The following is a 56229-nucleotide window of genomic DNA, read 5'->3' on the forward strand; positions in this document are numbered from 1 at the left end:
CGCCAGGTCGCCCTGGTATTGGTCCAGGGTGGCCTGGTAGGCGCGGGGGTCGATCTGCGCCAACAACTGGCCCTTCTTCACGTACTGGCCTTCGGTGAAATACACCGCCATCAGCTCGCCGTCCACGCGGCTGGTGACCGTGACCGAGTAGTTGGGAATCACCGTACCCAGCGCCTGCTGGATCACCGGCACATCGGCCACGCCGGCCGTGCCCACCGCGACGCTGACCGTGGCATTGGCGTCCATCCCCGGGCCGCCATGGCGCCCGCCTGGGCCCGCCGCCGGTGCAGCGCCGGTTTCAGGCGCCTCGGGGGTGGACGGTGTGTGCTTGACGTAGATGAAGGCGGCGCCAATGGCGGCGGCGATCAGGAGCGCAAGTACAAGACGCTTGCGGGAGCGAGCTGCCGGAGTCTGGGTCATTGAAAGTGTCTGCGTGGGCAAGAGGAAAAAGGCACAGGCATCGAATCGGCTCTGGGCAAGTCACTGGGCAGCATAGCCAGTAATTGTGCAGGCAGTGTGCAGGGCGCAGGGTTCGAGCGGTGGCGGGCGTTTAAGTTCATTGGGGCATTTGACCTTGCATCGAACGCCGTGCCAACCCTGAGGGAGGGGGCTTTGCTTTTTATTTACATAGTGTTGACGAAGGGGGGGCTGGTTTAGCCAGACATTCCCTCTCCTGTGGGATTGGGTCAAGGGCCGCCGCGCGGGTGGCGCGCGGCGTGTGCAACACAGAAGAAATATCGCCATGCACCCGGCGCCCTAGATCACTGCTTCCAACCACCCCCCAACGCTTTGTACAAATTCACCTCAGCCGTCAACTGCGCCAACCGATCCGTGATCGCCGATTGCTGCGCGCTGAAAAGCGAGCGCTGGGCGTCGAGGAAGGTCAGGTTGCTGTCGATGCCGGTGCGGTAGCGACGTTCGGCCAGGCGGTAGTAGTCCTGGTTGGCTTGCACCAGGTCTTTCTGCGCCAGCAATTGCTGCTTGTAGGTCTGGCGCGCGGCCAGGCCGTCGGCGACTTCCTGGAAGCCGGTCTGGATGGCTTTCTCGTAGCTGGCCACGTTGACGTCCTTCTCGATCTTCGCGTAATCCAGGCTGGCCCTCAGGCTGCCGGCGTTGAAGATCGGAATGTTGATGCTCGGCGCGAACGTCCACGTGCCCTGCCCGCCCTTGAACAGGTGACCCATGTCGGCGCTCTCGGCACCGGCGCTGGCCGTGAGGGTAACGCTGGGGAAGAACGCTGCCCGCGCCGCGCCGATGTTGGCGTTGGCCGCCTTGAGCGTATGTTCGGCCTCAAGGATGTCAGGGCGCCGCTGCAGCAGGTCCGACGGCAACCCGGCCGGCACTTCGGCCACCAGGTCATTGGCCAGCGGCTGTGCACCCGGCAGGTTGTCCGGCAGATGGGTGCCCAGCAACAGCACCAGGTTATCCATGTCCTGGGCCACGGCGCGCTGGTACTTGGCCAGGCTGACCTTGGCGGTTTCCACCGAGATGCGCGCCTGGCTCACGTCCAGTGCCGTCGACACACCCACTTCACCGCTGTGCTCGGTCAGCTTGTAGCTCTGCTCGTAGGTGTCCAGGGTGTCCTGGGTCAGCTTCAGCAGTTCCTTGTCCGACTCCAGGGTGAACCAGGCATTGGCCACGCTGGCCACCAGGCTGATGTGCGTGGAACGGCGGCCTTCCTCGCTGGCCAGGTAGGTTTCCAGGGCCTCCTTGCTGAGGCTGCGCACGCGCCCCCACAGGTCCAGCTCATAGGCGCTGATACCCAGCGTAGCGGTGTATTCGCCACCCACAGCGGTCTTGCCGGTGGTGCTCAAGTCAGCGGGCGTACGTGCCCGCTCGGCAGTGCCGCCGGCGGTCACCGCCGGAAACAGATCGGCGCGCTGGATGCGGTACTGAGCACGGTAGGCCTCTACATTCAAGGCCGCCACGCGCAGGTCGCGGTTGTTGTCCAGGGCGGTATGAATCACCGATTGCAACGCAGGGTCACGGAACACGTGCTGCCAACCCTGCTCGGCGGCGGCCTGGGCGGCCGCCTCCTGGGCCGGCGCGTAGGCCGGCCCTTGCGGGAATTGCGCGGCCACCGGGGCGGCCGGGCGATCGTAGTGCGGGATCAGCGAGCAACCGCCGAGCATGAACGCCGCCAGCGCCAGAAACGTCAAGGGACGAGTCATTGTGCGGTCTCCTCTTCAATGGCAGGTGCGGACTCTTCTTTGGCCTTGCGCTTGTCGCCGAACAGCGACGACACACTGACGAAGAACAGCGGCACCCAGAACACGGCCAGGGTGGTGGCGGTGAGCATGCCGCCGATCACGCCGGTACCGATGGCGTGTTGACTGCCTGCGCCGGCGCCGTGGGAAATGGCCAGGGGCACTACGCCGAGGATGAACGCCAGCGAGGTCATGATGATGGGCCGCAAGCGGATGCGGCATGCGCCAATGGCGGCCTCGGTGAAGCTCATGCCCTGCTCGTGCAGTTCCTTGGCGAACTCGACGATCAGAATCGCGTTCTTCGCCGCAAGACCAATGGTGGTCAACAGGCCCACCTGGAAGTACACGTCGTTGGACAGCCCGCGCAGGGTGGTGGCCAGCAGCGCACCGATGATCCCCAGCGGCACCACCAGCATCACCGCGATCGGGATCGACCAGCTTTCATACAGAGCCGCCAGACACAGGAACACCATCAGCATGGAAATGGCGTACAGGGCAGGCGCCTGGGAACCCGACAACTTTTCTTCGTACGACAGGCCGGTCCAGGAGTAACCGATACCGGTTGGCAGCGTGGCGGCAATGCGCGCCACTTCGGCCATGGCCTCACCGGTACTGTGGCCAGGGGCTGGCGAGCCGAGCAGTTCCACCGCCGACACACCGTTGAAGCGCGACAGCTTCGGCGAGCCGTAGATCCACTTGCCGGTGGCGAAGGCGGAGAACGGCACCATGGTGCCGGCGCTGTTGCGCACGTACCACTTGTTCAGGTCATCCGGGTTCATGCGCGAATCCGCCTTGCCCTGGATGTACACTTTCTTCACCCGGCCACGGTCGATAAAGTCGTTCACATAGCTGCCACCGAACGCATACGACAGGGTGTCGTTGACGTCGGCCACGGTCACCCCCAGTGCCTCGGTGCGCTCGTCATCGAGAATCAGCTGGTACTGGGGTTCATCGTCCAGGCCGTTAGGGCGCACCTGGGCCAGGATCGGGCTCTTGGCAGCGGCGGCGAGAAACTTGTTGCGTGCCTCCATCAGCTTGGCGTGGCCCACGCCGGAACGGTCTTGCAGGTACACGTCGAAACCACTGGCGTTACCCAGTTCCATCACCGCCGGCGGTGCGAAGGCAAACACCATGGCATCGCGAAAGCTGGCGAAATGCGCCTGGGCACGGGCCGCCAGGGCCGAAACGCTGTCCTTGGCGCTGCGCTCGTCCCACGGCTTGAGCATGACAAAGCCCATGCCGGAGTTCTGGCTGCGGCCGGCAAAGTTGAAGCCGGTTACGGTGAACACCGAACGCACGGCGCCGGGTTCATCGTTGAGCATGTAGTCACGCAGCCGGTCGATGACCTGCTGGGTACGCTGGGCCGGGGTGCCCGGCGGCGTGGTGACCTGGGTGAACAGTACGCCCTGGTCTTCTTCGGGCAGGAACGAGGACGGAATGCGGGTAAACAGGAACACCATGCCCGCCACAATCAACACATAGGCCAGCAGGTACGGCGCCTTGTGTTTGAGAATGCTGGTCACGCCACGCTCGTAGCGAGCCACGCCATGGTCGAACGTGCGGTTGAACCAGCCGAAGAAACCGCTGGTCTTGCCGTGGCTGCCCTTGGCGATGGGCTTGAGGATGGTGGCGCACAGGGCCGGGGTGAAGATCAACGCCACCAATACCGACAGGGCCATGGCCGAGACGATGGTGATGGAGAACTGACGGTAGATCACACCGGTGGAACCACCGAAGAACGCCATGGGCAGCAGCACCGCCGATAGCACCATGGCGATACCCACCAGGGCACCCTGGATCTGGCCCATGGATTTCTTCGTGGCTTCCTTGGGTGACAGGCCGTCTTCGGCCATCACCCGCTCCACGTTTTCCACCACCACGATGGCGTCGTCCACCAACAGCCCGATGGCCAGCACCATGCCGAACATGGTCAGGGTGTTGATGCTGAAGCCGGCGGCGGCGAGGATACCGAAAGTACCCAGCAGTACCACGGGTACGGCCATGGTGGTGATCAGCGTGGCGCGGATGTTCTGCAGGAACAGCAGCATCACCAGGAACACCAGGATGATGGCTTCGATCAGGGTTTCCACGACACCGTGGATAGAGCCGGTGACCACGGGCGTGGTGTCATACGGGTACACCACCTTCACGCCTGGCGGGAAGAAGGGTTCCAGGGACGCAACTGTCTCGCGGATGGCTTTGGCGGTGTCCAGCGCGTTGGCGCCGGTGGCCAGTTTGATGGCCATGCCCGAGGCCGGCTTGCCGTTGTACTCCGAACTGATGCTGTAGTTCTCGCCGCCCAGGGCCACGTCGGCGACGTCGCCGATGCGCACTTGCGAACCGTCGGTGTTGACCTTGAGCAGGATTTTCTTGAACTGCTCGGCCGTTTGCAGGCGGGTCTTGCCGATGATGGTGGCGTTGAGCTCCTGGTGCGCCACCGACGGCAGGCCGCCGAATTGACCCGAGGACACTTGCACGTTCTGGTTGGTGATGGCGGTGGAGACATCGCCCGGGGTCAGCTGGTACTTGTTCAGCTTGGCCGGGTCCAGCCAGATACGCATGGCGTACTGGGCACCGAACACCTGGAAGTCACCCACACCGGCGGCCCGCGAAATCGGGTCCTGCATGTTGGAGACGATGTAATTGGCCAGGTCTTCCTTGGTCATGGTGCCGTCGCTGGACACCAGGCCAATCACCATCAGGAAGTTCTTCACCCCCTTGGTCACGCGGATACCTTGGTTCTGCACTTCCTGAGGCAGCAACGGGGTGGCCAGGTTGAGCTTGTTCTGCACCTGCACCTGGGCCATGTCCGGATTGGTGCCCTGGTTGAAGGTGGCCTCAATGGTCATCGAACCGTCGGAGTTACTGTCCGAGGAGATGTAGCGCAGGTTGTCGATACCATTGAGCTGCTGCTCGATCACCTGCACCACGGTGTCCTGCACGGTCTGCGCGGAAGCGCCCGGGTAAGTCACGGTAATGTCGATGGCCGGCGGCGCGATGCTGGGGTACTGGTTGATCGGCAGGTTGAGGATCGACAAGGCGCCGACCAGCATGATCACCAGGGCTATCACCCAGGCGAAAATGGGCCGGTCGATAAAGAACTTGGACATGAATTACTCCCCTTTCGCCGCGATACTGGCCTGGGCGTTGGTAGCGGCCGTGGCGTTGCTGGCGGCGCTGACTTTCACGCTGTCACCCGGGTGCACGTACTGCAGGCCCTCGGTGATGACGCGGTCGCCGTCGTGCAGGCCGTCTTCGATCAGCCAGTCGGTACCCACGGTGCGGCTGGCCTTCAGCTCACGCAGCTCGACCTTGTTGTCGGCATTGACCACCAGCGCGGTCGGGGTGCCCTTGAGGTCGTGAGTCACGCCCTGCTGTGGCGCCAGGATGGCGGTGGCGGCAACGCCGGCCTGCAGTTGCGCGTGCACGAACATGCCCGGCAGCAGGGTGTGGTCAGGGTTGGCGAACTTGGCTCGCAGGGTCACCGAACCGGTGCTTTCATCCACCGACACTTCCGAGAACTCCAGCGTGCCGTCCTGGTTGAACGCGCTGCCGTCTTCCAGGGTCAGCTTGACCTTGGCGCCATTGTCGCCAACTTTTTGCAGTTGGCCGCTGGCCAGAGCCTTGCGCAGTTTCAGCAGGTCGGCCGAGGACTCGGTGACGTCGACGTAGATAGGGTCCAGCTGCTGGACGGTGGCCATGGCGTCGGTCTGGCCATTGGTGACCAGGGCGCCTTCGGTCACGCTGGAACGACCAATGCGGCCATCGATGGGCGCCAGCACCTTGGTGTAGCGCATGTTGATCTGCGCGGTCATCAACGCTGCCTGGTCCTGCAGTTCGGTGGACTTGGCGTTGTCGTATTCCTGACGGCTGACGGCCTGTTCATCGATCAGCTGCTTGTAGCGGTCCGCCAGGGACGTGGCCGAGGCCAGGCTGGCCTTGGCGCTGGCCAGGGTAGCCTGGTACACCGACGGGTCGATCTGGTAGAGCTGCTGCCCCGCCTTGACGTCACTGCCCTCTTTGAACAGGCGCTGGAGAATCACCCCATCCACCTGCGGGCGCACCTCGGCAATACGGAACGCAGTGACCCGGCCCGGCACTTCGCTGGTCAGGGTGTAGGACTGCGGGTGCAAGGTCACCACGCCAACCTGGGGGGTCTGCTGGGCGGGTACTGCCGCCTCTTTGTTGCAGCCAGTGAGCAGGCAGGTGAGTGCCGCCGCAGAGACCAGGGTGGCCACGCAAGGCTTGAGTTTCATGAAAGGTCCTCGTTGCGACTAGATAGATAGCTTGCTAATCAATATACTTACGTTCATGAACGTATGTAAAGTACACATCCGTATCACTCTGGCTACAAAGCCGATTTTTGTGTCGAAAAACATGAATTTGCAGCGAACATGAGGAATTTTTAATGGTCCGCCGAACCCGCGAAGAAGCCCTGCAAACCCGTGCGAACATCCTTGATGCCGCTGAATGCGTGTTCTACGAAAAGGGCCTGGCCACCACCTCGATGCTGGACATTGCCCAACACGCCGGGCTGTCACGGGGTGCCCTGTATTGGCACTTCAAGGACAAGGCGGGGCTTGTGCAGGCCCTGCTCGACTCGCTGGACGAACCGATTCATCGCCTGCTGGCCGCCAGCGCCGAACTGCGTCGCGCCAACCCCCTGGAATGCCTGCGCAGCGTGTTGGTGGCGTTGCTGCAACGGGTGGCCGGTGACGCCCGGACTCAGCGAATTTTCGAGATCCTATTGCACAAATGTGAACTGACTGTGGAGAGTTGCGATTTACGTGCACAACGTTGCGCCCGGCATCGCGAGGCCCAGGGCAAGCTGGAGGACATTTTGCAAGAGGCGGTGACATGCGGCCAATTGCGGCGCGCCACCCCGGTGGCACTGGCCGCGTGCAGCCTGATTGCCTGCATGGACGGCACCATCAGCCATTGGCTGCTGAGCCCTGACAGTTATGCGCTGGCCAGCGAGGCTCCGCGCATGGTGGCGGCGATGATGAGGATGCTGGACCCCCGGTAACGTGATGTCAGGACGGTAAGCGGCGGCGTACCCAGTGCTACACGAAAATGATGAACCCTGCGGACCAGAGCGGCTCAGAGGGTATGAAGGCGTCGATGAGCGGCGCCGTTTTCCTGACTCACAAGGAGTGAGCGATGAACCTTCCGGCGTTTTTTCTCAACGCGGTGGTGTGCACCACCCCGGCCCATGACAACTGCATGCCGGCGCAATTCCTGTGGATGGCGCCCAAGTTCCTCAATGATGCGGCCCGGGCCCGGCAATGCAGTACCCGGGCTGAACAGCTGAACAAGGCACAGACCGACCGGACCATTTTCTACCGCTGCGACGAGCGTCGCGGCGCTTGAATAGGCGGGTTCTACTCGCGAAAAGAACGCCACGGCGTATCACACTGCGCGGTGCTCATTTCGCGGGCAGAGCCCGCTCCCACCGCGACAGTGGGATTCACAGCTGTGAACAAGGTTACAGGTCAGGCAGCCAGTGCGGCGTCGATGGCCTTGAGCAGGCGCGGGTCGTCGGCGGCCACGTCGGGGGCGAAGCGCCCTACCACTTCGCCGGTGCGGCTGATCAGGAATTTTTCGAAGTTCCACTGTACTTCCGGTACCGGATTGACCGGGATGCCCTTGCCGGTCAGGCGCTCGCGCATCGAGCCTTCGCCGGTGGCGTTGGGCACGGCGTGGGTCAGGGCGCTGTACAGCGGGTGCTTGTCTTCGCCCACCACGGAGATTTTCGAGAACAGCGCAAACTGCACGTTGTAGGTCAGGCTGCAGAAGGCCTTGATCTCATCGTCGCTGCCCGGCTCCTGGGCCTTGAAGTTGTTGGCGGGGAACCCGAGGATCTCCAGGCCTTGGGCGCGATGGCTTTCATACAGCTTTTCCAGACCTTCGTATTGCGGGGTCAGGCCGCACTTGGAGGCGACGTTGACCACCAGCAAGACCTTGCCCTTGTAGGTGTCCAGGGTTTGCGGCTGGCCATCGATGGTGTTCACGGGAATGGAATAGACAGTGCTCATCACGGGCTCCGTGGCAGGGGAATGAACCTGGACTGTACCACCCTTTCGCGACACCGCCGATCAATCCACCGCCTGTCAGTCGCGGGTCATGCAGCGCGCACGGCGTTCGTCCACGCGGCGGGCAAACCAGGCGGTGGTCAGGTGGCGGGTGATCTTCGGGCTTTCCAGGGTGATGCCTGGCAAGATGGCCCGCGGCACCGGCTGGCCTGCCACCTGGTCGGCCAGTTCGAACACCCGCTGGTACACCCGGGTGTCCTCGAAATCCAGCTGCTCGCCCTTGTCCAGGGCTGCGCGTATGTCGGCATTGCTCATGCCCAGGCGCTTGCCCAAGGAGCGTACCGCCAGTTCGGTCTGACCCGGGGCGATTGAACCGTAGTTGATGACGTCGCCGTCCAGCGCCAGGCGCATCTTCACCAGCCGGTTCAGCGCCGCCTGGAACGCGGCGTTGCGGCTGGCGTAGTGGCCGGCGTTGAAATCGGCGAAGCGGTACAGCGGCTCCGGATAATGGGTGGGGTAGCCGAGCAAATGCGCCGTGCCGAAATACACGCCGCCGCGACGGCTAAACACTTCATGGCGAATGGAATCCTGCACCCTGTACGGGTAACCGCGGGCGTTGCTTTCGGCGAACGCTACGCTGACCTGCATGGGGCCTGCGGTATGCACCGGGTTGAGCGTGCCGAACAGCTGCTTGCCCAAGGGCACGATGCCGATGAAGTCATCGAACACGGCGCTCAACTCGCGCTCCGAATGCACACTGGCAATGCGCTGGGCGTAGCTCTTGCCGGTGGGTGACTGAATGCTCAGGGCGGCGTCGACGAGAAATCCCGGCACATGCAGGCGGGCGGCGCGGCGGTCGATCTCGTCGCGCGCAATGCGGCCCAGGCCCGGCACTGGCGGATCGGCCTGGAAGTTGGACTCCTGCTCGATGACCGCGATCACCGAACACAGGTTCTGACTGCTGGGGTCCAGCGACTGGGTGGTGAAGGCCGTCTGAATGTCGGCGGCCCACCCCTGCCGGTCGCTGGCTGACGGTGGCAGCAGGCGCAGAACCTTGGCGCGCACCTGCTCGGGGGGCTGGGTGGACTGCAGCGGCTGATGGCTACAGGCAGCCAGTGCCAGCAGGCCCATCAGCAGGAAAAGACGTTTCAGTTCGCGCAATCCACCACCTCGGTGTCAGGGTTCAGTCATCAGCATAGGCCTGGGGTTGCGTGGCCGTGCTGTCGATACGCGCGCCCATGGTCTGCTCGAATGTCGCCAGCGGCATCAGCGCCTTGCCATCAGGCCCGGTGAACTGTACCCGGTAAGGCGCCTGGTGGCTCAACTGGCGCAACTGGTCCAGGCTCTGGGCCACGTAGGCCACGCTGACGAAGCGTTGGCCATTGCGCGGGTCCAGCCAGCGCTCGAACAACAAGGTGCCGCCGGGTGCTGCATCATTGCGCGGGTATTGGGCAATGTTCCAGTCGAAACCGAGCAAGGTGCGCAGTTGCGCAATATTGCCGTCGTGGCCCACGTAGGCCAGCCACGGGGTGGACGGCGGCCCACCGGCCACTGCCGGGCCGGTTTCATCCAGGGCCAGCAATACCTGATGCAGCAACTGTGAAGCACCGCGCCGGGCAATGTAGGGCACGTGCTGAGTCAGAGCGTATTTGGCACTGCGCAGTTCCATCAACCCTGCCACCTGGGCGGCGTTGCGCGCATGCCCAAACGCTACCTGGCTCAGGGGCAGGCCTTCGGCGTACTGCATGCGGATGGTTTCGGCCATGCTGGCGCCCATGCTCAACGGGCCGCTGAGCTTGACCGTGCTGCCCTTCTCCTTCAGGCCCCAGGGTTGCTCGCTCAACACGCAGCCTTTGGGCTGGTCACAGGTGTGCGGCACGCCCACCAGCTGTTGCATGCGCAGCAAGGCCGGGCCATAGCGTTTCTGCGCCGCCTGCGGGCTACCGCCCATGGCGGCCAGAATGGCCTGCTCGGCCTGTTGCGGGTCCAGCGCGCCCAAGCCGTTCTCGCTGGGGTGAAACAGCTGGTCCTGGCTGGCCACGCCGTGGTGCACGGGCACCGTGCAGCCGGGGAACATGCCTTCCAGCAAGGCCTTGCCGGTGGCGCGGGTACGCGCCGCCGGGCTGGCCTGCAAATAGACTTGGTCGGCGGACGGGCAGCCATTGGCGGTGAACAGGCCCTGCCCTTTCAGGTAGTCGCGCTGCCATTGGCCCAGCAGTACCGTGGCACGGTAACCGTGAGCGGTGAGTTGGCCGTCGGCCACGGCGAATGTCGGCCAGGGCTTGGCCGACCAGGTTTGCAGTTCGGCGGTGTCGGTGGCCGGACGTACGCCGTGGCGCATCACCAGCACCACTTTGTCCAGGCGCAGGCCGCTGGTGTCCAGAGCTTGGGCGTGGACCAGGGGCGCGGCAGCCATCAGCATCGACAGCACCAGCCATAAGGAACGTGCAGGTTTAGAAGTCATAGCGGGCATTCACACTCAAGGTCCGGGGCGAGCCGGGCTGCAGGTAATTTTCCTGGTACCAGGTCCAGTACTTGTGGTTGGCGAGGTTGGTGACGTTGGCGCCGAAGGTCAGCGCGTGGCCGCCGGCCAGTTTGAAACGGTAGCCGCCACCGGCGTCGAACAGGTTGTAGGCATCCAGGGTGTTGACGTTACCCGAGTCCACCGCCATGGGGCCAATGCGCTGGGCACCGGCACGCACAAACAGGCCAGGCACAGCGCCAATGCGGTAGGTGGCCTGGGCTGCGGCCTGGTAGTGAGCGGCGCCAGCAGCGCGGTTGCCGTCCACGTCGCCGGCATCGATGTATTCGGAGTCCAGCGACATGACGCTGCCTTCCAGGGTCAGGCTGTCGATGGGGTCGACGGTGGCGTTGAACTCCAGGCCCTGGTAGCGAATGGTGCCGCTCTGCACGTATTCGTTGTCGCTGTTGGTGTACTCGGCGCCACGGTCAATACGAAAGGCTGCGGCGGTGGCGCTCCAGTTGCGACGCTGGGCCTTTACGCCGAGTTCGTATTGCTTGCTGCGCAGTGGGCCCATCACGGCAGGGTAGTTGGCGGCGGTGTCCGGTGCGCTGCCGCCCGCTTCCAGCGACTCCACGTAGCTGGTGTAGACGGTGACGTCCTTGATGGGTTTGTACATCAGCGCCACGGTAGGGGTGGCCGGCCGCGCCCGGTAGTTCACGCCATCGGTACCGATGGCGTCATGGGTCTTTTCACGGAAGTTCTCGTTGCGCAGCCCCAGTAGCAACGACCAGTGCTCGCCCAGGCCGATGGTGTCGCTGGCGAACACTGCGGCTTCCTTGATCTGGTCATCGCCGTAGGTGCCGCCCCAGTATTCGTACTGGTACACCGAGGAGAGGGTCGGGTCGTACAGGTTGCCCTTGCCGACCGTGGCCTTGGTGGTGGCCTGCGCCGACTTGTGCGAGTCCAGTTCCGAGTAGCTGGCACCCAGCACCACGTCGTGGCTGAACCAGCCGGTGGTGAACTTGCCTTCCAGGGTGCCCATGGCGTCGTTGTAGTCGTAGCCGTGGTACTCGGTGCTGGCCTTGTCGGAGTAATTGCCGCTATTGCTGGTGATGGTGTACTGATCCTTGGTGTAGCGGCGGTCCGAGTCACTGTAGCGGTACGCCAGCTTGCCCTGCCAATCCGGCGAGAACTGGTAGGTGGCCGACAGCGTCGACAGGCTGTAGTCCACATCCGTGTAGGAGCCGTTGCTGTACAGGCGCTTGCTGCCGTCGATGGGCTTGGGCAACGCATAGGCAGTGTTGACGATGATGTCGGTGCCGCCCGAGGTCGCCCGCTGCTGGTACAGGGTGTCGAAATTGAGGGTCAGGTCATCGGTGAGCTTGGCGTCCAGCGACAGCCCTACCGCCGTGCGGTTCACCGCCGCGTGGCCGCTGGCGGCGTTGCCCTCCTCGTGCACCAGGTTCAGGCGATAGCCGAAGCGTGGGTCATCCAGGCGCCCGCCCACGTCCACCTGTTCCTTGTACAGGTTGTTGGACTGGTAGCCGGCGGCGACGCTGAAAACAGTCTTGTCGGTGGGCCGCTTGGTCACGTAGTTGACGATACCGCCCGGGCTGCCGAAACCATACATGAAGCCCGACAGGCCCTTGAGCACCTCAATGCTGTCGAACATCTCCAGGGGCATTTCCACGCCCCGGTTGATGTTGGCCATGCCGTCGACCTTGTAGCCGTTGAGGTCGTCCAGGGGCAGCCCGCGCACCGCCAGGGTGGCTGGGTGGGTGCCGTAGCTGGAGCTGATGGACGTTACCGAAGCGTCGTATTTCACCGCTTCGGAGAGGATGCCGGCTTGACGCTGCTGGATCTCTTCACTGCTGATACTTTTCACCGAGAATGGTGTGTCGATGGCGGCCTTGCTGCCCAGCGCCCCGGCAGCCATCTTTTTGTGCAGGTCGGGCTTTTTCGCTTTGGCGGCCTTGACGGTAACCTGGGGCAAGGTCGCCAGCACGCTGTCGTCGATGACCGGGGCCGGATCGGCCGCCCAGATCGAGGGCGCCAGTGCAAAGGCCATGAGGCCGGCGCCGGTGCGCAGGCACAACGCGTGAAACGGATGATGTCGACGCATGGAAATACCGAAAAATGAGCGCACGATTCCCGCCCGCTCGCGTACGAGCAGGAGGCAACCGACCGATGGGTTAAGGGGTGGCGGCTTGGGTGACGAAGCCGATTTTTTCCAGGCCGCCCGCTTGCGCGGCAGCCATTACCTGCACGACCTTTTCATAGGGCGTGCTGCGCTGGGCGCGCAGATGCAGTTCGGGCACCGGTTGGCGTGTCGCGGCCTCGGCGATCAGCGCCGGCAGCTCGCTGTCGGCAATGTCGCGGTCGTCCCAGTGCAGGTGGCCGCTGTCGTCCAGGGCCAGGTCTACCGCCAACGGCGGTTTGTTGTCCTGTTGGGCGGCGGCATGGGGCAAGTCGATCTTCACGCTGTGCTGGATGGCCGGCACGGTGATGATGAAAATCACCAGCAGCACCAGCATCACGTCCACCAGCGGCGTGGTGTTGATCTCCGGGTTAAAGCTGTCGTCGTCCAGTTCGTCCTGCAGTCCACCGGCCATCACGCGTACTCCGCACGGGCCTGGGCCGTGGCGGCACGCAGCGGCGCCTGGCCCATGGGCGCGGCGCGGGCGCCGATCACCAGCAGGTCATGCAACTCGAAGGCGAACTTGCCCAGTTGGGCCAGCGTCTGCTTATTGGTGCGCACCAGCAGGTTGTAGGCCAATGTGGCGGGGATGGCCACGGCCAGGCCCAGGGCGGTCATGATCAAGGTTTCACCCACGGGGCCGGCCACCTTGTCGATGCTGGCGTCTCCCGTGAGGCCGATTTTCATCAGCGCGTGGTAGATGCCCCACACCGTGCCCAGCAAGCCCACAAAGGGGGCGCTGGAACCGACGGTGGCGAGTATCGCCATGCCACCTTGCAAGCGGGCGCCCACTACCAGGGTGGCCTGGCGCAAGGCGCGGCTCAGCCACTCGCTGAACGGCGGTGGGTTCATGCCGCTGTCCAGCGCCTCGCGGTGCTGGCTGGCGGCGCTGACGCCGGCGTGGGTCAGGGCTGAATAGGAAGGCTCGGCATTCAGCTGGCGCAGGCCGTCGTTGAGTGTGGGCGCGGCCCAGAAGGCAGCCAGCAGGCGCGGTGTGCGCAGGCGGGACACCGCCAGGCGGATGAGCTTGTCGGCAATCACGTACCAGGACGCCAGTGACATGACCAGCAGCATCAATGCCACGCCGCGGGTCACCGCATCGGCTTGCCCCCACAGCATGTCCAGGCCCAGAGAAGTGTTTTGCATGGTGTCGCCTCCAGTTCAACAATCAAAAAACGCACCCGAGCGCCGTCCTGGCAGGACCGCCAACAGGGTGAATTCAGGGTTAAGGGGGGTGCGATCAGCTGTCGAGCTGGAACCGCAGCGGTACAATCACGTACACCGGCAGGGCATGCCCGCCTTCGCGATAGGGTTTGAACAGGGCCGCACGCGCCGCCGCCCTGCCCGCCTCGTCGAGGCTGCTGAAACCGGAAGAACGCAGCACGTCGACCTGGCCGGGCTTGCCGCTTTCGTCCACCAGCACACGCAACACCACGGTACCTTCGTTGCCGTCTTCACGGTCACGGTCGGGGTATTGCGGGTCGGGGGCGCGCAGGTATTCAACACCGTGGGTGATGGTTTTCGGTGGTGGTGGCGGCGCCGGGGTGGCGGCCACAACGGGTGCGGCAGCAGGCGTTGCCACCGCTGGGCTGGCGGCCGCAGGTGCGGGCACCGCAGGCGCCGCTGCCACGTGGCGCGGCGCGGGGGCCTTGCTCACCGGCTTGACCACGGGGCGTGCCACAGGGTGTACAACCGGTGGCACAGGCGGCGTCGGTTCGGCCGGTGGCTGCGGGGCCACGGCAGGGGCCGGTTCGTTGATCACCGAGGCATAGATAGTACGCGGCTGGCTGACCGTCAAGGGGGTTGGCGCCTGGCGGAGAAACCCGTTCAGGGCCAGTACATGCACGGCCACCACGGCCGCCACCTTCAGGGCACGCGCGGGAGCCTTAGACGTGGCGGCTGGCAACGGTATTGAGGTACTCAAAGCGGCTTGCATCTAAATGACTCCCCGCCTGGCGATTGCCAGGGACTACTGTCCATTCATCCTGCAACAGACCTGCAGGCTTGACGCCTCGCGGCGTTCTGTTCGTGGGGCCAGATAGTAGGAACGGTAGATGACAAGGGGATTACCGAAGCACAGTAATTGGTAATGTTTCGCTTAAATACCCCTCAGTAGCCCCTTTCGCTGCCTATGATGCCAGTGACAATGGCCACCCCGGCGCTGCATCCCAGGCGGGTGGCGCCTGCCTCGATCATGGCCACTGCCGTGGCGGTATCACGCACGCCGCCCGAGGCCTTGACGCCGATGCCCGGGCCAACGATGCGGCGCATCAACGCAACGTCGGCGACGGTGGCGCCGCCGCTGCTGAAACCGGTGGAGGTCTTGACGAAGGCCACGCCCAGGTCACGGCAGATTTCGCAGGCGCGGATTTTCTGAATGTCGTCAAGCAGGCACGTTTCCAGGATGACCTTCAACGGCACGCTGCCGCAGGCGTGCAGCACCTGGGCGATGTCCTCGCGCACGTGGTCGAACAGGCCTTCCTTGAGCCAGCCGATGTTGAGCACCATGTCGATCTCGGTGGCGCCCGCGGCAATCGCGCATTCGGCTTCGAAGGCCTTGGCCTGGCTGACGCAAGCACCCAGCGGGAAGCCCACCACAGCGCAGACCTTGACCGCACTGCCGCGCAGGCGCTGGGCGGCCGAATACACCTGGGCGGAGTTCACGCACACCGAATAAAAGCCGTGCTGGCGCGCCTCCTGGCATAACACAGTGACTTGCGCACTGGCGGCATCGGCAGCCAACAGGGTGTGGTCGATCATGGCCGCCAAGGCGGCGGCATCAGGTTTGCTCATCACGGTTGCTCCTGCAGGTGGTTAGCGTGCTGAGCAAAACCTAACACACTTGTAACCTGGCATGCCCCCCGGGCTGCCGCCAGGCTGCGAAGGCGCGCACAGCGTGCCCGCGATCAGCATGACACCGCCAAAGGCCGTGCCATCCTTTTCACAGCTGGCGGCAACGCCTGCGTCACCCACCTCTGACAAGGCGGTTGCAGTTGCCGGAGGCTGGCGCATTATTGGTCAGGCGAGGTTGGCGGCGGCTGATGGCTGTTCAATGGCGCCGTAACGCCAGCAGCAATGGCGATGGCCCGGGACGAATACGCAACCGCTCACGCTGGAAAGCATGATGACGGCCAACAGCAATGCAAGGCGACGGGTCATGATGGTGATCCTCTGGTTTCAATCAACAGGCCGGACAACACCCATGGCTGCACAATGCGCCGCGGGCTGACGGTTACTGTTTTGAACGCTGGCCGACGGGGAAATCCGTCGCGGAAAAAAATTTCATTTTGCCGCGACGGATTACGCCAACCCTGCCGTTAAACCCAACAGCAGCGTTCACCGTCGAACGCACCTGAAGGAGTTGTCATGAGACTTGCCCGGCCTCTGGCCAAACTGCGCTACGCCCTGATCATCCCGGTTGCCCTGGCTTCGCTGATGAGCGTGCCGGCGTTTGCCGAACCTGAGATCATCATTCGCCAGGCCCCACCACCGCCACGGGCCGAGATGATGCCGCGTGAACGCCCTGGCTACGCCTGGGACCAGGGCCACTGGCGCTGGGCTGGCAATCAGTACGAATGGGTACCGGGCCATTGGCAACCCGTGATGCGCGGCGGCCACTGGATACCGGGGCATTGGGCGCAACGCGGCCCGGGCTGGCGCTGGATGGACGGCCACTGGGCTCGCTGAGCCATGCGTGCCCAGGCGTGCCTGCGCCTGGGCGTTGCCTGACCTGATGCCCTGCCACCGGACCGAGACACGCCATATTGAAAGAACCTGACCCGGACGTGGAGTTGCTGGCCCGCATCGGCAACAACGAACCGGCGGCCGTCAAAGCGATGGTGTCGCGCAAGCTGCCTCGGCTGCTGGCGCTTGCCAGTCGGCTATTGGGTGATGCCGAGGAAGCCCGCGACGTGGCCCAGGAAAGCTTCCTGCGTATCTGGAATCAGGCCGCCAACTGGCGCGCCGGCCAGGCACGGTTCGACACCTGGCTGCACCGGGTGGCATTGAACCTGTGCTACGACCGCCTGCGCCGGCGCCGCGAGCAGCCGCTGGATGATGAGGCCCTGGTGGAGGCTGTAGACCCGGCCGGTACACCCGAAGAACAGCTGCACGCAGCGGCCCAGAGCGAACGCATGGCCGCGGCCCTGGCAGCCTTGCCGGAACGCCAGCGCGAGGCGATCGTGCTGCAGTATTACCAGGAACTGTCGAACATCGAGGCAGCGGCGCTTATGGACATCAGCGTCGAGGCGCTGGAAAGCCTGCTCTCGCGAGCCAGGCGCAACCTGCGCGACTACCTTGCCGAACCATCCGGCGATGCCGGCCTAGGAAGGGGAAAACGATGACGCCCGAACGTTTTGATCATCTGGCCGACGCCTATGGCGCCGACGTGCGCCGCTGGCCGGCGCAGGAACAGGCGGCGGCGCGTGCACTGCTCGACAGCGGTGACGTTCAGGCCCACGCCGCCCTGGCCCAGGCCAGCTGGCTGGATGGCATGCTCGACAGCCACCGGTTGGCGGCGGTGGACCCGGCCCTCGCGCGGCACATCGCGGCCTGCGCGCCGCTTCCCTCGCGGCCGTCGTTCTGGCAGGGCCACCGCGCCTGGTGGTCACGCCTGGGGCTGGTGGGCGTGGGCCTGGCGGGCATCGCCGCCGGCATGCTGGCCGCCTCCCTGAGCCTGCCGCTGGGCAACGGCGCCGAAGCGCTGCCGAGCATTTTCGATCAAAACGATGCCGAGATCGTCTACTCCATCAGCGCCGAGGACAGCGAACAATGAGTGAACCGCGCATACCCTTGAAGACCTTGCTGACCGCGTCGCTGGTACTCAACATCTTCCTCATCGGCGGCGTTGCCGGTGGGCTGTATCAATGGCTGTCACACCCCACGCCCAAGGTGGGCGCGGTGGTGCAGCACGGCCTGCGCCAGGTCATGGTGCAACTGCCGGTGCAACGCCGCCATGAATTGCGCCGAATGCTGCGCGAGACCCGCGACCAAAGCCAGCCGCTGATACTCGCCGGCCGCCAGGCGCGCCAGGACGTGATGCAGCAACTGCGCGCCCCGGCCCTGGACCGCGACGCCCTGGTGGCCGACCTGGGCCGCGCCCGCGACGCCGACCTGGCCCTGCGCGCGCGAGTGGAAACCAGCCTGGCCGACTTCGCCGCCACCCTGCCCATGGACGAACGCGAGCAGCTGGCGCGCTCCATGTACTTGCGCGGCCAGGGTAAAAACCAGGCCAATAAACAACCCTGAAGCGACGGATTTTTCTGCCAGGCGCGTTAAACCTTGCAAGCCCGCCACTCAAGGCGAGGCTGTTGTTCACGCAAGGAACCGTCCATGTTCAAGACTGTAAAGACTGCACTGATCGCCACCCTGGTGGCGACATCGCTGTCGGGTTGTATCGTTGAACCGGTCCACCCGCGCCGCCCACCACCGCCGGTTGAAGTGGTACCGGTCATGCCCGCACCGGGGTACCACTGGGTGCAAGGCCATTACCGCTGGGGCCCAGGCCGTTGGGTGTGGGTGCCGGGGCATTGGCGGTACTGATCCAAACCCGCCCACGCCTAGCCGCAGCCTGGCGGCAGCGGCTAGGCGTGGCTAGCCGCCAGCGCCGGTTGCTCGTTCACCTTGGCCGCAGGCTCTTTGAGCAACAGGAAATACGCCAGCGCCGAACACGTCGCTACCACCGCGCTGATCACGAACGCCGACGAGAACGAGCCGCTCTGCTGCACGCTGAAACCGGTGAGGATCGGCGCAATGGAACCGGCCAGGTAGCCGCCGAAATTCTGGATCGAACCAAACGACGCCACCCGTTCCGACGGCACGATGGTGTTGACGATCATCCACGCCGTGGCGCTGGACATGTTGATGAAGAACAGCGCCGCGCACAGCAATGCCACGCAGCTCACCACGTTGGCGACGAAGGCGACGATCAGGGTAAACAGGGCGCCGCCCAATAGCCCGGTGATGATCACCACCTTGCGGCTGGCCAGCACTTTCATGCCACGCGCTACCAGCCTGTCGCAGGCCTTGCCCGCCACCACGGTGCCGGCCGCGCCGAACAGGTACGCCAGCGACACCACCCAGGCCGTGCTGTAGAGGTCCAGGCCGTGCTGCTTCTCGAAATAGCCCGGCATCCAGGTCAGGTGCAGCCAGATCATGTAAATCACGCCCATGAAACCGAGAAACGCACCCCAGGTGTTGCGGTCGCGCAGCAACGCCGACCAGCGCAGCTTCGGTGCCGGCTTCGACACGCGGGGCTGCGGCTCGGTGCGCCCGGTCTCGGCCAAGTACTGGGCCTTGCTCTTGTAAAAGGCCAGCCAGCACGCGGCCAGCACCAGACCGAGGATGCCGGTGAGCACAAACATGCCGCGCCAGCCCAGGTGCACCATGAACAGCGTCAACAACGGTGGCGCCAGGCACGGTCCGATGCAGGTCGCCGACCACACCCAGCCGGTGGCGGTGCCGCGTTCCTGAGTGTCGAACCACTCCGACAACGCCTTGGCCGCCGAGGGAAACACCGGCGCCTCGCCAATGCCCAGCAGCACGCGCATACCCAACAAGTGGCCAAAGCCGCTGAACAAGCCGAATGCCGCCTGGGCCAGCGACCAGACAATCAGCGAACCGCCCAGCGCCAGCTTGCTGCCCAGCCGGTCGATCAACGCGCCCATGGGCAGTTGCGAAAAAGCATAGGCCAGGGAAAACGCCGACAGCAAAAAGCCCATCTGGGTAGGGCTGATGCTCAGGTCATGCTGGATGGACGTATTGGCAATCGACAGTGCGCTGCGGTCCAGGTAGTTGACCACGCCGATCATGAACAGGAAAACGATGGTGAGGGTCTTGAAGCTTTTTATTGTTTTCATGACACGCCTCTTTGAGCGGTAGACGCCGCCCGCAAACGCGGGGGCGTGGATGCACTCTAGTGGCGGTGTCCGGCTTTGCCCAATGACAACATTCCATTGGGCGATAACCACGGGTTATCGGCGGATTGTTTAGACCGGTGCGGAGCAAGTGCAAGCAATGCTGGACGCATCGGCATGAACCGTGTGGGAACATGAGTGCAACCCGCGAAGGCGTAGTTGCGGCTAACGAAGCGCGCGATTTACGCCCCACCACAAAAACCAAGGCAAGCACATGCAACCCACCCCCAAATCCCCACCCCACCTTGCACCTCAGCCCACACATCGCTAACCTGCCCACCGTTGCAGCACCTCTGCGACCGGGTTTGGCGACCCGTCTGTTTTTTCAGCGCACCAGCGCAGCACGACCATCGTGGGCTCTCTCTTGCCTGCGGTGCGCGTCATGGCAGCTGTGCGCGGGAGACCTTCGGGTCTGCCGGGATTGAGAAAACACCGGTTCGCCAACCTGCGTACAGCTGCCACCCATCGTTTGGCGACGATGAGGGCAGCTCTGTTTTCTCAATGGAGTTACCTATGTCGTATATACCTTTACCCCACTCCCCCGCCGTATTCCTCGATACCCAAGCCCCCCTCGACACCCTCTACGCCCTGGCCATGCACCGCATCGGCACTGCCCGCGAACTGATGCAAAGCCTGAGCAGCCTGACCCTGAGCAACAGTGATGATCAGGATCTGAAGGCGGTGGTGAATACGGCGAATTTGTTGCTGGAGGAAGGGTGTGCGGTGCTTGAGGTGGTGGAGGCGCGGGGGGCTTTTTTGCGGGGTGGCGCGCGTGATGGCAACCAGGTGCTAGCCGATGATTTTTGATTGTTCTTGAGATCGAGCGCCGCCCGCGCGGCGCGCGATTTACGCGGCGCTGCAAAACCCAAGGCAAGCACCCACCCACCACACAGCCACCCTCAAGCCAACCCCCTGACAGCCCCCAACAACTGCTCAGCAAACGCCTGCGCCGCCCACCCCGGCGCTTCGTTGCGCCGGGTGATGACGCCGTAGTCATCCAGCACCAACGGAAACGGCAAGTTCAGCCGCACCAGCCGCCCCGCCTTGATATCCGGCTCTACCATGGACTCCGCCAGCATCGCCAGCATCGGCGCCGTCTGCAGCAGTTGCAGGGTGGTCTGCATGGAGATGGTCTCCACCGTGTTGCCCGGCGACGCCATGCCCGCTTCGGCAAACGCACGCTCAAGGCGCGCGCGCATGGGCGTCCCGGCGGGGTAGACGATCCACGGCCAGTTGCCCAGTTCGGCCAGCGGCAGGTCGCTGGTGTGGGCCAGCGGGTGCTGGCTGCCCGCGACCAGGCACAGCGGCTCGGGGGCCAGGGCGCGGAAGTCGAAGAGCTGACGGTGGCGGTCGAGGGTGAAGCGGGCGATGACCAGGTCCAGTTGTTTGTGCTCCAGCAGGCTGAGCAGGTTGGCGCTGGTGCCTTCCAGCACGTCCAGGGTCAGCAGCGGCCAGCGCTGTTTGATGCCGACGATGGCCTGGGGCAAGGCCTGGGAGGTGGGGGCGAAGATGGTGCCGATTTTCAACAGCCCGTGACCGCCTTCGCGCAGGTCGTTGACCTGGCCCACGAAGTGGCGAGCATCGTTCAGGGCTATTTGCGCGTAGCGCGCTACGTGCACGCCCAGGTCCGTGGGCACCAAGCTGCGGGGCAGGCGCTGGAACAGGTCAAAGCCGAGCATCTTCTCGGCCTCGCGCAGCATCTTGCTGACGGCCGGCTGGCTGATGCTCATCTGCTCGGCGGTGGCGTGCATGTTACGCGTGCGCGCCAGGGTGTCGATCAGCACCAAGTGGCGGAAGCGCAGCCAGTTGCACAGTTGGTTGAATGAAACGTCCGCCATCCGATAACCCCCGGTTATTGAACCTTGAGAATATCTCATTAGCGATTATCAGCAAGACGTTCTAGTGTTGATCCACAATAACAACAGGATGACCCGCCATGACCGTCACCGGAAAACGCGTTCTCATCACCGCCGCTGCCCAAGGCATCGGGCGTGCTTCAGTACTGGCTTTCCAGCAGGCCGGTTTCCAGGTGATTGCCACCGACTTGCACATCGACAGCCTGCGCGACCTGCCGGGCGTTCAGGCAATTGCCCTGGACGTGACCCAACCCGCAGCCATCCAGGCCGTGGCCGAGCAGGTGGGCACCCTCGACGCGCTGTTCAACTGCGCCGGCTACGTGCACAGCGGCAGCTTGCTGGACTGCGACGAGCAGGCCTGGCAGTTCTCCTTCGACCTCAACGTCACCGCCATGTACCGCATGATCCGCGCCTTTCTGCCGGGCATGCTCGCGGCCGGTGGCGGCAGCATCGTCAACATGGCTTCGGTGGCCTCCAGCGTCAAAGGCGTGCCCAACCGTCTGGCCTATTCGGCGAGTAAGGCGGCGGTGATTGGCCTGACCAAGTCGGTGGCCACCGACTACGTGGCCAAGGGCATCCGCTGCAACGCCATTTGCCCCGGCACCGTCGACTCCCCTTCCCTGCGCCAGCGCATCGCCGAACAGGCTCGGGCCGAACACCGTACCGAAGCCGAGGTGTATCAGGCTTTTGTGGCGCGCCAGCCCATGGGCCGCCTGGGCACCCCCGAGGAAATCGCTGGCCTGGCGGTTTACCTGGGCAGTGATGCCAGCGCCTATACCACCGGTGTGGCGCACGTGATCGACGGCGGCATGAGCAACTAGGCTTGGTTTGAAAGTGGGCGCTGGCTTCCCAGTTTTCACACTGCCTTCCAATTCCCCTGAATCAGGAATCTCTTCATGAAACTGCTGCGCTACGGCCCCCAGGGCCAGGAAAAACCCGGCCTGTTGGATGACCAAGGGCAGATCCGCGACCTCAGCGGGCATGTGCACGACATCGCTGGCGCTACCCTGGACGCCGCAGGGCTGGCCAAGCTTGCCAGCCTCGACGCCCGCAGCCTGCCTGCGGTGCCCGGCAGCCCGCGTATCGGCCCGTGTGTGGGCCAGGTAGGCAAGTTCATCTGCATTGGCCTGAACTACGCCGACCACGCCGCCGAATCGAACATGGCGGTGCCCAGCGAGCCGGTGATTTTCAACAAATGGACCAGCGCCATCTGCGGCCCCAATGACAACGTGCAAATCCCTCGCGACTCGAAGAAGACAGACTGGGAAGTGGAACTGGGCGTGGTGATCGGCAAGGGCGGCCGCTACATCAGCGAAGCCAATGCCATGGACCATGTGGCCGGCTACTGCGTGATCAACGACGTGTCGGAACGCGAATGGCAGTTGGAACGCGGAGGCACCTGGGACAAGGGCAAGGGCTTCGACACCTTCGGCCCCATTGGCCCCTGGCTGGTGACCCGGGACGAGATTGCCGACCCGCATCAGTTGGACCTGTGGCTGGAAGTGGACGGCCATCGCTACCAGAACGGCAACACGCGCACGCTGGTATTCCAGATTCCGGCACTGATCGCCTACCTGAGCCGCTGCATGTCGCTGCAACCGGGCGACGTCATTTCCACCGGCACACCGCCGGGGGTGGGCCTGGGGGTGAAACCCAACCCGGTGTTCCTGCGCCCGGGCCAGGAAATGCGCCTGGGTATTGCCGGGCTGGGTGAACAGCGCCAGCGCACCGTGCAGGCTGATTGATCCAATTGCATCCCTTGTGAGAGCTGGCTTGCCACCTCTCGCAATCGGTCGCCACATAACAACAAGGAAAACATCATGCGTATTCTGATCACCGGTGGTACCGGTTTCATCGGCAAGCAACTGGCCCAGCGCCTGCTGGACATGGGCAGCCTCACCCTGCAGGGCCAGGCTGCCCAGGCCATCGAGCGCATCGTGCTATTCGATGCCTTTGCCGGCGAAGGCGTGCCCAGCGACTCGCGCATCGAGGTCATCACCGGCGATGTCAGCGATGCCGCCACCCTGGCGAGGGTCACCGACGGCGTAGACCTGGTGTGGCACCTGGCAGCGGTGGTCAGCAGCGCCGCCGAGGCCGATTTCGACCTGGGCATGCAGGTCAACCTGCACGGCCTCATGACCCTGCTGGAAACCCTGCGCCAGCAAGGCCGCCAACCCCGGGTGGTGTACGCCAGCGGCTTCGCGGTGTTCGGCGGCACGCTGCCGGCGGTGGTGGATGACGACACCGCGCTGACCCCGTCCTCCTCCTACGGTATGCAGAAAGCCGTGGGCGAATTGCTGGTGGCGGACTATGCGCGCAAGGGCTTCATCGACGGCCGCGTGCTGCGCCTGCCCACCATCGCGGTGCGCCCCGGCAAGCCGAACAAGGCGGCGTCGACCTTCTTCAGCTCCATCATCCGCGAACCGCTGGTGGGCCTGCCCGCCGTGTGCCCAGTACACCCCGACACCCAGGTGTACCTGAGCTCGCCGCGCCGGGCGGTGGAGTCAATGTTGCTGGGCATGACCCTGGCCCCGGAAACCCTGGGCAGCCGCCGGGTGATCCCCCTGCCCGGCCTGACCACCACCGTGGCCGACATGGTCGCCGCCCTGGAGCGGGTGGCCGGCCCCGACGCCGTGAAGCTGATTCGCTGGGAGCCCGACGCCACCATCCAGCGCATCGTCGAGAGCTGGCCCAGCCGCGTCGAAGCCCCCTATGCCGGTGGCCTGGGCTTTACCGCCGACGCAGATTTCGACACCATCGTCCAGGCACACATCGAGGACACCGCGCCCCGTTGATGCAACGCTTGCACACGCCCCCACAACAATAACAAGGCGAGGCCACGCGACATGAGCACACCCGATCCAGCCATCCTGGACATTGAAAAACAGACCATCAGCCGCGTGACCAAACGCCTGGTGCCCTTCCTGATCCTGCTGTTTGTGGTGGCCTTCCTGGACCGCACCAACGTCGGCTTCGCGGCACTGAGAATGAACGAAGACATCGGCATCAACCAGACCATCTATGGCCTGGGTGCCGGCATCTTCTTCCTGGGTTACTTCATCTTCGAGGTGCCCAGCAACATCATGCTGCACCGCTTCGGCGCGCGGGTGTGGATCGCCCGCATCATGGTGACCTGGGGCCTCATTGCCGCGGCCATGGGCTTGCTGCAGACCGCCGGGCACTTCATTACCCTGCGGGTACTGCTGGGCATCGCCGAGGCCGGCTTCTTCCCCGGCGTGATCTACCTGCTGTCACTGTGGTTCCCCAGCCGCTACCGGGCGCGGATGATCGCCACCTTCTACCTGGGCGTGCCCATTGCCCAGGTCATCGGCGCGCCGCTGTCGGTGGGCCTGATGCAGCTGGGTGACAGCGTGGGCGTGGTGGGCTGGCGGCTGATGTACATGGCCGAAGGCATCCCGGCGATCCTGCTGGGCGTGGTGTGCTTCTTCTACCTCACCGACCGCCCCGCCGACGCCCACTGGCTGACCCCGCAACAACGCACTTGGCTGATGGACACCCTGGCGCGCGAGGAGCGTGAAAAGCCGCTGGCGGCAGGCACCGAACTGAGCAAGGGGCAAATGATTCGCCAGGCCCTGGGCAACCGCCAGGTGTGGCTGCTGGCCCTGGTGTATTTCGGCATAACGTCGGGCTCCAACGCCATGAACTTCTTCCTGCCCAGCGTGCTGCAATCCTTCCGCGCCTCGTTCGGCCTGGAGCTGGGCCTGATGCAGAACGGCCTGATCACCGCCATTCCCTACGCCTTGGCCGCCGTGGCGATGATTATCTGGAGCCGACGCTCCGACCGCCTGCAAGAGCGCCACTGGCATGCCGGCGGCGCCGCCCTGCTGGCCTCGGTGTCCATTGCCCTGGCGCTGTTGATCAACCAGCCGTGGATCATCGTCATCGGCTTCGTACTGCTGGCCATCGGCGTGTACAGCGCCATCAACGTGTTCTGGGCCGTGCCGGGCCAGGTACTGACCGGGGTGGGTGCCGCTGCCGGCATCGGCCTGATCAACTCCATCGGCAACCTCAGTGGCTTTTCCGGGCCGTACATCACCGGCGTGCTCTACACCACCACCGGGAGCTACACCCCAGGCTTCCTGGTGATCGCCGCCCTGGTAGGCGCGGCCGGCATCGGCATGATGCTGATGCCCCGCCACCCTGCCCCGGCTGCCACCCGCCCTTTGCTTGGAGACAAGGCATGAGCCATCCCACCCTCGCTTTCATCGGCACCGGCATCATGGGCGCGCCCATGGTTCGCTGCCTGCTGCGTGAAGGCTTCGCCGTGCGCGCCTGGAACCGCTCGCAGGCCAAGGCCACCGCCCTGGCTGCCGACGGCGCCCAGGTCGCGGGCAGCGCCCACGCTGCCGCCACCGGCGCCAACCTGTTGATCTGCATGCTCAGCGATGGCCCCACCTGTACCGAAGTGCTGTTTGGTGAACACGGCGCGGCCCTGGCCCTGCGCCCAGGTGCGCTGGTAATTGTCATGAGTTCGATCCCCGTGGACGTGGCCACCGATCACGCTCGCCGCTGTGCCGAATTGGGCTTGGGCTACCTGGATGCGCCCGTGTCGGGCGGCGAGCGCGGTGCCCGCGAGGGCAGCCTGGCGATCATGGTGGGCGGCACGCCTGAAGCCTTCGAGCAAGGCCGCGTGGCCCTGGCCGCCATGGGCCGCCCGGTACTGGTGGGCCCGGCCGGCAGTGGCGAGTTGGCCAAGCTGGTCAACCAGTTGATCGTCGCCAGCACTATTGCCACTGTGGCCGAGGGCTTGCTGCTGGCCGAGCGCGGCGGCGCCGACCCGGCCAAGGTGCACGAAGCGCTGATGGGCGGCTTTGTCGATTCGCCCATCTGGCGCCAGCACGGCCAACGCATGATCGACGACCAGTTCACCCCCGGCGGCCCGGCGAAATGGCAGCTCAAGGACACCCGCACGGCCCTCGCCCATGCCCATAGCCTGGGCCTGAGCCTGCCGGTGGGCACCTTGGTGGATGGCCTGTTCAGCGCCCTGGTGGACGCCGGCGACGGCGACCTCGACCACGCCGCGCTGATTCGCCAACTGCGCCGCCACAACCGACTGCCCGAATGACACCCCGGAGCCTGCCATGAACCACACCCCACCCCGTCGTCTGCGCAGCCAACTGTGGTTTGACGACCCGGCTCACGCCGACCTCACCGCGCTGTACACCGAGCGCTACATGAACCAGGGCCTGACCCGCGCCGAACTGCAATCGGGGCGGCCGATCATCGGCATCGCCCAGACCGGCAGCGACCTGACGCCCTGTAACCGCCACCACATCGAGTTGGCCAAGCGGGTGAAAGACGGCATCCGCGATGCCGGCGGCATTCCCATGGAATTCCCCGTGCACCCCATTGCCGAGCAGTCGCGCCGCCCCACTGCGGCGCTGGACCGCAACCTGGCTTACCTGGGCCTGGTGGAAGTGCTGCACGGCTACCCGCTGGACGGCGTGGTGCTGACCACCGGTTGCGACAAGACCACCCCGGCCTGCCTGATGGCCGCCGCCACCACCGACCTGCCGTCCATTGTGCTGTCGGGCGGGCCCATGCTCGATGGCTGGCACAAGGGCCAATTGATTGGCTCCGGCACGGTGCTATGGCATGCGCGCAACCTGCTGGCCGCCGGTGATATCGACTACGAAGGCTTCATGGAAATGACCACCGCCGCCTCGCCGTCCATTGGCCACTGCAACACCATGGGCACGGCATTATCGATGAACGCCCTGGCCGAAGCCCTGGGCATGTCACTGCCCGGCTGCGCGAGCATCCCGGCGCCCTACCGCGAGCGTGGGCAGATGGCCTACGCCACAGGCCTGCGCATCGTCGACCTGGTGCGCGAAGACGTGCGCCCCTCGCAGATCATGACCCACGCCGCCTTCGAGAACGCCATTGCCGTGGCCTCGGCCCTGGGCGCGTCCACTAACTGCCCGCCGCACCTGATCGCCATTGCCCGGCACAGTGGCATCGACCTGAGCCTGGATGACTGGCAGCGCGTTGGCGAAGATGTGCCCCTGCTGGTGAACTGCATGCCGGCCGGCGAGTACCTGGGCGAAGGCTTCCACCGCGCCGGCGGCGTGCCGGCGGTGATGCACGAACTGGACAAGGTCGGCCGCCTGCACCGCGAGTGCCGCAGCGTCGAGGGGCGCAACATGGGTGAGATCGTGGCCGCGGCGCAGACGGTGGACCGCAAGGTGATCCGCAGTTGCGAAGACCCACTCAAGCACCGCGCCGGTTTCATTGTGCTCAGCGGCAATTTCTTCGACAGCGCCATCATGAAGATGTCGGTGGTGGGCGAAGCGTTTCGCAGCACCTACCTCAGCGACCCGGCGCAGCCCAATTGCTTCGAGGCGCGCGCCATTGTGTTTGACGGCCCGGAAGACTACCAGGCACGCATCAACGACCCGAGCCTGGACATCGACGAGCGCTGCATCCTGGTGATTCGCGGCTGCGGCACCGTGGGCTACCCCGGCAGCGCCGAGGTAGTGAACATGGCGCCGCCGGCGGCGTTGATCAAGCGTGGCATCGACTCGTTGCCGTGCCTGGGTGATGGCCGCCAGAGCGGCACGTCGGCCAGCCCGTCAATTCTCAACATGTCCCCGGAAGCCGCCGTGGGCGGTGGCCTGTCGTTGCTGCGCACCGGCGACCGGCTGCGCGTGGACCTCAACAGCCGCAGCGTCAACCTGCTGGTGGACGATGCCACGCTGGACGCCCGGCGCCTGGAAGCGCCATTGGCCATCCCGGCCTCGCAAACGCCGTGGCAAGAGCTGTACCGGCAGCTGGTGGGCCAGCTGTCCACCGGTGGTTGCCTGGAGCCGGCGACGCTGTACTGGCGGGTAATCCCGGAAAACGGCGCGCCGCGCCACTCTCACTGATTGCGAGGACTGGCCATGCAACTGACGATCGAAAACTCCCTGCCTAGCGACTGGCAGCGCGCCACCCTGATTGGCCGGGTATGGCGCCCCGGCAACCTTGCAGGCCCCGCCGTGGTGGTGATCCGCGACGGCCAGGTGCTGGACATCACGGACCGGTTTGCCACGGTGAGCGAGTTGCTCAACCGCCCCGACCCGCTGGCCGCGTTGAGTGATATCAACGCCAGCAGCCTGTGCAGCGTGCAGGCCCTACTGGCCAACAGCGGCGGCGAACGTGACGACAACAAACCCTGCCTGCTGGCGCCCATCGACCTGCAAGTGATCAAGGCGGCCGGCGTGACCTTCGCGGCCAGCATGATCGAACGGGTCATCGAAGAGAAGGCCGCCGGTGACGCCAGCCAGGCCGAGCGCATCCGCGCCCTGGTGCACGAGGTGATCGGCGATAACCTGCGCGACCTGCAACCCGGCTCGCCCCAGGCCATGCGCCTGAAACAGGTGTTGATTGAGCAACGCATGTGGTCGCAGTACCTGGAAGTGGGCATCGGCCCCGACGCCGAGATATTCACCAAGGCGCCGGTGCTGGCGGCGGTGGGCAGCGGCAGCGCCGTGGGCGTGCACCCCGGTTCGCACTGGAACAACCCGGAGCCGGAGGTGGTGTTGGCGGTGGACAGCCACGGGCGCATCCATGGCGCCACCCTGGGCAACGACGTCAACCTGCGCGACTTCGAAGGCCGCAGTGCGCTGCTGCTGAGCAAGGCCAAGGACAATAACGCCTCCTGCGCCCTGGGGCCGTTCATCCGCCTGTTCGACCAGCACTTCAGCCTGGACGACGTACGCCGCTGCGAGGTGGCGCTGCGCGTAGAGGGCCAGGATGGCTACGTGCTGCAGGGCCACAGTTCGATGGCGCAGATCAGCCGCGACCCCGAAGACCTGGCCGGCCAGGCGCTGAACCTCAACCACCAGTACCCGGACGGCTTCGTGCTGTTCCTCGGCACCCTGTTCGCCCCCACCGACGACCGCGACCACCCGGGCCAGGGCTTCACCCACAAGGCCGACGACATGGTCAGCATCCACAGCCCGGCCCTGGGCGGCCTGCACAACCGCGTGACCGGCAGCGACCAGGCGCCGCCCTGGACCTTTGGCGTGGCGGCGCTGATGCGCAACCTGGCGCGGCGGGGGTATCTGTAGATCCAACAGGTGTCGCAGCAACCGTCCTGCGTCAGAAATCGGGGCTGCGGGGCGGCCATCCGTCGCCAGGCTGCGAATCTGCAGGTCCATGCTCATCCAGGCGGCGCTCCCTGGCGATCCCTGTGGTTGAACGCAGCACAATCCCTTATGCAGCGATGCCACTGCCTATACAGTGGCGCGACCCTTGACGAGGAACTGCCATGCTTTTCTCCGGTGCCAAGATCGCTTTACTGTGTGACGACCTGATACTGATCTACCAGCGCGACGACAAGCCCAACATCCCCTGGCCCGGCCTGTGGGACCTGCCCGGCGGCGGCCGCGAAGATGACGAAACGCCGCTGCAAACGGCCGTGCGTGAAACCTGGGAAGAGTTTGGCCTGACCCTGGACCCGGCATGGGTAGTATGGACGCGGGTGTATCCGGGGCAAGGCATGCAGGGGCTGGACACCTGGTTCTTCGTGGCCGAAGTGCCGCCGGGCACCTTTGATACAGTGGTGTTTGGCGATGAAGGGCAGCGCTGGCAGCTTTGCACGGTGGAGGCTTTTTTGGCAAGGACCGACGCCATTGACCGGCTGCAGGCGCGGTTGCGTGAATACTTGGCCGACTAGCGGCCCCGTACCGTGTAACCGCTGCCGCAGGCTGCGCGGGCCCTGCGCCTCGCTGGGGGGCTTTAGTGTACAAACCGGCCAGCGCAGCCTGGCGGCAGCGGCAGCGTGGCGGTTTACCCGCGCGTTGCGGGTTGTCAGTCGGCGTAGAAGACCAAGGCGCACAGTTCAATGCTGCGCCGGGGCGGCGCATCCGCGGGGGGTGAGCGTTGTGAATCTCCACGTGGGTCGACTGCAAAGTACCGCGACGACGCGGCTGACCATCGGGCGGATCGTAAGTGTAATTCACCGGCCGGACCACGGCGTTGCCGACATTGAAAATGGCCACGCGCAGACGGCCGAAGGCTTTGATGCGCCCCACAGCCTGGAGGATGTCGGCTTCGTTGCCGGCATCACCCGGTAGCGCCAATGCCGTGCCGCCTTGCTGTTCGATACTGCCGACCACTGCGTGAAGCTTGTCTGCGCTGCGGCCGCTGACCGTAACACGGTAGCCGCCTTGGGCGAATCGACGGGCCAGTGCGGCGCCCAGGCCAGCCAACCCGGGTCGGACGCCCCGAGGACGTAGCCGCAATGGCGGTGGAGTGGCTATAAAAAGACCTCAAGAACCTGGAAGACGAAGCCCACTATGTAGCGCTGGAAAACTCGAATGGGCCGTACCGAACTGGTCGTATTTGATTGCGGACCGAGTGCGTGGTGATTGCGTCCAGATCCTGGGGGGCTTCCACACAAGGCAGCGGCCTAGCTCTGAGTGGTGAGCGAGAGGCGGTAGCAAATCGAACAGCAAGTCGGGCTCCCCGTCCAGGGCGTAGCTGTTCTGGTAGAATGACGACCTGATCCGCCCATCCCCATGGGCCCCAGGCGGCAGGCCCCCCTCCACGCCCTGCCGCCACCCAGCCCAAAATGCCCGAGCAATATGTCGACCAATCCTGCTGCAATACCCACAACCACTGCCGCTGAACCGTCCCGTCGCTTCAGCGTTGCACCCATGATGGACTGGACTGACCGCCACTGCAGGTTCTTCCTGCGCCTGCTGTCCGCCAACGCCCTGCTTTACACCGAGATGGTCACCACCGGCGCGCTGCTCAACGGCGATGCCGCGCGGTTCCTGCGCCATGACGACACCGAGCACCCGTTGGCCCTGCAACTGGGCGGCAGCACACCAGCAGACTTGGCCGCCTGTTCGCGTCTGGCCCAGGAGGCCGGGTACGATGAGGTAAACCTGAACGTGGGCTGCCCCAGCGACCGTGTGCAGAACAACATGATCGGCGCCTGCCTGATGGGCCATCCGGTACTGGTGGCGGATTGCGTGAAGGCCATGCGTGATGCGGTGTCGATTCCGGTGACGGTGAAGCACCGCATTGGTATCAATGGCCGTGACAGCTATGCCGAGTTATGCGACTTCGTTGGCCAGGTACGCGACGCCGGGTGCCGCAGCTTTACCGTGCATGCGCGGATTGCGATTCTGGAAGGCCTGTCGCCCAAGGAGAACCGCGATATTCCGCCGCTTCGTTATGACGTGGCTGCGCAGTTGAAGGCCGATTTTCCGGACCTGGAGATTGTGCTCAACGGCGGCATCAAGACCATGGCCGAATGCCAGGCGCACCTGGGCACTTTCGATGGCGTGATGCTGGGCCGTGAGGCGTATCACAACCCTTATCTGCTGGCGACGGTGGACCAGGAGCTGTTTGGCAGCACGGCGCCGGTCATCAGCCGCGCGGAGGCACTGGCGCGTTTGCGGCCGTATATCGCTCGGCATATCGAGGACGGTGGGGCGATGCATCACATTACCCGGCATATTCTGGGGCTGGGCCAGGGTTTTGCGGGGGCGCGCAAGTTTCGGCAGATGCTGTCGGTGGACATCCACAAGAGCAAGGACCCGCTGGGCTTGCTGGACCAGGCCGGGCAGTTGCTGGAAGGCCGCTGACCCGGCGCTGCGGGGCGGCCATCCGCCGACAGGCTGCGAAAAGGTCCGCAGGACCTTGCGCGGCACGGCGATCGCAGGCCCGCGGTGCGGGCCTTCGCAGCCTGCGGCAGGTCCTACGGGGGCTCCTGCGCGAGGCGTACCGCGTTGCCACGGGAACCCTGTGGGGCTTTTCGGACTCCAACCATCAGTCTTTGAATACCCGATGGCCGCGGCGCTTGAGCGCTTGGCGGCGGTCGGGTAATGTCACTCAATCGCACAGGACAGAGCACGCTCATGACTTCCAAGCTGGAACAACTCAAGCAATTCACCACTGTGGTCGCCGACACCGGTGACATCGATGCGATTACCCGCCTCAAACCGGTGGACGCTACCACCAACCCGTCGCTGCTGCTCAAGGCTGCGTCCATGACCGGTTATGCCGAACTGCTGAACGACGCCGTGCGCGACGTGAAGGGCGATATCGGCCTGGCCTGCGACCGCTTCGCGGTGTCGGTGGGCAGCGGTATTCTCAAGGTGATCCCCGGCCGTATCTCCACCGAGGTGGATGCGCGCCTGTCATTCGACGAGCCCAAGCTGCTGGCCAAGGCCCATCAGCTGATCGACCTGTACGACAAGGCTGGCGTTGGTCGCGACCGCGTACTGATCAAGCTGGCATCCACCTGGGAAGGCATCCGTGCCGCCGAGAAACTGGAAAAGGAAGGCATCCAGACCAACCTCACCCTGCTGTTCTCCTTTGCCCAGGCCGCCGCCTGCGCGGACGCTGGCGTGTTTCTGATTTCGCCGTTCGTGGGCCGTATCTACGACTGGTACAAGAAGTCCACCGGCCAGGAATACACCGGTGCAGAAGATCCGGGCGTGCAGTCGGTGACCCGCATCTACAACTACTACAAGGCCAACGGCTACAACACCGTGGTGATGGGCGCCAGCTTCCGCAACATCAGCCAGATCGAAGAGCTGGCCGGTTGCGATCGCCTGACCATCAGCCCTGAGCTGCTGCAGAAGCTGTCGGATGACACCGGCACCCTGTCGCAGAAACTCAAGCCAGGCAATGCCGGCGAGCCGAAGCACCCGTTGACCGAAGCCCAGTTCCGCTGGGAGTCCAACGAGGACGCCATGGCCACCGAGAAGCTGGCCGAAGGTATTCGCCAGTTCGCGCGTGACCAGGAGAAGCTGGAAGCGCTGCTCAAGGCCAAGGTCTGATCACAGGCAGGCAATGAAAAAGGGCGACTCCATTGGAGTCGCCCTTTTTTGTGCCTGGCAGCAGCGGCTACAGGTGGTCAGGTGCGTTCGAGGGCATTGACCAGGTCGTGGAAGGCTTCGCGGTTGGAGTCGTTCAGGCCCATGAGGATCTTGTGCGCTTCCAGTACCTTGGTGCGCACGATGTCCTCGGACTGGTCCTGCGACGGCAGGTCGGTGAGGCACTCGGGGCACGGAATCGGCCGGCCGACGATGTTGAACACCTGATCGAAGCCCATCGATTGCAACAGGCGCGTGATGTCATCGTGGGTAGTGACCACGGTGGGCAACAATCCGACTTTCTGCCGCGACAGGATCGACAACTTGGCCAGCAGGCCCAGGGTCGTGCTGTCGATACTGCGCGTTTCAGTGAGATCGATAACGATCGCCGAAAAATTCAGGGCAGTGAAAATCCTTTCAATAGTCGCATCCAGCGCTGAACACAGGGTCAGGCGCACTTCACCGACAAACTTCAGCACGAAGGTGCCGTCCTGTTCGGCGAACTGGATTCTACCAGTACTCATTCTAGGTTCCTGCTTAGCACCATCAGGGCGATATCATCCGGCATCTCCCCAAGCGTGGCCAATCCAAACTTGCGCCGCAAGCCATCCAGGCCGCCGCCGACTTCCTTGACGATTTCCGGCAAGGCAGCCTCTTTATCTTTGAGTGTTTCACCGGGCAAAAGGTCCAGAATGCCATCAGAGAACAGCGTCAGGCTGAAACTCTCCGGCAATTCCAGCACGTGGTCGGTGTAGGTGGCTTCGTTGAACAACCCCACCGGCAACCCGCGCCCTTCCAGGTAACGCACCTGGCCCTGGCTGAAAAACACCGGCAGGGGCAAATGCCCGCCAATGCTGTAGGTCAGCAACCCCGTATGTTCGTCGATCACCCCACCCACCATGGTCACATGCTTGCCCAACTTGCAGTTGATCAACCCGCGATTGATATGGCCCAGCACTTCCGACGGCTTGAACTCCGGCAGGGTGCCATTGCGCTTGAATTCGAACATCAGGCGCGTGGTCATGAATTTCAACAGTACGGTGACGAAGGCTGACGAGGCACCGTGCCCGGAAACATCAGCCAGATAGAATGCCACTCTACGCTCATCAACGCGAAAACAGTCGACGAAATCACCGGAAAGGTAAAGCGAAGGGATGATCTGGTGCTCGAATTTGAAGCCGTCCACCACCCAGGGGCTCTCGGGCAGCATGTTCATCTGCACCTGGCGGCCAGCGTTCTGGTCTTCCTGAAGCAGGTGCAGGCTGGCTTCGAGCTCGCGGTTGGCGGTTTCGAGCTTTTCGCGGTAGCGCTGGTTTTCCTGCAGCAGCCACGCACGGTCAAGCGCCCGGCGCACCGAGTGTTCCAGCACGGCGAGGTCTTCGAGCGGCTTGATCAGGTAGTCAGCGGCGCCCAGGCGCAAGGCCTCGACGGCGTCATTCATGACCCCGGCGCCCGACAACACGATGACCGGCATGTCGGGTGCGCGTTCGGTGACCTGGCGAATCAACTCCAGGCCGCCAACTTGCGGCATGCGCAAGTCGCAGATCACGAGATCGGGCTTTTCCTGCTCGAATACCTGAAGGCCCTGAAGACCGTTACAGGCCTGCAGGACGCTGAAACCACTGTCTTCCAGGTAGGCGGCGAGACTCGCGCGCACTACGTCGTCATCATCGATTATCAGCAGCGTGGCACTGGTTTTCTGCATGTGGGCAAACGGCGCCAGAAATTGGTTGGCGTAAGGTACTCGGCCGGGCCTGAGCTCGCTTACTGGATTCACTTCTAGCCTCTCTTGGCCACCAACGCCAGTCAAATACCGGCGACGGTTACCCAGAGGTGCCCTCTAAGGCGCAGACGGTACTCCCATCCGCCGGGTGTTTCAAGCATGCGCCGATGGTCGCCTGATGTCTTTACAGCACAAATCACCGGGGGTTATAAAAACCTATTCGCAAGCAACCTAATGGAAGGATGCAGCCATGAGCCAGATCGACCGGGACTTCGCCGAAAAACGCGACTTTATCCGCATGACCGTCAACGCCAAGGTGTTTGTGCTGGTGGATGGCCAGCGGATCCTTGGCGTGTGCCGTGACCTGTCCAGTACCGGCATGCAGATAGAGGCGCGCAGCAGCGTGAGGGTCGGCGACATCATTGGCGTGCACTTGCCTTCGGAACATGCGGCCCTGCGCGACCTGGAAGCGCAGGTAGAGGTGGTGCGGGTTGAAGAACTGGGGGCGGGATTGCAGACGCTGGGGTTGACCATTCTGCAAATGAGTTGAAGTAGCGGTACAAAAAAAGGCGACCCCACTGGGTCGCCTTTTTTGTGCAGCGTGGCGATCAGAAATCGTCGACGACGTGACCATCCTTGACCTTGAACTCGCGCATTTGCAGGTAGGCGTTGCGAATGAAGATGTACTTGTCGCCGTTGATCATCTTCTCGGCCTGCAGCAACTGGGCGCGGGTATCGACCACGCTCAACGCGAACAGGCTGTTGCGCAGCGACATGTCGTCCATGTAGCGGTACGGCTGGGTGAAGCTGTCGGGGTACTTGGCGATACCGTCACGCACGGTGCTTGGGCCCAGCAGCGGCAGCATCACGTACGGGCCGCTCGGCACACCCCACTTGCCCAGGGTCAGGCCGAAGTCTTCGTCGTTGCGTTGCAGGCCCATGCGGGTACCCACGTCGACGAAGCCTGCCACGCCCAAGGTGGTGTTGAGCAACAGGCGCGCGGTGTCGACACCCGCTGCATGCGGCTTGGCCTGCAGCACGTCGTTGGCCAGGTTGCCAACGTCACCGATGTTGTTGAAGAAGTTGTGCACGCCATCCTGCATGAACTGCGGGGTGACCCACTGATAGCCTTGGGCGATCGGTTTGAGCGCGTAGGTATCAACGGTGTCGTTGAAGCGGAAAATGACGCGGTTGACCCCTTCCCATGGGTCTTCATCGGCAGCCTGAGCCATCACCGGAGCCATGACGACCCCTGCGATCAGGCAGGCCTTGGCCAGACGATCGATCATACCCGTCCCGATCAAGCGCATAGATGTTACTCCTTGGATTCGATTCGGCAGCCCGACGGCACCGTGACAAAAGTGACCCAGTATAAAGCTTCTGCACTGAATGCGTCAGTTTTGTCGCAAGCCATTACAGAAAGGCAAACGGCGGTCACTGTGCCTTCATACAACTGTCACGCAAGCAGCGTAGCCTTCTACGGTCAATACAGGGAAGCCGACATGCCTGACACCGCCCCCTGCGTGCCCTCCTTCACCGCCCTGCTCTTCGGCCTGAGCGGCTGCCTGGTGGATTTTGGCGCGCGCACCGAACCTGACGCAGGCCCGACTCCCGGCGCGCTGCAAGCATTGAAACGGCTGCACCACCAGGGCGTGCCCTGCGCCTGGCTCGACGAACTGGATGCCGCGCTGGCCGAACCCCTGGCCGCACCGCTACCGCGCTGGATCAAGCCGGTGGGCGCCACCGAGGGCAATCCCTGGCCGGCGCCGGATGCCTGCTGGCAGGCATTGATGGAGCTGAAGGTGTCACGCCTGGACGGTTGCGTGCTGGTGAGCGGCAACCCGCGCCTGTTGCAGTCGGGGCTCAATGCCGGGCTGTGGACGGTAGGCCTGGCTTCCTGCGGGCCACTGTGCGGCCTGTCCGCCAGTGAATGGCAAGACCTGGATAGCCGCGACCGCGACCTGCGCCGCGGCAAGGCCACCCTGCACCTGTTCGCCCTGGGCGTGCATTCGGTCATCGACCACCTGGAAGAACTGGACACCTGCCTGGCCGACATTGCCCTGCGCCGCTTCAAGGGTGAAAAACCCTGATACAGCCGCGTTGATCAGGATCATGCACGCAGCGCCGCAGTGGATTAATCTAAAGGCCAGCCATGGACCTTTGGCAACCCGCTGCGGTCAATGGCTGTGCCTATCATTGAAGGGAGATCGCCATGCCTGCCCGCGAACTGCAAGAGCAATTGAATACATTGCGCGAGCAATTGGAGCAGAACCCGCCGCTTTCGCAAGAAGAGCGTGACCACCTGCAAGACCTGATGACGCAAATCGACGCCGAGATCAAACTGGAAGCCGCTACCAACAACCCCAACCTGGCCGACGGCGTCAACCTGGCCGTGGAGCGCTTCGAAGTGGAGCACCCCGGCCTGGCCGGCACCCTGCGCAATATCGTCCAGACCCTGGGTGGCATGGGTATCTGATCAGAAAAGCACATCCTGTGTGGGAGCGGGCTCTGCCCGCGAATGGGTCGCCGCCGTTCTCCAGAAACTACGCGGCGATCTTTTCGCGGGCAGAGCCCGCTCCCCTAATCAACCCTCCAGACAGCTTACTGACGCACCAGCCGTGCGTTTTCCAGCATGACCTTCGACGTGCTGCGGTACGGGTTGATGTCCAGCCCGCCGCGACGCACGTAGCGTGCGTACACCGTCAGTTCCTGCGGGTTCAGCAGTCGCTTGAGGTCCATGAAGATCCGCTCCACGCACTGCTCGTGGAAGTCCGAATGCTGGCGAAAGCTCACCAGGTACGCCAGGAAACTGGCATGATCCAGGGCCGGGCCACGGTAGTGGACCGCCACGCTGCCCCAGTCTGGCTGGCTGGTGACCGGGCAGTTGGACTTGAGCAGGTGACTGTGCAGGCTCTCTTCCACTACCTGCGATGCATCACAGCGCAGCAGTTCGGGCTGTGGGTGCTCGTAGCTGGAAATGCTGATATCCAGGTCGTCGATGCACACACCCGGCAAGGCCACCACGCCCTCGGCCTCGACCTCGGCCAGGCGACGCACGCGCACGCCCACTGGTTTGCCGGCGGCTGCCGAAAGGTCCTTGACCAGGCAAGCCTGCAAGGCCTCCACGGTGTCGAAGGGGGTCTGGTTCAGGGAGTTGAGGTACAGTTTGAACGACTTCGATTCGATGATGTTCGGCGAATCGGCCGGAATACTGAATTCACCGATGGCCACCACGGGCTTGCCTGACGGCAGCAGCCACGACAGTTCGAAGCAGTTCCAGAAGTCGACGCCCTGGTACGGCAGGGTATCGGCGCTCAGGCCCAGTTCGGCCCACTTGGCGGCGCGAGGGATGGGGAACAGCAACGATGGCGTGTAGGTGGAGATGTATTCGCTGGACTTGCCCAACGGCGAATGTTCGGCTGCGGGATGCATGTTGGAAACCTGGACGAGAGTAAACCCGCCCAGTTTAACTTTTTACCGCGTACATTGCGCGCTCTGTACGATCGGAACGACTGCGGCGCGGCCTTCGCGGGCATGGCTCGCTCCCACGGTACGGTGCAATCGTGCAGGAGCGGACCGTGCCCGCGACGGCGGCTACGCAGTGCCCGCAACCTACTCGTAGCGCAAGGCGTAGGCCGGTTCGATCTGAGCGGCGCGCCAGGCCGGGTACAGGGTGGCCAGGAAGCTGAGGATAAGCCCCGCGCTGCAGATCATGATGACATCCCCCGCCTGCAGGTCCGACGGCAGGTTGCTGATGAAATACACGTCGGACGTGAAGATGTGCTGGCCTGTGACGCGCTCGATCCAGCCCACCATGGCGCTGACGTTGATGGCCGCGATCACCCCCAGCACGCCGCCGATCAAGGTGCCGACCACGCCGATCACCGTGCCCTGGACCATGAAGATGCCCATGATCTGCCGTGGCGTGGCACCGATGGTGCGCAGGATGGCGATGTCGGCACCCTTGTCGTTCACCACCATGATCAGCGTGGCGATGATGTTGAAGGCGGCGACGGCGACGATCATCAGCAACAACAGGCCGATCATGGTCTTTTCCATCTTCATGGCGCTGAACAGGCTGCCTTGGCTGTGGGTCCAGTCATCAGCCTTGTAGCCGTCACCCAGCCCGCCGGCGATGGCCTTGGACACCTGCGGCGCTCTGTACAGGTCCTTGAGCTTGAGCCGCACGCTTTGCACCTGGTTGGGCTGCCAGTGCTGGATTTGCGCGGCGTCGGCCATGTGGATCAAGGCCATGGAACCGTCGAGTTCGGCGCCTACCTTGAACACGCCCACCACGTTGAGGCGCTGCATGCGCGGGGTGATGCCGCCGGGCGCGTCGCTGCTGATCTCGGGCACGATAAGGGTGATCCTGTCGCCCACGCTCAGGCGGAAGCGGCGCGCAGTGATATCGCCGATGACCACGCCGAACTCACCCGGCTTGAGGTCTTGCAGCGAACCCTGGGTGATGTGGTCGGCCACGATCGACACCTTGCCTTCCTGGGCCGGGTCCACGCCGCTGATCTGGATGGGCTGCATGAAGCCCTTGTACGAGAGCATGCCGTCCATGTCGGTGAACGGCACGGCGGCCAGCACTTCAGGGTTTTTCAGCGCGGCGGCGGCCACCGGTCGCCAGTCGTCCAGCGGCTTGTCACCAAGGACGGTGGCATGGGGCACCATGCCGAGGATGCGCGAACTCATTTCCTTCTGGAAACCGTTCATCACCGACAGCACCACGATCATCGCCAGCACGCCAAGGGCCAGGCCGATCATCGAGGTCATGGATATGAACGAGATGAAATGGTTGCGACGCTTGGCCCGGGTGTAGCGTGCACCGATGAAAATGGATAAGGGTCTGAACATACGTCAAGGCACCTGGAAAAAGGGTTGAAGCGGGCGCCCGGGCAACCGGGCGCTAACACCAAACGGATCAGATCGGGACCAGACGGCCCTCTTCCAGGCGCAATACGCGGTCCATCTGGCGAGCCAGGTTGAGGTCATGGGTCACCACCAGGAAGGCGGTGCGCAGCGAGGTGCTCAGCTCCAGCATCAGGTCCTGGATACCCTGGGCAGTGTGCTGGTCGAGGTTGCCGGTGGGCTCGTCGAGCATCACCAGGCCTGGCTGGTTGACCAGGGCCCGGGCGATGGCCACGCGCTGGCGCTCGCCACCCGACAGTTCGGCCGGCTTGTGCGCCAGGCGATGGCCCAGGCCCACGCGCTCCAGCAACGCTGTGGCACGCTGCTTGGCTTGCGGGATGGGCGTCTTGCCGATCAGCAGCGGCATGCACACGTTTTCCAACGCGGTGAACTCGGGCAGCAGGTGGTGGAACTGGTAGACGAAGCCCAGCGCGCGATTGCGCAGCAGGCCACGGGCCTTCTCGTTCAGCGCCGACAGTTGCTCACCCGCCAACCACACGCTGCCACTGCTGGGCGTGTCGAGGCCGCCGAGCATGTTCAGCAAAGTGCTTTTGCCCGAACCCGACTGGCCGACGATGGCCACGCGCTCGCCGGCGAACAGCTCCAACTGCAGGTTGGACAACACCACCACCGACTCCGGGCCTTCCTCGTAGGATTTGCCCAGGTTGCGGCAACTCAGCACTGCTTTCTCACTCATGCCCAACTCACTCATAACGAAGCGCCTCTGCTGGCTGGGTGCGCGCCGCACGCCAGGCCGGGTACAGGGTCGCGAGGAAACTCAGGACCAGTGCCGCACCGCAGACCATGAACACGTCATTGGCCATCAGTTGCGACGGCAGGTAATCGATGAAATAGACGTCGGGGTTGAGGAACTTGTGCCCGATCACTTTTTCCAGCAGCGCAATCGCGGCGCTGACGTTCAGTGCCGCCAGCATGCCGAGGATGGCGCCCACCAGGGTGCCGATGACGCCGATGACGGTGCCCTGGACCATGAAGATGCGCATGATCTGGCCCGGCGTGGAGCCCAGGGTACGCAGGATGGCGATGTCGCCACGCTTGTCGTTGACCACCATCACCAAGGTGGAAATGATGTTGAACGCCGCCACCGCGACAATCAGCAACAGCAGCAGGCCGATCATGGATTTTTCCATGCCGATGGCCTGGTACAGGTTGCCGTGGGTGCGGGTCCAGTCACGGGCATAGTAGTCCTGGTCACCCAGGCTCTGGGCAATTTCCCAGGAAACCCGAGGGGCCTGGAACAGGTCGGCGAACTTAAGCCGCAGGCCCTGCACCTGGTTGGGTTGCCAGCGATGCAAACGCGCAATGTCGTCGAGGTTGGTCAGGCCCAGATAGCCGTCGATTTCGCCGGCGCCCACATGGAACAGGCCGGTGACGGTAAAGCGCTTCATGCGCGGGAACATGCCCGCCGGGGTGACGCTGACCTCGGGGGTGACGAAGGTGACCTTGTCGCCCACCTTCACGCCCAGCTTGTTGGCCGCGTTGTCGCCCAGCATGATGTTGAAGTCGCCCGACTTCAGGTCATCCAGGCTGCCTTGCTTGATGAAGTGGTCAAGGATGGTGACCTTGCGCTCCTCGGCGGGGTCGACGCCATTGAGCAGCATTTTCTGCACTTTGCCGTTATTGGTCAGCAGTCCCTGCATCTGGGTGTAGGGCGCCACCTCCAGAACCGCCGGATTCTGCTTTACTTTAGCGGCAAGGGCACGCCAGTCGCTGATCGGCTTGCTGGACTCGATGGTTGCGTGGGGCACCATGCCGAGCACGCGGGTACGCATTTCATGATCGAAGCCGTTCATCACCGAGAGCACCACGATCATCACGATCACGCCCAGGGCGAGTCCGATCATCGAGGTCAGGGAAATGAACGACACGAAATGATTGCGACGCTTGGCGCGGGTATAACGCGCACCGATGAAAACGAAGAGAGGTCTGAACATGTCGGGGCTTGTTCGAATGAAAGAGGAACGTCCTTGTGGCGGGGCTTGACGAGCAGCTTTACACTCAGACCACCGCCGCTACCATGGGTTCGCCATGTCGACATTAGATGAAGAAGATCGCCGCGAATACTACCGTATCGACGATAGGATCGCACTGGAAATTAGCCCGCTCTCGGCTGCCGATGCCGCGGGCACTGAGTTGTTGCAAGATGCGTCTCCGCTGTTCAACCTGCTGAGCGAATTGCACCTGAGTGAATTCGAGTCCCAGCACCTGCTGCGTCAGCTCAGTGACAATGACCGCACCCTGGGCAACTTCCTCAAGGCGCAGAACAAACGCATCGACCTGTTGAGCCAGGTGGTAGCCCAAACCATTCTGGGGCACATTGGCGAGCCGCAGCCGGTGGTGCTGTCCGAGGGCGGCGTGGAGTTCATGCACCCGCAGGCCCTTGCCACCGGCACCCGCCTGTCCGTCAAAATGGCACTCATGCCACAGGCTCTGGGCCTGCTGCTGCGCGCCAAGGTCACCCACTGCGATGCCAAGGCCGATGGCCGGTTCGAGATTGGTACCGAGTTCGACAGCATCAGCGATGCCCAGCGCCAACTGCTGGCCCGCTATATTCTGCAGAAACAGGCCGCCGAACGGCGCAAGGAACGTGAACAAAACGATCCGCCGGCTGCCTGAATCCTGGCACCCCTGTAGACACCGGTGTGGGAGCTGGCTTGCCAGCGAGCTTCCAGGGCGAGAAAAGCTCGCTGGCAAGCCAGCTCCCACACTTGGGTACAATTAACACAGCCTTTGCTGACTTCAGCATTACCTTGAAGGAACAAACGTGACCCTTATCTACGGCCACCGCGGCGCCAAAGGCGAAGCACCGGAAAACACCCTGACCAGCTTCCAGGAATGCCTCAAGCACGGCGTGCGCCGCTGCGAACTGGACCTGCATTTGTCCCGCGACGGGCAATTGATGGTGATTCACGACTCTACCCTCAAGCGCACCACCGACCGGCGCGGCAAAGTCGTGGAGCACGAGTCCGCCCAGCTGGTGACCTACGATGCTCGCAAGGGCGGCCCGGGCTGGGTACACCCCTGCCCTATCCCACGCCTTGAAGACCTGTTCAAGGCCTGCGATTTCGACCATTGGCAACTGGAAGTCAAGAGCGCCTCGCGCACCCGCGCCGCCACCACGGTGCTGGCGATTCGCGAACTGGCTCAGGAATATGGCGTGCTGGACAAAGTGACCATCACCTCAAGCTCCAGGGAAGTGCTGCGCGCGGCTGCCGAACTGACGCCGGACATCAGCCGTGGCCTGGTGGCCGAATACGCCTGGCTCGACCCGCTGAAAGTGGCCCAGAACTATGGCTGCACCCTGTTGGCGCTGAACTGGACGCTGTGCACGCCCGAGCGCCTGATCAAGGCTCAGCGCCAGGGCCTGCACGTGTCGGTGTGGACAGTCAACGAGCCGGCATTGATGCGCCGGCTCGCCGACTTCGGCGTTGACAGCCTGATTACAGACTTTCCCGGTTTGGCCACCGCCACGCTCGAGAATCTCTGAAATCGGTCTCCCCGGCCGGCTCAGGCCACCGGCCGGAGCCGCTCAAAAAAGCCGGTTGAGGCCGTCATAGGCCGCTACCCGATAGGCTTCGGCCATGGTCGGGTAGTTGAAAGTGGTGTTGACGAAGTACTTCAGGCTGTTGAGCTCACCCGGCTGATTCATGATGGCCTGGCCGATGTGGACAATCTCGGACGCCTGGTCACCGAAGCAGTGCACACCCAGGATTTCCAGGGTTTCACGGTGGAACAGGATTTTCAGCATGCCCACCGGCTCACCGGAAATCTGCGCCCGCGCCATACCCTTGAAAAACGCCTTGCCCACTTCGTACGGCACCTTGGCCTGGGTCAGCTCTGCCTCGGTCTTGCCGATGGAGCTGATTTCGGGAATGGTGTAGATACCCGTGGGCACGTCGTTGACATAACGCCAGCTGCCATTGTCCACCACGCTGCCGGCCGCCGAGCGGCCCTGGTCATAGGCGGCACTGGCCAGGCTGGGCCAGCCGATCACGTCGCCCGCGCCATAAATGCTTGGCACACTGGTGCGGTAGGCTTCGTCGACCGTGATCTGGCCACGGCCATTGACCTTGATGCCAATGTTTTCCAGCCCAAGCTTGTCGGTGTTGCCGGTACGGCCGTTGCACCACAGCAAGGCGTCGGCCTTGATTTTCTTGCCCGACTTGAGGTGCAGCACCACGCCATTTTCCAGGCCTTCGACGCGGTCGTATTCTTCGTTATGGCGAACCATGACGTTGTTGTTGCTGAAGTGGTAGCTCAGGCCCTGGGAAATTTCCGAGTCCAGGAAGCTCAGCAGTTGCTCGCGGTTGTCCACCAGTTCCACCAGCACGCCCAGGCCGCTGAAGATGGACGCGTATTCGCAACCGATCACCCCGGCGCCGTAGATGATCAGCTTGCGCGGGGTGTGGGTGAGGCTGAGGATGGTGTCGCTGTCGTAGATGCGCGAGTGGTGAAAGTCGATGTCGGCCGGGCGATACGGGCGCGAGCCGGTGGCAATGATGATCTGCTTGGCCACCAGTTTTTCCTGCGCACCGTTGGCGCAGATCACTTCCACGGTCTGCTCGTCAGAGAAGCTGCCGGTGCCGAAGAATACGTCCACGCGGTTGCGGGCGTAGTAACTGGTGCGTGAGGCCACCTGCTTGGCGATGACTTTCTCGGCGCTTTTCAATACGTCCGGAAACGAAAACCAGCGCGGCTCGCCAATGGCCCGGAACATGGGGTTGGTGTTGAACTGGATGATCTGCTTGACCGAGTGACGCAGGGCCTTGGACGGGATGGTGCCCAGGTGTGTGCAGTTGCCGCCGACCTGGCGACGGCTGTCGACCATCGCCACCTTGCGCCCCGCCTTGGCGGCGTTCATTGCCGCACCTTCACCCGCGGGCCCGGAACCCAGCACCACTACATCATAGTTGTAGACAGCCATGCGTACTCCTTCAGAACAGGCCGAGGCACCACTCTGGTACCTCCGGCTCAACATGCCGCGCTGCGGCATCGAAAACTCGGGGATGCAGTCTATAGAAGCGTAAACGCCGCGAACATTAACCCTTGGTCGCGTCAAAGGCTATTGATGTCTGCACCCGTGCGTCAATGGTCAACTTTTCCTACAGCAGCCATCCGTTCGAATGCCGGGGTCGGGCGGCTGGACAGCACCTCGCCGTCACGCCGCACGAACAGCGCGGCAATGTCGTGGCCGCGGGCGTAGTCCCAGCCCTGCTCGGGCCCCAGAATCATCAACAGCGTAGACAAGCCATCGGCCGACAACGCAGAAGGATGAATCACCGTGACCGACGCCAGGCTGTGATTCACCGGCCTGCCGGTGCGGGCATCCAGCAGATGGGAATAGCGCTGGCCAGCCTGGAGGAAGAAACTGCGCTGCTCGGCCGAGGTGGACACGCCGTAGCCATCCACACCCAGCTCGCGACTGGCGTGCTGGTCATCGGTGCGTGGCGCCTGCACGCTGATGTTCCAGGCACTGCCGTCCGGCTTGTGCCCTACAGCCTTGAGCTCCCCCGTGGCCTCGGCCAGGTAACTGCCAATGCCCATGGCTTGCAAGCGCGCGCCAATGCGTTCCACCGCATACCCTGCGGCCACGCTGTTGAGGTCAACCTCGACTGCAGCATCCTTGCACAGCTGATCGCCGTCGATGCGCAGATGCCGGTAGCCCACGCGCTGCCGAGTCAGCGCCAGCACCGCCGGGCGCGGCACTTGCTGCAAGCCATGACTGGCACCCAGGCCCCACAGGTTCATCAACGGCCCCACGGTCTGATCGTAGGCGCCGTCGCTGGCGCTGGACAACGACTGGCCGTATTGCACCAGCGCAAGCACCGCCGGCGGCATGACCCGACAACTGTCGGCGGGCTGCGCGTTGAACCGCTGCACATCGGAATCGCTGCGGTACAGCGACAGCTGCTGGTCCACCTCGCCGAGAATGCGTTCCACCTCGGCCTGAACCTGGCGTGGACGCGGGCTGTGCGCCGTAGGCACGTATTGCACGGTGTAGCGGCTGCCCATGGTCGGGCCACTGAAAGACTCCACCGGGTTGCCACCGCTGCAGCCCGCCAGCGCGGTCAACAGGTTGATCAGGAGAAAAGGACGGGCAACACACGTGAACAGTCGAATTTTGACTTAACCTTGAGACAGACATTCGAGGAAGACGCCATTATGCGCCACAAGCCGCTGTTGCTTCTGCTCTTCTTCTGCACCCTGGCCTGGGGCAACACCACCGACCGCCTGCGCGAGGCCAACTTTGCCGAGCAATGGGGCCAGACACCAACATTGCAACGCAAAAGCCAGGCACTGCTCAATTACCTTTTCGTCGATGTCTATGCCGCCGCGTTCTACGCCGAAGCCGGTACCAGCGCCCAGCAGGCGGTGGACAGCCTGAGCGACCAGCGGCTGGAGCTGTTCTACTTCCACGATATCGGCCGCGACGACGTGATCAAGGCTGCCAACCAGACCTTGCAGCGCCAGGCCAGCCCCAACCAGCTGCGCGCCGCCCAGGCGGAAATCGATCGCCTGCACCGCAGCTACGTGGATATTCATGCCGGGGACCGTTATGCCCTGGTGTACAACACCCTGGAGGGGCTTTCCGTGGAGCGTAACGGCCAGGTTATTTTTGTCAGTAAAGACAAGGACTTGGCACGTTTATACCTGAATATATGGCTGGCACCCAAGGGCCTTTCTGACAACTTGCGCGAGGCACTTTTGCTGCCTGGCGCCGCGTGAGTATCGCGCTGAAACGTTACACCTTGAGCGCGAAATCATTGCCAGGCCCTACACTTATACATACTGTTACAAAATAATTTGCGCCAAGCGTGCAAAAGCCTGAACAGGAACGTTGCCAACGGGCCTTTCCACGGATTCCAACTACAACAAAAGAGTGAGTGCATTCCCATGACCTCGAATACGGGCAAGGGCAAGGCGATTTTTCGCGTTGTCAGCGGCAATTTTCTCGAGATGTTCGACTTCATGGTGTACGGCTTTTACGCCACCGCCATTGCCAAGACCTTCTTTCCTTCCGACAACGCCTTCGCCTCGCTGATGTTGTCACTGGCCACCTTCGGCGCCGGCTTCCTGATGCGCCCCCTTGGCGCGATTTTCCTCGGCGCCTACATCGACCGCCATGGCCGCCGCCAAGGGCTGATCGTGACGCTGGCGATGATGGCCATGGGCACCGTGCTGATTGCCTGCGTGCCCGGCTACGCCACCCTGGGTGTGGCCGCGCCGTTGCTGGTGTTACTGGGCCGGCTGTTGCAGGGCTTCTCGGCGGGCGTGGAACTGGGCGGCGTATCGGTGTACCTGGCGGAAATTGCCACCCCAGGCCGCAAAGGTTTCTTCGTCAGTTGGCAGTCGGCCAGCCAGCAGGCCGCCGTAGTGTTCGCAGGCCTTCTGGGCGTGGCGCTGAACCATTGGCTGAGCCCTGAACAAATGGGCGACTGGGGCTGGCGCGTGCCGTTCCTGATTGGCTGCATGATTGTGCCCGTGATCTTCATCATCCGTCGGTCGCTGGAAGAAACCCCGGAATTCCAGGCCCGCAAGCACCGCCCTACCCTCAAGGAAATCGTGCGCTCCATTGGCCAGAACTTCGGCCTGGTGATTGCCGGCATGGCACTGGTGGTGATGACCACCGTGTCGTTCTACCTGATTACCGCCTACACCCCAACCTTCGGCAAGGCCGAGCTGCACCTGTCGGACTTCGATGCGCTGCTGGTGACGGTACTGATCGGCTGTTCGAACTTCTTCTGGCTGCCGGTGATGGGTGCGGTGTCGGACCGTGTGGGCCGCAAGCCGCTGTTGCTGGCGGCGACGATTCTGGCGCTGCTTACTGCCTATCCTTCACTGAACTGGATGGTGCAAGCCCCCAGCTTCGAGCGGTTGTTGATGGTGGAGCTGTGGTTGTCGTTCCTGTATGGCAGCTATAACGGCGCCATGGTGGTGGCGCTGACCGAAATCATGCCGGTGGAGGTGCGCACAACCGGGTTTCACTGGCCTACAGCCTGGCTACCGCGACCTTTGGTGGGTTTACACCAGCGGCCTGTACGTACCTGATTCACGCGCTGGACAACAAGGCCGCGCCGGGGATTTGGCTCAGTGGGGCGGCGGTGTTGGGGCTGGTGGCGACGTTGGTGTTGTTTCATGGGAATAAGCATGCGTTGCGGACTGCCGAGGCTGCCCGCGCCTGATTTCCCTTGGGTTATATCACCCTGTGGCAGCGGGCCCTGCCGACGAAAAAGTACGCCGCGTAACGCCTGGCGCACCGCAGCGCTTTTTCGCGGGCAGAGCCCGCCCCCACATCAGACGTTCGTGCCTGCAAAGAAAAAAGCCCCGGCATCACTGCCGGGGCTTTTTCATTGAAGCGTGAAGCTTAGCGTGGGAAGGCGGCCGGGTTCACACCCGCCATGTCTTCCATCACGCGCACTACCTGGCAGCTGTAACCGAATTCGTTGTCGTACCAGACGTACAGCACAACGCGGTTGTCGTTGCAGATGGTTGCTTCGGCATCGACCACACCGGCGTGGCGCGAACCCACGAAGTCGGTGGAGACCACTTCCTGGGAGTTCACGAAGTCGATCTGCTTGTGCAGGTCCGAATGCATGGCCATCTGGCGCAGGTACTCGTTGATTTCTTCGCGGGTGGTGGCCTTTTCCAGGTTCAGGTTGAGGATAGCCATCGACACGTTGGGCGTCGGCACGCGGATGGCGTTGCCGGTCAGCTTGCCGGCCAACTCAGGCAGGGCCTTGGCGGCAGCGGTGGCGGCGCCTGTCTCGGTGATCACCATGTTCAGCGCGGCGCTGCGGCCACGGCGCGAACCCTTGTGGAAGTTGTCGATCAGGTTCTGGTCGTTGGTGTACGAGTGAACGGTTTCGACGTGACCGTTGACGATGCCGAACTTGTCGTTGACGGCCTTGAGCACCGGCACGATGGCGTTGGTGGTGCAGGACGCCGCCGAGACAATCTTGTCGTCAGCGGTGATTTCGCCGTGGTTGATGCCGTGAACGATGTTCTTCAGCTTGCCCTTGCCCGGTGCGGTCAGTACCACGCGGTCGACGCCAGGGCAGGTCAGGTGCTGGCCCAAGCCATCGGCGTCACGCCATACACCGGTGTTGTCCACCAGCAGCGCGTCGTTGATGCCGTACTGGGTGTAGTCCACTTCAGTCGGGTTCTTGGCGTAGATCACCTGGATCAGGTTGCCATTGGCCGTGATGGTGCTGTTGGCTTCGTCGATGGTGATGGTGCCATCGAACGGGCCGTGCACCGAATCGCGACGCAGCAGGCTGGCGCGCTTGACCAGGTCGTTTTCAGCGCCCTTGCGTACCACGATGGCGCGCAGGCGCAGGCCGTCGCCGCCACCGGTCTTCTCGATAAGGATGCGTGCCAGCAGGCGGCCGATGCGACCGAAACCGTACAGCACGACGTCCTTGCCCTTGCGTGGCGAAGCGTTCTGCTGACCGACGATATCAGCCATTTCCTCACGCACGAACTGCTCGGCGGTGCGGCCGTTACCCTGTTCCTTGAACTTGTTGGCCAGGCGGCCCAGGTCCACCGAAGCGGCGCCCAGTTTCAGCTCGCTCATGGCCTTGAGCAGGGGGAATGTCTCGTGGACAGACAATTCAACTTCGTCGGCCTGGCGGTGACGCGCAAAGCGGTGGGCCTTGAGGATCTGAATGACGGAACGGTTGATCAGGCTGCGGCCATAGATCGAGCTCACCACATTGTTATTGCGGTAGAGCTGACCGATCAGCGGAATCATCGCCTCGGCGAGCGCTTCACGATCGATCCATTCACCAAGACACTGGTCGGGCTTCTGAGTCACGGGAACCTTCCACATGTAGGGACAGAAAAAAGGGGCTACATTATGACGTCGAGCGCTCGCCGGGGCAATGAGCGCCTGTCGACACAGGCTCATAGACCGGGCTTTTGCGCCAAGGTTTCGTTTTCGTGCGGTCGAAACTGACAGCCCGGCCGCAGGCCGGTACAATCGTTGTTTTTGTCGCAACGCTTGGAGCTTGACCTCCCGTGCCTGTCCTGCGCCTTCCGCTTCTCTCCGCCACGGCGGGAAAACACACCTGGGGCAACCTGCCAGGGGCCGCCCTGAGCCTGGCCATTGCCGAGGCCGCCAGCGCTGCCAAGCGCTTTACCCTGCTGCTGACCGCCGACAGCCAGAGCGCCGACCGCCTGGAGCAGGAACTGCGCTTCTTCGCCCCGAACCTGCCCGTGCTGCATTTTCCCGACTGGGAAACCCTGCCCTACGACCTGTTCTCGCCACACCAGGACATCATTTCCCAGCGCATTGCCAGCCTGTACCGGCTGCCGGAGCTGGATCACGGCGTTTTGGTAGTGCCGGTTACCACTGCCCTACACAGACTCGCGCCCACGCAATTCCTGCTCGGCAGCAGCCTGGTGCTGGACGTGGGCCAGAAGCTGGACGTGGAACAGATGCGCACCCGCCTGGAGGCCAGCGGCTATCGCTACGTGGACACGGTGTACGAGCACGGCGAGTTCACCGTGCGCGGCGCATTGATCGACCTGTTCCCCATGGGTAGCAAGCTGCCCTACCGCATCGACCTGTTCGACGATGAAATCGAGACCCTGCGCACCTTCGAACCGGAGACCCAGCGCTCCATCGACAAGGTCGACTCGGTGCGCCTGCTGCCGGCTCGCGAGTTCCCGCTGCAGAAGGATGCGGTCACACGCTTCAAGGCACGCTTTCGCGAGCGCTTCGACGTGGACTTCCGCCGCACACCGATCTTCCAGGACCTGAGCAGCGGCATCACCCCGGCCGGCATCGAGTACTACCTGCCGCTGTTCTTCGACGAAACCTCCACCCTGTTCGACTACCTGCCTCAGGACACCCAGGTGTTCTCGCTACCGGGCATCGAGCAGGCGGCGGAGAACTTCTGGAACGACGTGCGCAACCGCTATGAAGAACGCAAGGTCGACAAGCAGCGGCCACTGCTGCCGCCAGCCGAGCTGTTCCTGCCGGTGGAAGACTGCTTCGCGCGCCTGAAAAACTGGCCGCGCGTGGTGGTCAGTCAGGCCGACATCGAGCCCGGCGTGGGTCGCGATCGCTTCCCGGCGCAGGCGCTGCCCAACCTGGCCATCGAAGCCAAGGCCAACCAGCCGCTGGCGGCACTGTCGGGCTTTCTCGACCAGTTCCCCGGCCGCGTGCTGTTCACCGCCGAATCGGCGGGCCGCCGCGAAGTGCTGCTGGAACTGCTGGACCGCCTCAAGCTGAAACCGAAAACCGTCGACGGCTGGGCCGACTTCGCCACCGGCAAAGACCGCCTGGCCATTACCATCGCGCCGCTGGATGAAGGCCTGGTGCTGGACGATCCAGCCCTGGCCCTGGTGGCCGAAAGCCCGCTGTTCGGGCAGCGCGTGATGCAGCGTCGGCGCCGCGAAAAACGCACCGACGGCAACAACGACGCGGTCATCAAGAACCTCACCGAGCTGCGCGAAGGCGCGCCGGTGGTGCACATCGACCACGGCGTGGGCCGCTACCTGGGCCTGGCCACCCTGGAAATCGACAGCCAGGTGGCCGAGTTCCTTACCCTGGCATACGCCGAGAACGCCAAGCTCTACGTGCCGGTAGCCAACCTGCACCTGATTGCCCGCTACACCGGCAGCGATGACGCCCTGGCGCCACTGCACCGGCTGGGCTCGGAAACCTGGCAGAAGGCCAAGCGCAAGGCCGCCGAGCAGGTGCGCGACGTGGCCGCCGAACTGCTCGACATCTACGCCCGCCGCGCCGCACGCAAGGGCTACGCCTTTGCCGACCCGTCGGTGGACTACGCCACCTTCAGCGCCGGCTTCCCGTTCGAGGAAACCCCGGACCAGCAATCGGCCATCGAAGCGGTGCGCGAAGACATGCTCGCGCCCAAGCCCATGGACCGCCTGGTGTGCGGCGACGTGGGCTTCGGCAAGACCGAGGTAGCCATGCGCGCGGCGTTCATCGCCGTGCACGGCGGCCGCCAGGTGGCCATCCTGGTGCCCACCACCCTGCTCGCCCAGCAGCACTACAACAGCTTCCGCGACCGCTTCGCCGACTGGCCGGTCACAGTCGAGGTGATGAGCCGCTTCAAGTCCACCAAAGAGGTGAACGCCGCCGTAGCGCAGCTGGCCGAAGGCAACATCGACATCGTCATCGGCACCCACAAGCTGCTGCAGGACGACGTCAAGATCAAGAACCTGGGCCTGGTGATCATCGACGAAGAGCACCGGTTTGGCGTGCGCCAGAAGGAACAGCTCAAGGCCCTGCGCAGCGAGGTGGACATCCTCACCCTGACCGCAACGCCTATCCCGCGCACGCTGAACATGGCAGTGTCGGGCATGCGCGACCTGTCCATCATCGCCACCCCGCCGGCACGACGCCTGTCGGTGCGCACCTTCGTCATGGAGCAGAACAAGAGCACCGTGAAGGAAGCGCTGCTGCGCGAACTGCTGCGTGGCGGCCAGGTGTACTACCTGCACAACGACGTGAAGACCATCGAGAAGTGCGCCGCCGACCTCGCCGAACTGGTGCCAGAGGCCCGCATCGGCATCGGCCACGGGCAGATGCGCGAACGCGAACTCGAACAGGTGATGAGCGACTTCTACCACAAGCGCTTCAACGTGCTGATTGCCTCGACCATCATCGAGACGGGCATCGACGTGCCCAGTGCCAACACCATCATCATCGAGCGCGCCGACAAGTTCGGCCTGGCCCAGCTGCACCAGTTGCGCGGCCGCGTGGGCCGTAGCCACCACCAGGCCTACGCCTACCTGCTGACACCTCCGCGGCAGCAGATCACCCCGGACGCCGAAAAGCGCCTGGAAGCCATTGCCAATACCCAGGACCTGGGTGCCGGTTTCGTGCTGGCCACCAACGACCTGGAAATTCGTGGCGCCGGCGAGCTGCTGGGCGACGGCCAGAGCGGCCAGATCCAGGCCGTGGGCTTCACCCTGTACATGGAAATGCTGGAGCGGGCAGTGAAGGCCATTCGCAAGGGCGAACAGCCCAACCTCGACCAGCCGCTGGGCGGCGGCCCGGAGATCAACCTGCGCCTGCCAGCGCTGATCCCCGAGGGCTACCTGCCTGACGTGCATGCGCGCCTGATCCTGTACAAGCGCATCGCTTCGGCAGTGGACGAGGATGGCCTCAAGGACTTGCAGGTTGAAATGATCGACCGCTTCGGCCTGCTGCCCGAGCCCACCAAGAACCTGGTGCGCCTGACCCTGCTCAAGTTGCAGGCGGAAACCCTGGGCATCAAGAAAGTCGACGCCGGCCCCCAAGGCGGTCGTATCGAGTTTGCGGCCGACACCCCGGTAGACCCGCTGACGCTGATCAAGCTGATTCAGAGCCAGCCCAACCGCTACAAGTTCGAAGGCGCCACGCTGTTCAAGTTCATGGTGCCGATGGAGCGCGCCGATGAGCGCTTCAACACCCTCGAAGCCCTGTTCGAGCGCCTGGCGCCGAAAGCCTCATGAGTACAATGGTTTTGCACAAGGTGTCTGCCAGCTAAATGTCCGAACACCTGATGGAACACCTCGAACCCCGGCCACGACTGTGGCTGGGCAGTGTCGAGTTCAGCGCATTTGAACCGCGCAACGGCCGCATGCAGCGGCACATCCAGCACCGCGCCGCGCTGGCGTTCGGCTATGCCGGTCATTATGTGTCCAGCACCCGTGCGCCCCACGAACCCAGCATTGCGCGCCAGCCCCTGAGCGAAAAGGCCCTGCGCGAGACCTTGCAGGGCCTGGGTTTTCGCATTGCCACGCGCCAGAGCAAGGCCTTGCCGGAAAGCGCCGGGGACATTTTCGAGTTGCCCAGCGACGGTGCCTGGTTACGCTTTGTGCTCAACGATCTGCCCGCTTTGCGCGAGCAAGGTTGGGAAATCGAATACTCGGAAGAATTCGCCTTCGACCTGACCCCCGTGGACGACTGGTACGCGGTGATCGACGAGACGCCCGACCGCGACTGGTTCGACCTGGAAGTAGGCATCGTGGTCAACGGCGAGCGGCTGAGCCTGCTGCCGATTCTGGTCAACCTGCTGCGCACCCACCCCGACCTGCTCAACCCGGCCCAACTGGCCCGGCGCCGCGACGAGGAGCAGATCCTGGTGCCCATCCACAGCCCCCAGGCGCACAAGCCACGGCTTATGCAGGTGGCGTTGCCCTATGGCCGCCTCAAGCCGGTGCTGGCCACCCTGGGCGACTTTTACTTGCGCGACCCCGGCGACACACGCCTGCGCCTGCCCACCCCGGATGCCACGCGGCTGAACGCGCTGCGCGAGTTGCCGCTGAGCTGGGAAGGCGGCGAGCGCTTGCGCGGTTTTGCCGAGCGCCTGCGTGACATCCGCACCCTGCCCAGCACGCCACCCGCCGACCTGGCCGCCACGCTGCGCCCCTACCAGGCCGAAGGCCTGAGCTGGATGCAGGCGCTGCGCGAACTGGAAGTGGGCGGCATCCTGGCCGACGACATGGGCCTGGGCAAAACCCTGCAAACCCTGGCCCACCTGCTCAGCGAAAAGAACGCCGGGCGCCTGGACCGCCCGGCCATGGTGGTGATGCCCACCAGCCTGATCCCCAACTGGCAGGACGAAGCCCAACGCTTCGCCCCTACCCTGCGCGTGGCGGCCCTGCACGGTGCCGGGCGCAAGAAATACTTCGATCACCTGTTCGACTACGACCTGCTGCTGACCACCTACGCCCTGCTGCCCAAGGACCTGGAAGCACTGAGCAAGGTGCCCTTGCATGTACTGATCCTCGACGAGGCGCAGTACATCAAGACCCCTGGCAGCAAAGCCGCCCAGGCCGCACGCCAGTTGCGCGCACGGCAACGCCTGTGCCTGAGTGGCACGCCGCTGGAAAACCATCTGGGCGAGCTGTGGTCGCTGTTCCACTTCCTGCTACCCGGCTGGCTGGGCGATGCCAAGGCGTTCAACCGCGACTACCGGGTGCCCATCGAAAAGCATGGCGACCACGAGCGCTTGCAGCACCTGAACGCGCGGATCAAACCCTTCCTGTTGCGCCGCACCAAGGAGCAGGTGGCCACCGAGCTGCCGGCCAAGACCGAAATCACCCATTGGGTGGAGCTCAACGAAGCCCAGCGCGACGTGTACGAGACGGTGCGTCTGGCCATGGACAAGAAAGTGCGCGACGAAATCAACCGCAAGGGCGTGGCGCGCAGCCAGATCATCATCCTTGAGGCACTGCTCAAGCTGCGCCAGGTGTGCTGCGACCTGCGCCTGGTCAACGGCGGCGTCGCGCCAGCACGCGGCAACAGTTCGGGCAAGCTGGCCAGCCTGATGGAAATTCTCGAAGAACTGCTACTGGAAAACCGCCGCATCCTGCTGTTTTCCCAGTTCACCTCAATGCTGGGTTTAATCGAACAGGAGCTGCAGCAGCGCGGTATCGAGTACGCCTTGCTGACCGGTGCCACCAAGAACCGGCGCATTCCGGTACAGGACTTCCAGAAGGGCAAGGTGCAGATCTTCCTGATCAGCCTGAAGGCCGGCGGCGTTGGCTTGAACCTGACTGCAGCGGACACGGTGATCCACTACGACCCGTGGTGGAACCCGGCGGCCGAGCACCAGGCCACCGACCGCGCCTACCGCATTGGCCAGGAGAAGCCGGTGTTTGTCTACAAGCTGATTACCCGCGGCACTGTGGAGGAGAAGATCCAGCACCTGCAAGGCGAGAAATCGGCACTGGCGTCGGGCATTCTCGATGGCCGCGAAGCGGGCGACTGGAAGATGGCGCCCGAGGACATCGATGCGCTGTTCGAGCCATTGCCGGGGCGCAAGGTGCGCAAGCGCTGATGCGCTTGTAGCTGGGCGTCGGATGGCCGCCCCCCCAACGGCTACAGGGAGCGGGTCAGGCTGCACATCCGGGGTTGCGGGTCAGACGGTGAGCACACGCGCCAGCGTGGCCTTCACCTTGCCCATGCCGTCGTGCAGCGCCTGCTCGATCTCGGCCATGGTGATGACCGCCGCCGACTTGCCTGCCGCCGGGTTCACCACCAGCGCCAGGCAGGCGTAATCCAGTTCCAGCTCGCGCGCCAGGGCCGCTTCCGGCATGCCGGT

Annotated in this window: 53 protein-coding genes and 2 pseudogenes (2 of these 55 cut by a window edge); 28 read left to right on the plus strand and 27 right to left on the minus strand. The window is 63.8% G+C overall.

What is annotated here, in order from left to right:
• From PMM47T1_RS10180 to PMM47T1_RS10195, 4 genes are all read right to left on the minus strand, one after another.
• Window positions 1-420, minus strand: partial view of an MdtA/MuxA family multidrug efflux RND transporter periplasmic adaptor subunit gene (locus PMM47T1_RS10180; RefSeq protein WP_008368341.1) — the 5' portion only. The gene continues 834 nt to the left of window position 1, outside the view; 420 of the gene's 1254 nt are visible here — the first part of the coding sequence; its start codon is at window positions 418-420; its stop codon lies off the left edge, out of view.
• Window positions 421-761: 341 nt separating this feature from the next.
• A complete protein-coding gene (gene adeC, locus PMM47T1_RS10185; protein ID WP_008368342.1) occupies window positions 762-2171 on the minus strand; it encodes an AdeC/AdeK/OprM family multidrug efflux complex outer membrane factor in 1410 nt (469 codons plus the stop codon).
• A complete protein-coding gene (locus PMM47T1_RS10190; RefSeq protein ID WP_008368343.1) occupies window positions 2168-5317 on the minus strand; it encodes an efflux RND transporter permease subunit in 3150 nt (1049 codons plus the stop codon). The genes adeC and PMM47T1_RS10190 overlap by 4 nt, the downstream gene beginning before the upstream one ends.
• 3 nt (window positions 5318-5320) lie before the next feature.
• On the minus strand, window positions 5321-6463 hold the full coding sequence (locus PMM47T1_RS10195; protein WP_008368344.1) for an efflux RND transporter periplasmic adaptor subunit: 1143 nt from the start codon (window positions 6461-6463) through the stop codon (window positions 5321-5323).
• A 152-nt stretch (window positions 6464-6615) separates the two neighbouring features.
• Between PMM47T1_RS10195 and PMM47T1_RS10200 the strand changes: the two genes are divergently transcribed.
• Together PMM47T1_RS10200 and PMM47T1_RS10205 are read left to right on the plus strand one after the other, a co-directional pair.
• Window positions 6616-7233: a TetR family transcriptional regulator gene (locus tag PMM47T1_RS10200; protein WP_008368345.1), complete on the plus strand. Its 618-nt coding sequence runs from the start codon at window positions 6616-6618 to the stop codon at window positions 7231-7233.
• Between the two features lie 134 nt (window positions 7234-7367).
• Window positions 7368-7577, plus strand: a complete 210-nt coding sequence (locus PMM47T1_RS10205; RefSeq protein WP_008368346.1) for a hypothetical protein — start codon at window positions 7368-7370, stop codon at window positions 7575-7577.
• Between the two features lie 122 nt (window positions 7578-7699).
• Here PMM47T1_RS10205 and PMM47T1_RS10210 read toward each other — a convergent pair whose 3' ends face one another.
• From PMM47T1_RS10210 to PMM47T1_RS30085, 9 genes are all read right to left on the minus strand, one after another.
• Window positions 7700-8242 carry a glutathione peroxidase gene (locus tag PMM47T1_RS10210; RefSeq protein WP_008368349.1) on the minus strand — a complete coding sequence of 181 codons (543 nt, stop codon included), beginning with the start codon at window positions 8240-8242 and terminating at the stop codon, window positions 7700-7702.
• A gap of 75 nt (window positions 8243-8317) precedes the next feature.
• The gene (locus PMM47T1_RS10215) at window positions 8318-9370 is read right to left on the minus strand and encodes a DUF1615 domain-containing protein (RefSeq protein WP_043300921.1); all 1053 of its coding nucleotides are present in this window, start codon (window positions 9368-9370) and stop codon (window positions 8318-8320) included.
• 52 nt (window positions 9371-9422) lie between these two features.
• Window positions 9423-10703: a histidine-type phosphatase gene (locus PMM47T1_RS10220; protein ID WP_043300907.1), complete on the minus strand. Its 1281-nt coding sequence runs from the start codon at window positions 10701-10703 to the stop codon at window positions 9423-9425.
• Window positions 10693-12825, minus strand: coding sequence for a TonB-dependent siderophore receptor (locus PMM47T1_RS10225; RefSeq protein WP_043300908.1), 2133 nt, complete (start codon window positions 12823-12825; stop codon window positions 10693-10695). The genes PMM47T1_RS10220 and PMM47T1_RS10225 overlap by 11 nt, the downstream gene beginning before the upstream one ends.
• A 70-nt stretch (window positions 12826-12895) precedes the next feature.
• Window positions 12896-13315 (minus strand): ExbD/TolR family protein, encoded by a 420-nt coding sequence (locus PMM47T1_RS10230; protein WP_008368354.1) that lies wholly within the window; start codon window positions 13313-13315, stop codon window positions 12896-12898.
• The gene (locus PMM47T1_RS10235) at window positions 13315-14046 is read right to left on the minus strand and encodes a MotA/TolQ/ExbB proton channel family protein (RefSeq protein WP_008368355.1); all 732 of its coding nucleotides are present in this window, start codon (window positions 14044-14046) and stop codon (window positions 13315-13317) included. The genes PMM47T1_RS10230 and PMM47T1_RS10235 overlap by 1 nt, the downstream gene beginning before the upstream one ends.
• Before the next feature lie 94 nt (window positions 14047-14140).
• Window positions 14141-14836: an energy transducer TonB gene (locus PMM47T1_RS10240; RefSeq protein WP_008368356.1), complete on the minus strand. Its 696-nt coding sequence runs from the start codon at window positions 14834-14836 to the stop codon at window positions 14141-14143.
• Between the two features lie 173 nt (window positions 14837-15009).
• Window positions 15010-15693: a deoxyribose-phosphate aldolase gene (gene deoC, locus PMM47T1_RS10245; RefSeq protein WP_008368357.1), complete on the minus strand. Its 684-nt coding sequence runs from the start codon at window positions 15691-15693 to the stop codon at window positions 15010-15012.
• A 225-nt stretch (window positions 15694-15918) separates the two neighbouring features.
• A complete protein-coding gene (locus PMM47T1_RS30085) occupies window positions 15919-16059 on the minus strand; it encodes a hypothetical protein (RefSeq protein ID WP_008368358.1) in 141 nt (46 codons plus the stop codon).
• A 207-nt stretch (window positions 16060-16266) separates the two neighbouring features.
• On the opposite strand from PMM47T1_RS30085, the gene PMM47T1_RS10250 reads away from it, so the two are divergent.
• From PMM47T1_RS10250 to PMM47T1_RS10270, 5 genes are all read left to right on the plus strand, one after another.
• A complete protein-coding gene (locus PMM47T1_RS10250; protein WP_008368359.1) occupies window positions 16267-16587 on the plus strand; it encodes a YXWGXW repeat-containing protein in 321 nt (106 codons plus the stop codon).
• Between the two features lie 77 nt (window positions 16588-16664).
• Entirely contained in the window at window positions 16665-17243 is a 579-nt protein-coding gene (locus PMM47T1_RS10255; RefSeq protein WP_043300909.1) for an RNA polymerase sigma factor, read from the plus strand.
• Window positions 17240-17674 (plus strand): hypothetical protein, encoded by a 435-nt coding sequence (locus PMM47T1_RS10260; RefSeq protein ID WP_008368361.1) that lies wholly within the window; start codon window positions 17240-17242, stop codon window positions 17672-17674. The genes PMM47T1_RS10255 and PMM47T1_RS10260 overlap by 4 nt, the downstream gene beginning before the upstream one ends.
• Entirely contained in the window at window positions 17671-18147 is a 477-nt protein-coding gene (locus PMM47T1_RS10265) for a periplasmic heavy metal sensor (RefSeq protein ID WP_008368362.1), read from the plus strand. Before PMM47T1_RS10260 ends, PMM47T1_RS10265 begins: the two co-directional genes overlap by 4 nt.
• Before the next feature lie 84 nt (window positions 18148-18231).
• Window positions 18232-18441: a YXWGXW repeat-containing protein gene (locus tag PMM47T1_RS10270; protein ID WP_008368363.1), complete on the plus strand. Its 210-nt coding sequence runs from the start codon at window positions 18232-18234 to the stop codon at window positions 18439-18441.
• A 41-nt stretch (window positions 18442-18482) separates the two neighbouring features.
• Here PMM47T1_RS10270 and PMM47T1_RS10275 read toward each other — a convergent pair whose 3' ends face one another.
• Complete coding sequence (locus tag PMM47T1_RS10275; RefSeq protein ID WP_008368364.1) at window positions 18483-19757, minus strand: MFS transporter; 1275 nt, start codon at window positions 19755-19757, stop codon at window positions 18483-18485.
• 570 nt (window positions 19758-20327) lie between these two features.
• On the opposite strand from PMM47T1_RS10275, the gene PMM47T1_RS10280 reads away from it, so the two are divergent.
• Window positions 20328-20621, plus strand: coding sequence for a hypothetical protein (locus PMM47T1_RS10280; protein WP_008368365.1), 294 nt, complete (start codon window positions 20328-20330; stop codon window positions 20619-20621).
• Window positions 20622-20713: 92 nt separating this feature from the next.
• On the opposite strand, the gene PMM47T1_RS10285 is transcribed toward PMM47T1_RS10280, so the two are convergent.
• Window positions 20714-21652, minus strand: a complete 939-nt coding sequence (locus tag PMM47T1_RS10285) for a LysR family transcriptional regulator (protein ID WP_008368366.1) — start codon at window positions 21650-21652, stop codon at window positions 20714-20716.
• A 98-nt stretch (window positions 21653-21750) separates the two neighbouring features.
• On the opposite strand from PMM47T1_RS10285, the gene PMM47T1_RS10290 reads away from it, so the two are divergent.
• The 9 genes from PMM47T1_RS10290 (at window position 21751) to PMM47T1_RS30325 (ending at window position 30750) form a co-directional block, all read left to right on the plus strand.
• Window positions 21751-22491 carry an SDR family oxidoreductase gene (locus PMM47T1_RS10290; protein WP_008368367.1) on the plus strand — a complete coding sequence of 247 codons (741 nt, stop codon included), beginning with the start codon at window positions 21751-21753 and terminating at the stop codon, window positions 22489-22491.
• A 75-nt stretch (window positions 22492-22566) separates the two neighbouring features.
• Window positions 22567-23415, plus strand: coding sequence for an ureidoglycolate lyase (locus tag PMM47T1_RS10295; protein ID WP_008368369.1), 849 nt, complete (start codon window positions 22567-22569; stop codon window positions 23413-23415).
• Window positions 23416-23490: 75 nt separating this feature from the next.
• The gene (gene denD / locus PMM47T1_RS10300) at window positions 23491-24465 is read left to right on the plus strand and encodes a D-erythronate dehydrogenase (RefSeq protein WP_008368371.1); all 975 of its coding nucleotides are present in this window, start codon (window positions 23491-23493) and stop codon (window positions 24463-24465) included.
• Between the two features lie 51 nt (window positions 24466-24516).
• On the plus strand, window positions 24517-25875 hold the full coding sequence (locus PMM47T1_RS10305; RefSeq protein ID WP_008368373.1) for an MFS transporter: 1359 nt from the start codon (window positions 24517-24519) through the stop codon (window positions 25873-25875).
• On the plus strand, window positions 25872-26756 hold the full coding sequence (locus PMM47T1_RS10310) for an NAD(P)-dependent oxidoreductase (protein ID WP_008368374.1): 885 nt from the start codon (window positions 25872-25874) through the stop codon (window positions 26754-26756). The genes PMM47T1_RS10305 and PMM47T1_RS10310 overlap by 4 nt, the downstream gene beginning before the upstream one ends.
• A 16-nt stretch (window positions 26757-26772) precedes the next feature.
• Window positions 26773-28557 (plus strand): IlvD/Edd family dehydratase, encoded by a 1785-nt coding sequence (locus tag PMM47T1_RS10315; protein WP_008368375.1) that lies wholly within the window; start codon window positions 26773-26775, stop codon window positions 28555-28557.
• A gap of 15 nt (window positions 28558-28572) precedes the next feature.
• A complete protein-coding gene (locus PMM47T1_RS10320) occupies window positions 28573-29742 on the plus strand; it encodes a fumarylacetoacetate hydrolase family protein (RefSeq protein WP_008368376.1) in 1170 nt (389 codons plus the stop codon).
• Window positions 29743-29942: 200 nt separating this feature from the next.
• Window positions 29943-30350: an NUDIX hydrolase gene (locus PMM47T1_RS10325; protein ID WP_043300910.1), complete on the plus strand. Its 408-nt coding sequence runs from the start codon at window positions 29943-29945 to the stop codon at window positions 30348-30350.
• A 220-nt stretch (window positions 30351-30570) separates the two neighbouring features.
• Window positions 30571-30750 (plus strand): hypothetical protein, encoded by a 180-nt coding sequence (locus PMM47T1_RS30325; protein WP_238536613.1) that lies wholly within the window; start codon window positions 30571-30573, stop codon window positions 30748-30750.
• Here the strand turns inward: PMM47T1_RS30325 and PMM47T1_RS29025 are convergent.
• A pseudogene (locus tag PMM47T1_RS29025) lies at window positions 30697-30918 on the minus strand (SDR family NAD(P)-dependent oxidoreductase); the annotation flags it as partial. The gene PMM47T1_RS30325 and the pseudogene PMM47T1_RS29025 overlap by 54 nt on opposite strands.
• A 342-nt stretch (window positions 30919-31260) precedes the next feature.
• On the opposite strand from PMM47T1_RS29025, the gene dusA reads away from it, so the two are divergent.
• Complete coding sequence (gene dusA / locus PMM47T1_RS10330) at window positions 31261-32271, plus strand: tRNA dihydrouridine(20/20a) synthase DusA (protein WP_008368378.1); 1011 nt, start codon at window positions 31261-31263, stop codon at window positions 32269-32271.
• A gap of 273 nt (window positions 32272-32544) precedes the next feature.
• On the plus strand, window positions 32545-33471 hold the full coding sequence (gene tal, locus PMM47T1_RS10335; RefSeq protein WP_008368379.1) for a transaldolase: 927 nt from the start codon (window positions 32545-32547) through the stop codon (window positions 33469-33471).
• Window positions 33472-33548: 77 nt separating this feature from the next.
• Here tal and rssC read toward each other — a convergent pair whose 3' ends face one another.
• The gene (gene rssC, locus PMM47T1_RS10340; protein WP_008368380.1) at window positions 33549-34031 is read right to left on the minus strand and encodes an anti-sigma factor antagonist RssC; all 483 of its coding nucleotides are present in this window, start codon (window positions 34029-34031) and stop codon (window positions 33549-33551) included.
• Window positions 34028-35212: a two-component system response regulator RssB gene (rssB, locus tag PMM47T1_RS10345; RefSeq protein WP_008368381.1), complete on the minus strand. Its 1185-nt coding sequence runs from the start codon at window positions 35210-35212 to the stop codon at window positions 34028-34030. Before rssB ends, rssC begins: the two co-directional genes overlap by 4 nt.
• Before the next feature lie 268 nt (window positions 35213-35480).
• Here rssB and PMM47T1_RS10350 point away from each other — a divergent pair, with 268 nt between their 5' ends.
• Window positions 35481-35780, plus strand: a complete 300-nt coding sequence (locus PMM47T1_RS10350) for a PilZ domain-containing protein (protein ID WP_008368382.1) — start codon at window positions 35481-35483, stop codon at window positions 35778-35780.
• A 58-nt stretch (window positions 35781-35838) separates the two neighbouring features.
• Here the strand turns inward: PMM47T1_RS10350 and PMM47T1_RS10355 are convergent, their stop codons facing one another.
• On the minus strand, window positions 35839-36540 hold the full coding sequence (locus PMM47T1_RS10355) for an MlaA family lipoprotein (RefSeq protein WP_008368383.1): 702 nt from the start codon (window positions 36538-36540) through the stop codon (window positions 35839-35841).
• 192 nt (window positions 36541-36732) lie between these two features.
• Between PMM47T1_RS10355 and PMM47T1_RS10360 the strand changes: the two genes are divergently transcribed.
• Together PMM47T1_RS10360 and PMM47T1_RS10365 are read left to right on the plus strand one after the other, a co-directional pair.
• A complete protein-coding gene (locus PMM47T1_RS10360; RefSeq protein ID WP_008368385.1) occupies window positions 36733-37320 on the plus strand; it encodes a phosphonoacetaldehyde phosphohydrolase-related protein in 588 nt (195 codons plus the stop codon).
• A gap of 122 nt (window positions 37321-37442) precedes the next feature.
• Window positions 37443-37706: a DUF4404 family protein gene (locus PMM47T1_RS10365; RefSeq protein WP_008368386.1), complete on the plus strand. Its 264-nt coding sequence runs from the start codon at window positions 37443-37445 to the stop codon at window positions 37704-37706.
• A gap of 125 nt (window positions 37707-37831) precedes the next feature.
• On the opposite strand, the gene queF is transcribed toward PMM47T1_RS10365, so the two are convergent.
• From queF to PMM47T1_RS10385, 4 genes are all read right to left on the minus strand, one after another.
• Window positions 37832-38662: an NADPH-dependent 7-cyano-7-deazaguanine reductase QueF gene (queF, locus tag PMM47T1_RS10370; RefSeq protein WP_008368387.1), complete on the minus strand. Its 831-nt coding sequence runs from the start codon at window positions 38660-38662 to the stop codon at window positions 37832-37834.
• 180 nt (window positions 38663-38842) lie between these two features.
• Complete coding sequence (locus PMM47T1_RS10375; protein WP_008368388.1) at window positions 38843-40090, minus strand: lipoprotein-releasing ABC transporter permease subunit; 1248 nt, start codon at window positions 40088-40090, stop codon at window positions 38843-38845.
• Window positions 40091-40157: 67 nt separating this feature from the next.
• Window positions 40158-40841 carry a lipoprotein-releasing ABC transporter ATP-binding protein LolD gene (lolD, locus tag PMM47T1_RS10380; RefSeq protein ID WP_177323375.1) on the minus strand — a complete coding sequence of 228 codons (684 nt, stop codon included), beginning with the start codon at window positions 40839-40841 and terminating at the stop codon, window positions 40158-40160.
• Window positions 40842-40848: 7 nt separating this feature from the next.
• Window positions 40849-42099 (minus strand): lipoprotein-releasing ABC transporter permease subunit, encoded by a 1251-nt coding sequence (locus PMM47T1_RS10385; protein WP_008368390.1) that lies wholly within the window; start codon window positions 42097-42099, stop codon window positions 40849-40851.
• A gap of 94 nt (window positions 42100-42193) precedes the next feature.
• On the opposite strand from PMM47T1_RS10385, the gene PMM47T1_RS10390 reads away from it, so the two are divergent.
• Window positions 42194-42781, plus strand: a complete 588-nt coding sequence (locus PMM47T1_RS10390) for a PilZ domain-containing protein (RefSeq protein WP_008368391.1) — start codon at window positions 42194-42196, stop codon at window positions 42779-42781.
• A 148-nt stretch (window positions 42782-42929) separates the two neighbouring features.
• Window positions 42930-43652 carry a glycerophosphodiester phosphodiesterase gene (locus tag PMM47T1_RS10395; protein ID WP_008368392.1) on the plus strand — a complete coding sequence of 241 codons (723 nt, stop codon included), beginning with the start codon at window positions 42930-42932 and terminating at the stop codon, window positions 43650-43652.
• A gap of 42 nt (window positions 43653-43694) precedes the next feature.
• Here PMM47T1_RS10395 and sthA read toward each other — a convergent pair whose 3' ends face one another.
• Complete coding sequence (gene sthA, locus PMM47T1_RS10400; RefSeq protein WP_008368393.1) at window positions 43695-45089, minus strand: Si-specific NAD(P)(+) transhydrogenase; 1395 nt, start codon at window positions 45087-45089, stop codon at window positions 43695-43697.
• Between the two features lie 161 nt (window positions 45090-45250).
• Window positions 45251-46246, minus strand: coding sequence for an FAD:protein FMN transferase (locus PMM47T1_RS10405; RefSeq protein WP_425224615.1), 996 nt, complete (start codon window positions 46244-46246; stop codon window positions 45251-45253).
• A gap of 81 nt (window positions 46247-46327) precedes the next feature.
• Here PMM47T1_RS10405 and PMM47T1_RS10410 point away from each other — a divergent pair, with 81 nt between their 5' ends.
• Together PMM47T1_RS10410 and PMM47T1_RS10415 are read left to right on the plus strand one after the other, a co-directional pair.
• Window positions 46328-46891 (plus strand): chalcone isomerase family protein, encoded by a 564-nt coding sequence (locus PMM47T1_RS10410; RefSeq protein WP_008368395.1) that lies wholly within the window; start codon window positions 46328-46330, stop codon window positions 46889-46891.
• Between the two features lie 168 nt (window positions 46892-47059).
• Window positions 47060-48348 (plus strand): annotated as a pseudogene (locus PMM47T1_RS10415) (MFS transporter).
• Window positions 48349-48530: 182 nt separating this feature from the next.
• Here PMM47T1_RS10415 and PMM47T1_RS10420 read toward each other — a convergent pair.
• Window positions 48531-49994, minus strand: a complete 1464-nt coding sequence (locus PMM47T1_RS10420) for a glyceraldehyde-3-phosphate dehydrogenase (RefSeq protein WP_043300911.1) — start codon at window positions 49992-49994, stop codon at window positions 48531-48533.
• A gap of 188 nt (window positions 49995-50182) precedes the next feature.
• On the opposite strand from PMM47T1_RS10420, the gene mfd reads away from it, so the two are divergent.
• A complete protein-coding gene (gene mfd / locus PMM47T1_RS10425; protein WP_008368398.1) occupies window positions 50183-53632 on the plus strand; it encodes a transcription-repair coupling factor in 3450 nt (1149 codons plus the stop codon).
• A gap of 35 nt (window positions 53633-53667) precedes the next feature.
• Window positions 53668-55965: a DEAD/DEAH box helicase gene (locus PMM47T1_RS10430; protein ID WP_008368399.1), complete on the plus strand. Its 2298-nt coding sequence runs from the start codon at window positions 53668-53670 to the stop codon at window positions 55963-55965.
• Between the two features lie 81 nt (window positions 55966-56046).
• Here the strand turns inward: PMM47T1_RS10430 and PMM47T1_RS10435 are convergent, their stop codons facing one another.
• A protein-coding gene (locus PMM47T1_RS10435; protein ID WP_008368400.1) for an S-methyl-5'-thioinosine phosphorylase crosses the window boundary here: on the minus strand, window positions 56047-56229 show its final stretch. Its footprint extends 555 nt past the window's final position; 183 of the gene's 738 nt are visible here — the last part of the coding sequence; the start codon falls outside the window, past its right edge; the stop codon is at window positions 56047-56049.

The organism is Pseudomonas sp. M47T1 (assembly GCF_000263855.1).
Taxonomy (GTDB): Bacteria; Pseudomonadota; Gammaproteobacteria; order Pseudomonadales; family Pseudomonadaceae; genus Aquipseudomonas.

Bases quoted from the DNA above. Each gene is read 5' to 3' on its own strand.
- PMM47T1_RS10420 (WP_043300911.1), bottom strand. From the start codon at position 49,994: ATGTGGAAGGTTCCCGTGACTCAGAAGCCCGACCAGTGTCTTGGTGAA.
- PMM47T1_RS10305 (WP_008368373.1), top strand. From the start codon at position 24,517: ATGAGCACACCCGATCCAGCCATCCTGGACATTGAAAAACAGACCATC.
- PMM47T1_RS10220 (WP_043300907.1), bottom strand. From the start codon at position 10,703: ATGACTTCTAAACCTGCACGTTCCTTATGGCTGGTGCTGTCGATGCTG.
- PMM47T1_RS10210 (WP_008368349.1), bottom strand. From the start codon at position 8,242: ATGAGCACTGTCTATTCCATTCCCGTGAACACCATCGATGGCCAGCCG.
- adeC (WP_008368342.1), bottom strand. From the start codon at position 2,171: ATGACTCGTCCCTTGACGTTTCTGGCGCTGGCGGCGTTCATGCTCGGC.
- PMM47T1_RS10270 (WP_008368363.1), top strand. From the start codon at position 18,232: ATGTTCAAGACTGTAAAGACTGCACTGATCGCCACCCTGGTGGCGACA.
- lolD (WP_177323375.1), bottom strand. From the start codon at position 40,841: ATGAGTGAGAAAGCAGTGCTGAGTTGCCGCAACCTGGGCAAATCCTAC.
- PMM47T1_RS10215 (WP_043300921.1), bottom strand. From the start codon at position 9,370: ATGGGCCTGCTGGCACTGGCTGCCTGTAGCCATCAGCCGCTGCAGTCC.
- PMM47T1_RS10430 (WP_008368399.1), top strand. From the start codon at position 53,668: ATGTCCGAACACCTGATGGAACACCTCGAACCCCGGCCACGACTGTGG.
- PMM47T1_RS10390 (WP_008368391.1), top strand. From the start codon at position 42,194: ATGTCGACATTAGATGAAGAAGATCGCCGCGAATACTACCGTATCGAC.
- PMM47T1_RS10360 (WP_008368385.1), top strand. From the start codon at position 36,733: ATGCCTGACACCGCCCCCTGCGTGCCCTCCTTCACCGCCCTGCTCTTC.
- PMM47T1_RS10280 (WP_008368365.1), top strand. From the start codon at position 20,328: ATGTCGTATATACCTTTACCCCACTCCCCCGCCGTATTCCTCGATACC.
- PMM47T1_RS10310 (WP_008368374.1), top strand. From the start codon at position 25,872: ATGAGCCATCCCACCCTCGCTTTCATCGGCACCGGCATCATGGGCGCG.
- PMM47T1_RS10365 (WP_008368386.1), top strand. From the start codon at position 37,443: ATGCCTGCCCGCGAACTGCAAGAGCAATTGAATACATTGCGCGAGCAA.
- deoC (WP_008368357.1), bottom strand. From the start codon at position 15,693: ATGAGCAAACCTGATGCCGCCGCCTTGGCGGCCATGATCGACCACACC.
- PMM47T1_RS10410 (WP_008368395.1), top strand. From the start codon at position 46,328: ATGCGCCACAAGCCGCTGTTGCTTCTGCTCTTCTTCTGCACCCTGGCC.
- PMM47T1_RS10350 (WP_008368382.1), top strand. From the start codon at position 35,481: ATGAGCCAGATCGACCGGGACTTCGCCGAAAAACGCGACTTTATCCGC.
- PMM47T1_RS10190 (WP_008368343.1), bottom strand. From the start codon at position 5,317: ATGTCCAAGTTCTTTATCGACCGGCCCATTTTCGCCTGGGTGATAGCC.
- tal (WP_008368379.1), top strand. From the start codon at position 32,545: ATGACTTCCAAGCTGGAACAACTCAAGCAATTCACCACTGTGGTCGCC.
- PMM47T1_RS10315 (WP_008368375.1), top strand. From the start codon at position 26,773: ATGAACCACACCCCACCCCGTCGTCTGCGCAGCCAACTGTGGTTTGAC.
- PMM47T1_RS10230 (WP_008368354.1), bottom strand. From the start codon at position 13,315: ATGGCCGGTGGACTGCAGGACGAACTGGACGACGACAGCTTTAACCCG.
- denD (WP_008368371.1), top strand. From the start codon at position 23,491: ATGCGTATTCTGATCACCGGTGGTACCGGTTTCATCGGCAAGCAACTG.
- PMM47T1_RS10195 (WP_008368344.1), bottom strand. From the start codon at position 6,463: ATGAAACTCAAGCCTTGCGTGGCCACCCTGGTCTCTGCGGCGGCACTC.
- PMM47T1_RS10375 (WP_008368388.1), bottom strand. From the start codon at position 40,090: ATGTTCAGACCCTTATCCATTTTCATCGGTGCACGCTACACCCGGGCC.
- queF (WP_008368387.1), bottom strand. From the start codon at position 38,662: ATGCATCCCGCAGCCGAACATTCGCCGTTGGGCAAGTCCAGCGAATAC.
- PMM47T1_RS10290 (WP_008368367.1), top strand. From the start codon at position 21,751: ATGACCGTCACCGGAAAACGCGTTCTCATCACCGCCGCTGCCCAAGGC.
- PMM47T1_RS10320 (WP_008368376.1), top strand. From the start codon at position 28,573: ATGCAACTGACGATCGAAAACTCCCTGCCTAGCGACTGGCAGCGCGCC.
- PMM47T1_RS30085 (WP_008368358.1), bottom strand. From the start codon at position 16,059: ATGACCCGTCGCCTTGCATTGCTGTTGGCCGTCATCATGCTTTCCAGC.
- PMM47T1_RS10225 (WP_043300908.1), bottom strand. From the start codon at position 12,825: ATGCGTCGACATCATCCGTTTCACGCGTTGTGCCTGCGCACCGGCGCC.
- PMM47T1_RS10325 (WP_043300910.1), top strand. From the start codon at position 29,943: ATGCTTTTCTCCGGTGCCAAGATCGCTTTACTGTGTGACGACCTGATA.
- PMM47T1_RS10265 (WP_008368362.1), top strand. From the start codon at position 17,671: ATGAGTGAACCGCGCATACCCTTGAAGACCTTGCTGACCGCGTCGCTG.
- PMM47T1_RS10260 (WP_008368361.1), top strand. From the start codon at position 17,240: ATGACGCCCGAACGTTTTGATCATCTGGCCGACGCCTATGGCGCCGAC.
- PMM47T1_RS10205 (WP_008368346.1), top strand. From the start codon at position 7,368: ATGAACCTTCCGGCGTTTTTTCTCAACGCGGTGGTGTGCACCACCCCG.
- PMM47T1_RS10235 (WP_008368355.1), bottom strand. From the start codon at position 14,046: ATGCAAAACACTTCTCTGGGCCTGGACATGCTGTGGGGGCAAGCCGAT.
- sthA (WP_008368393.1), bottom strand. From the start codon at position 45,089: ATGGCTGTCTACAACTATGATGTAGTGGTGCTGGGTTCCGGGCCCGCG.
- dusA (WP_008368378.1), top strand. From the start codon at position 31,261: ATGTCGACCAATCCTGCTGCAATACCCACAACCACTGCCGCTGAACCG.
- PMM47T1_RS10295 (WP_008368369.1), top strand. From the start codon at position 22,567: ATGAAACTGCTGCGCTACGGCCCCCAGGGCCAGGAAAAACCCGGCCTG.
- rssC (WP_008368380.1), bottom strand. From the start codon at position 34,031: ATGAGTACTGGTAGAATCCAGTTCGCCGAACAGGACGGCACCTTCGTG.
- rssB (WP_008368381.1), bottom strand. From the start codon at position 35,212: ATGCAGAAAACCAGTGCCACGCTGCTGATAATCGATGATGACGACGTA.
- PMM47T1_RS10285 (WP_008368366.1), bottom strand. From the start codon at position 21,652: ATGGCGGACGTTTCATTCAACCAACTGTGCAACTGGCTGCGCTTCCGC.
- PMM47T1_RS10240 (WP_008368356.1), bottom strand. From the start codon at position 14,836: ATGCAAGCCGCTTTGAGTACCTCAATACCGTTGCCAGCCGCCACGTCT.
- PMM47T1_RS10200 (WP_008368345.1), top strand. From the start codon at position 6,616: ATGGTCCGCCGAACCCGCGAAGAAGCCCTGCAAACCCGTGCGAACATC.
- PMM47T1_RS10250 (WP_008368359.1), top strand. From the start codon at position 16,267: ATGAGACTTGCCCGGCCTCTGGCCAAACTGCGCTACGCCCTGATCATC.
- PMM47T1_RS10385 (WP_008368390.1), bottom strand. From the start codon at position 42,099: ATGTTCAGACCTCTCTTCGTTTTCATCGGTGCGCGTTATACCCGCGCC.
- PMM47T1_RS10355 (WP_008368383.1), bottom strand. From the start codon at position 36,540: ATGCGCTTGATCGGGACGGGTATGATCGATCGTCTGGCCAAGGCCTGC.
- PMM47T1_RS10275 (WP_008368364.1), bottom strand. From the start codon at position 19,757: ATGAAAACAATAAAAAGCTTCAAGACCCTCACCATCGTTTTCCTGTTC.